This window comes from Pseudomonas sp. FGI182, assembly GCF_000511325.1.
GTDB lineage: Bacteria > Pseudomonadota > Gammaproteobacteria > Pseudomonadales > Pseudomonadaceae > Aquipseudomonas > Aquipseudomonas putida_Z.
Map to the genome: position 1 here is coordinate 3,274,585 of NZ_CP007012.1, position 57,671 is coordinate 3,332,255.

A 57,671-nucleotide genomic window follows, 5' to 3' on the forward strand; every position below is an offset into this window, starting at 1 on the left:
GTTCACGCCGCTGGGGGTGAGCCTTTCAGTAGTGTGCTGGAGCCTGGCGCTGCTGCTGTTCCTGCGTCACTACCTGCCCATCCTGCTGCGGCCACGGGCTGACGGTATGCCGGGCTAGCCTTGATGCCCAGATTGGGGCCGCGTTAACCTCCCGGCGCTGGCCACCACCCCGGGAACATCTGCTGCACCCGGGGTTCGGCGAAGCGCTCGTCGATCAAGACCAGAACGCCACGGTCCTGGTCGCCCCGGATGACCCGGCCTGCCGCCTGGATGACCTTGCGCACGCCCGGGTAGAGATAGGCGTAATCGAACCCCGCACCAAACTGCCGCCCCAGACGCTGCTTGAACTGCTCGTTGACCGGGTTGACCTGGGGTAGCCCGAGGGTGGCGACAAACGCGCCGATCAGCCGTGTGCCCGGCAAGTCCACCCCCTCCCCGAATGCACCGCCCAGCACCGCAAAGCCTACCCCACGGCCATCCGCCACAAAACGGTCGAGAAAACCCTGGCGGGCCGCTTCGTCCATGCCCGGTTCCTGGGCCCACATGGGTATCTGTGCATGCCGCTCGGCCAGCAGCCCGGCCACCTGTTGCAGGTACTCGAAACTGCTGAAGAACGCCAGGTAGTTGCCCGGCATGCGCTCATACTGCCGGGCAATCAGCTCGACGATTGGCGCCAGCGAAGCCTGGCGTTGCTGGTAACGGGTGGATACCTGGCTGGCGATGCGCACCTCCAGCTGTTCGGCGCGAAACGGCGCGGCCACTTCCAGCCAGGCGGTATCGGTCGGCATGCCCAGCAGGTCGCTGTAGAAATGCCGTGGGCTCAGGGTGGCGGAAAACAGCGTCACGCTGCGCGCCGCCTGCATGCGTGGGCCCAACAGGCGCGCCGGGGTGACGTTTCGCAGGCACAGGGTGGCCAGCCGCCGCTTGCGCGGGCCCTGGCGCTGGCTGATGTCGAACAGGAAGTGCTCGTCGAACAGTTCGGCAACCCGGCTGAACTGCAACGCCTGGTAGAAGAACTGCAGCACCTGCGGGTCCATTTGCGCAGGCGCCTGGTTCATTTGTTCCTGGATCAGCCCGATGCATTGCTGCAGGGCGCGCAGCAAAGCGTCCGGCAGCGACTCGCTGGCCTGGTACGGGGCACGCTGCTCCTTGTAGAGGGCGTTCCACTGCCGGTTCAACCGGTCCAGCGCACTGACCAGCCCGGGCGGTTTGCTCTGGCGCAGGGCCTGCAACTGGCCTTGGTCGAGGCTGGCGCTGTACATGCCGCGCCCGCGCTCGACCAGGTTGTGCGCCTCGTCCACCAGCACCGCGACCCGCCACTGGTTGGCTTGGGTCAGGCCGAACAACAAGGCATGGGCATCGAAGTAGTAGTTGTAGTCCGCCACCAGCACGTCTACCCAGCGCGCCATCTCCTGGCCCAGGTAATACGGGCATACCTGGTGCGCCAGGGCTACCTCGCGCAGCTGGGCGCGGTCGAGCAAGGGCAACGCTGCCGCTGCCTGCCGCGCGGCCGGCAGGCGGTCGTAGAAGCCTGCGGCCAAGGGGCAGGATTCGCCATGGCAGGCCTTGTCGGGGTGCTCGCAGGCTTTGTCGCGGGCGATCAGCTCCAGCGTGCGCAAGGCCGGCTGCGGCGTGGCACCGGTGATCTGGCGCATGGCATCCAGGGCCAGGGCCCGGCCCGGGGTCTTGGCGGTGAGAAAGAACAGCTTGTCCAGCTGCTGCGGCACCATGGCCTTGAGCAGAGGGAACAAGGTACCGAGGGTCTTGCCAATTCCGGTGCTGGCCTGGGCCATCAGGCAACGGCCGGTGCTCACCGCCTTGTACAGGGTTTCCGCCAGTTGTCGCTGGCCCTGGCGGAACGCCGGATAGGGGAAGCCCAGCGCTTGCAGGCCCTGGTTACGCTCGGCCAGACGCTGCTCCTGCCCTTGTGCCCACGCCAGAAAGCGTTGGCACTGGGTTTCGAAGAAGGCCTGCAGTTCGGCAGCCGTGCAGTGTTCACTGATCTGCGTCTGGCCATCGCTGTCCACGTCCAGGTAAACCAGCGCCACCTCGATAGCCGGCAGTTGCCGTGCCTGGCACATCAACCAGCCGTAGACCTTGGCCTGCGCCCAGTGCAGCTGGCGATGGTTGGCCGGTTGGCGCGACAGGTCGCCACGGTGGGTCTTGATCTCTTCCAGGCGGTTGCAGACGGGGTCGTAACCGTCGGCGCGGCCACGCACTTTCAGGGTATCGAACTGGCCTTCGAGGGCAATTTCCGACTCGTAGCCCGCAGCGCGTCGCGCCACCACCCGCCGATGCCCCTCGATCCCCTCCTGGGCGGTAGGTGATGGCGTGAAGCGCAGGTCCAGGTCGCCGACCTTGGCGCTGAATTCACACAAGGCGCGTACCGCCACGCTGTAGCTCACGGTGTTTCGCTCCAGCGCACGTGGCACACCGCGACAGGCAGGCCGTGGGCCCGGCAGAACTCCAGCCAGCGCAGCTGGTTGTCCTGCAGGCGGTCGCCCGGGCCCTTGACCTCGACCATGCGATAGCGACCTTGCTCGGGCCAGAACTGGATCAGGTCGGGCATGCCGGCGCGGTTGTTGCGGATGTCCTGCAGCAGGCGCAGGAAGCACTGTTTCAAATGGGCCGCCGGCAGGCAGGCCAAGGCTTGCTCAAGCAATTCTTCACTGAGGACGGACCAGAACACGAACGGCGACTGCAGCCCTTGCTTGGCGGCGTAGCAGTCGAGAATCGCCCGGTGATGGCTGCCATCGTCGAGCCGCCCCAGGCAACGTTCGAACACAGCACTGCGGTGTTGCTGGAAGTCGCCGTCGTGCAGGTCCTGCGGGGCGGCCTGGAACGGGTTGAAGAACGCGCCAGGCACCGGGGCGAAGATCGCCTCCCAGCACAGCAGGCCGAACAGGCTGTTGAACAGCGTGTTCTCCACGTAATGCACCGGCCCACCGGCTTCGGCCAGGTGCTGGCGTACCGCCTCCTCCACACCCAGCGCTGCCAGTTCCCGGGGCAGTTCCAGCTCGATCAGCTCCAGGGGCGCAACACGCTGGCGCCGCTGTGGCGGGCCACCGAGCTTGCGTGCCAGGCGTGGCAACATGCGTTCCAGCGCCTGCACTTCCAGGGCGTTGGCCGGCGCCGCCGCCAGTTGCAGCGCCAGTGCATGGGCCTGGGGCCACTGTTCGCTGCGCTCCAGCACCCGCACCTGGCGGATGCGCGCCTGGGCATGGCTGCACTGCGTGTACACAGCCATGGCCTGCGCCCAGTCGCCCAGGCGCTCGCATTGCTGGCCCAGAGCGAATTGCAGGCGCGCATGGCGCCGGGCCAGCCATGGGTTGTCGCTGTGCAGGCCTTGCATGGCTGCCAGGATCGACAGCGGGTCGTCGCCCTGCTCCAGGCGCTCGGCGCACTGGTGCAAGGCCATGGCCAGGTCGACTTCGGCGCGTTGCTGCAGGGCACGCGAATCGGTGCTGAACGGCACCTGTTCATAGCGCAACAAGCCGAGGTCGGCGAGTACGAAGTCCGACCAATCCTGGTACAGGTTGCCGAAGAACAGCAGGCGCATACGGTCGCACAAGGGTTGCAGGCGCCACTGGAGGATGCGCACGCCGCTGTCAGGAAACCACTCGGCCAATGAACGGGCTTGCAGGCCCAGGGGTTGCAGCTGTGCAAGCAGGTCATGCTTGGCAGCGCGAGGGCGGCTCAGCTGCGGGGCAAAACAACGGGCAAGTTCGTCCTTGCGCAGCAGGGCGAACAGCTGCTGCAGTTCCAGTTGCGCGGGCTCCCGTACCCAGCCGAGGGCCAGCAGCGGCTGCAGGGCCTGCCAGGTATCGCCGATTTCGGCATAGTCGAGCCGATCGCTGCGAAACAGCTCGCCCTTGCGCATGACCATGCGCACCATCAGGGCCTGTGCCGGGGCGTCCAGTTGGCTGAAGGTGCGGATGAAAGCGAGTTCCTGATCGTCGAGCAGGTCTTCGTAGCGCTGTTCGACCCATAGCAGCACCTGGCGGAAGTTGTGCAGGTAGTAGAACGGGTCGTCGACGGAATGGGCGATCACGGGCTGGGGGTCAGGCGGCTGGAATGGATACTGGTTATACATACAGACCAGTATGCCTGGCAAGTGCCGTGGGTCGCTCAACGATCGGCTGTCGGCTTGGGGGCTGCTTTGCAGCCCAATCGCGACGCAAGGCCGCTCCCACAAGGTATTGCAGTGCTGCTGAAACCAGCGCGATACCTGTGGGAGCGGCCTTGCGTCGCGATTGGGGCGCAAAGCGCCCCCCCGGAATTCACCCCTGTTCCGTCGCCCCGACCATCTCCGCCGCCTTGACCTTGGCACTGCCAATCGGCGCCTGCAGCAGCAGGAAGTAGGCCACCGCCGAACACAGCGCCACTACCGCACTGATCATGAACGCCGTGGTGAACGAGCCCGAGTACTGGATGCTGAAGCCAGTGACGATAGGCGCCACCGAGCCGGCAATGTAGCCGCCGAAGTTCTGGATCGAGCCAAACGAGGCCACGCGCTGGCTGTCGACGATGGTGTTGACGATCATCCAGGCAGTGGCACTGGCCATGTTGATGCTGAACAGCGCCAGGCACAGCAGGACGATGCAACCGGTCAGGCCGGTGACGAACGACAGCGGCAGGGTAAACAGCGCCGCCAGCACCAGCCCGGTGATGACGCTGAACTTGCGGCTGGCCAGCACGCTCATGCCGCGCTTCACCAGCAAGTCGCAGAAGCGCCCGGCAACGATCGTGCCCGCTGCGCCAAAGCCATAGGCCAGCGACACTACCCAGGCGGTCTTGTACAGGTCCAGGCCGTGCTCACGCTCGAAGTAGCCAGGCAGCCAGGTCAGGTGCAGCCAGAGCATGTAGATCACGCCCATGAAGCCCAGCACCGCACCCCAGGTACTGCGGTGCTTGAACAGGTCGAGCCAGCCGGCGAAGTACGAGGCCTTCGGCGCTTGTGCAGTGGCTGCCGGCGCCTGCTGCCCACTCGGCAACGGCTTGCCCTCGGCAGCAAGCTCCGCCAGGTAGCGGGCCTTGCTTTTGTAGAAGGTCAGCCAGCACAGCGCCAGCACCACGCCGATCACACCGGTGATGATGAACATGCCGCGCCAGCCGAAATTGACCATGAACAGCGTCAGCAAGGGTGGCGCCAGGCACGGGCCGAGGCAGGTCGAGGACCAGACCACGCCGGTCGGGGTGCCGCGTTCGTTGGCATCGAACCACTCCGACAGGGCCTTGGCCGCCGACGGGAACATCGGCGCCTCGCCAATCCCCAGCAGCACCCGCAGGCCCATGAAGCCGGCAAAGCTGTTGACCATGCCGAACGCTGCCTGGGCCACCGACCAGCCCAGCAGCGAGGCGCCGAGGGCGATCTTGCTGCCCAGGCGGTCGATGATCATGCCCATCGGCAGCTGGGCAAAGGCATAGGCAATGGAGAACGCCGACAACAGGATGCCCATCTGCGACGGGCTGATCATCATGTCTTTCTGGATCGAGGTGTTGGCGATCGACAGCGCACTACGGTCCAGGTAGTTGACGATGCCGATCAACAGCAGGAACACGACGGTGATGCGTTGGTACTTCTTCATAGGGTTCATGTGATGACCTTTATTATTATTGTTGCCGCGCTGTCAGCGCCTTGGCGGTCCTTCGTTCAAGCTGCGCCCTCCCTGACGCAGCGCGCCGCTCAAGGCTGGCGCGCGGTTGTTGCAACGTCCAGCAGACCGCGCCGGCCGAGGCTGTCGATCAGCGCACGCAGGCCAAAGTGCCATTGCGGTGCCAGGTCGCTGGTGGTCACGCGGTTGCACAGGGTACCCAGTTGCGGGTTGCTGATGCTCACCACATCGCCCGGCTTGTGGGTGAAGCCGTTGCCCGGTTGGTCGCGGTCCTGCTTGGGGGCGAACAAGGTACCGAGGAACAGCACCAGGCCGTCGGGGTACTGATGGTTCTCGTTGAGGGTTTGCTGCACCAGATCCTGCGGGTCGCGGCTGATCTGGCGCATGGAGCTGCGGCCGGCGAGGATGAAACCGTCTTCGCCCACCACCTGCAAGTCCACCTCGGCGGCGCGCACGTCGTCCAGGCCGAAGCTTTCGTCGAACAAGCGCAGCAGCGGGCCAAGCGCGGTGGAGGCATTGTTGTCCTTGGCTTTGGACAGCAGCAAGGCGCTACGGCCTTCGAAATCGCGCAGGTTGACGTCGTTGCCGAGCATCGCGCCCTTGATGCGACCATCACTCGACACCGCCAGCACCACTTCAGGCTCGGGGTTGTTCCAGCTCGACTTGGGGTGGATACCGATGTCGGCGCCGTGGCCGACCGCCGACAGCGGCTGGGCCTTGGTGAACACCTCGGCATCCGGGCCGATACCCACTTCCAGGTACTGCGACCACAGGCCCTGCTCCACCAGCACCTTGCGCAGCGCTTCGGCCTGGGCCGAGCCCGGCACGATCTGCGACAGGTCTGCGCCGATGCGGCTGGCCAGGGTGTCACGGATGGCATCGGCCTTGGCCGGGTCGCCCTTGGCCTGCTCTTCGACCACGCGCTCCAGCAGGCTGGTGGCGAAGGTCACCCCAGCAGCCTTCACCGCCTGCAGGTCGATGGGTGCCAGCAGCCATGGCTGGTGCGGGTCGCGCCGGGCCGGGTCGCTGTTGCCCAGCAAGGCTGGCAACCCGATCAGCGGCTCGGCCAGCGGCAGGCTGCGCAGGTAGGCCACCGGGTCGGCCACTTCCAGCAGGGCCGAGACGGTGGCTACATGGGCGCTGATATCGTGCACGGCGCCGGCCTTCACCAGCACCACCGCAGGGCCCTGCTCCGGCAACCAGACCCGCCCTACCCAACTGCCGCTGTCGAACGCGCTGGCATCGTGATTCAGAGGCAGCGGTCGCTTGCCGTTCGCTCGATCAGTCATCTGTGTACCCTTACTGTCATTCATTGGGAAAGTGCCGGCAGTTGCAGTTGCCCGGCCAGGCGGTCAAGGTCGGCCACCAGCTGTGACGAAAGGCTTGCGCCCTGCTCCAGGGCCTGGCGGCGTAGGGCAAGGCCAGCCTGCCCAGGCAGGCGCACCGGGCGCTCGGGGTCGAGTGGCCGGCTGGCCAGGACCAGCTGGCCGAGGAAGCTGGTTTCGTCGGTGAACGCTTGCAGGCCGCCGAAGAAACGCGGGTCGATGACCACGGCGGTGGCCGAGGCACCCCACTGGTCTGGTGCATCCTTGCGGCCATGGCCGGCCAGCCCCGAGGTCAGGGCTTCGACCAGCAGCGCCAGGGCGAAACCTTTGTGGCCAAAAGCCTGGCCACCCAAGGGCAGGATGCTGCCTTGCGGGCTGGTGAAGAAGTCGCGCGGGTCGTCGCTCAGTTGCCCGTCATTGCTCACCAGCACCGGGTGCGGCAGGCGGCTGCCGGCATCGCGGCACTGGCCGACCAGGCCGAGGGTGACAGTGGACATGCTGACGTCCAGCAGAATCGGCTCGCCCTGGGTCGGGATGCCCGCGGCAATCGGGTTTGGGGTGTACACCGGGTCGACGCCACCATGGGCGCAGACCAGCCCTACCGATGGGTCCGAGGAATACAGCATGGCCATCAGGCCCTGGTCGGTGTAGGGCTTGAGGTAGGCTGCCAGGCAGCCGATATGCGCGGCACGGCGCACCACGGCGATACCGATACCCTGCGAAGTGGCGCCCTTTGCCGCGCAGTCCAGGGCACGGCTGACGCAGTACGGCCCCAACACGTAGTGGCCATCGAACAGGCTGGAAATGCCACTGTCCGACACCTGCTCCAGTACTTGCGCGCGGGCCTTGACCTGGCCGCCGAGCATGCCGTCGATGTAGCGGCTGACCAGGTTCAGGCCATGGGTGCGATGGCCCAGCAATTCGCCTTCGAGCAGTACCCGGGTCACTACCTGGGCGACTTCGGCATCGGCGCCGGCCTTTTCGAACAGCCGCTCGACGAAGGTGGTGAGCGCTTGCACGTTGTAATGTGTGGCTTGAGTCATTGCGGTTGCCTCGGAAATGGAACAGGGCTGGCGATCAGGTCACGGCACCGATCTGCCAGGGCACGAATTCGTTCTGCCCGTAGCCGTGCAGCTCACTCTTGCTGCGCTCACCGGAAGCGATGCGCAGCATCTGTTCGAAGATGAACGCGCCGCGCTCCTCGATGCTGGTGGAGCCATCGGCGATGCCACCGCAATTGACGTCCATGTCTTCTTCCTGGTGCTCGAACACCCGGTTGTTGGTGGCCAGCTTGATCGACGGTGCCGGGGCGCAGCCGTAGGCTGAGCCACGGCCGGTGGTGAAGGCGATCAGGTTGGCCCCGCCAGCCACCTGGCCGGTGGCCGAAACCGGGTCGTAACCGGGGGTATCCATGAACACCAGGCCCTGGGCGCGCACCGCTTCCGCGTACTGGTACACATCGACCAGGTTGCTGGAGCCGGCCTTGGCCACCGCACCAAGGGACTTCTCGAGGATGGTGGTCAGGCCCCCGGCCTTGTTGCCGGCCGAGGGGTTGTTGTTCAGTTCGGCGTTCATGCGCTGGCAGTAGTCTTCCCACCAGCGGATGCGGGCCACCAGCTTTTCGCCGACCTCGCGGCTGACCGCACGGCGGGTCAGCAGGTGCTCGGCACCGTAGATTTCCGGGGTTTCGGAGAGGATCGCGGTGCCACCGGCCGCCACCAGGCGGTCGACGGCATTGCCCAACGCCGGGTTGGCGGTAATGCCGGAATAGCCATCGGAACCGCCACATTGCAGGCCGACCACCAGGTGCCGCGCACTGACCGGCTGGCGCTGCACCTGGTTGGCCTCGGCCAGCAGCGCCTTGACCTGCTCGATACCGGCAGCGATGGTTTTGCTGGTGCCGCCGATACCCTGGATGGTGAAGGCGCGCAGCTGGGCGCTGGCCTGCAGGCCCTGGGTTTCCAGCAAGCTTTCGATCTGGTTGGTTTCGCAGCCCAGGCCGATGATCAGCACGGCAGCGAAATTGGGGTGTACGGCGTACCCGGCCAGGGTACGACGCAACAGGCCCAAGGCTTCACCGCTGGGGTCCACCGCACAGCCGGCGCCGTGGGTCAGCGCTACCACGCCGTCGATGTTCGGGTAATCGGCCAGCACTTCAGGGTGGATGTCGCGGCGAAAATGGTCGGCCACGGCCCGAGCCACGGTCGCCGAGCAGTTCACCGAGGTGAGGATGCCGATGTAGTTGCGGGTGGCGACCCGGCCATCGGCGCGCACGATGCCCTGAAACTGCGCCTCGCGGCCGGGCTGGCTGCGGGTGTCGACACCGAAGGCGTAGTCACGGGCGAAATCGCCCATCTGCACATTGTGCACATGCACGTGTTCGCCGGCGTCGATGGCCTGCGAGGCAAAACCGATGATCTGCCCGTAACGGCGCAGGGGCTGGCCCTGCTCCACACGTTCGGTAGCGAGCTTGTGGCCCGAGGGGATCGGCTGGCGCACGGTAATCGCCTCGGCGTTTAGGCGCAGGCCTTGCGGCAGGGCCTGGCGGGCGATGAGCACGTTGTCCAGCGGGTTGAGGCGGATGACAGCAAGGTCACCGGACTTGGCAATCAGTTGCATGAGACCTCTCAGGGCGGTGCGGCTGGCTTCTTGTTATGGCTGCGACCACTGTAAGAAGCCTTGGGCAACATTCCCAATGAGATGATCCGATCGTGCGATAACTCTGGGTTATCAAAAGCCGGTCTCAGCGCGTGTTTATCAATCGCCTATGAAGACCATTTTTTGGCAGCTGCGCGGATCCTTGTAGGAGCGGCCTTGCGTCGCGAAAGGGCTGCGAAGCAGCCCCGGCAATTCGTGCTTCTGCGCTGAAACCCTGGGGCTGCTTCGCAGCCCTTTCGCGACGCAAGGCCGCTCCTACAGTTGACCGCGTATCAGGTGGCTTTATCTCTGCTCCTGCTGACGGCGCCGCGCGCCCTCCAGCAAAATCTCGACAAACGCCCGGGCCGAAGCGCTCAGCGGCTCGTCCTTGCGGGTAACCACGCCGTACTCCAGCGCCGCCAGGTGCAAGGGGCTGCGCAGTTCTTTCAGTTGGCCGCTGGCCAACTGCGCGGCAACCATCGAGCGCGGCAACATGGCGATCATCGGCGCCGCCTGCAGCAATTGCAGGAACATCGGCATGGAGATGGTTTCGACGCTGTCGGCAGGCGTGGCGATGCCGGCAACCCGGAAGGCCTGCTCCAGGCGGTTGCGGATCGGCGTGCCCACCGGGTACAGCACCCACGGCCAGTCGCCCAGCGCTGTCAGCGGCGTGCTTTCCAGCTGGTTGAGCGGGTGCTCGCTGTTGACCACCAGGCTGAACGGTTCCGGCTCCAGGGGCTGGAAGTCGAACAGCTGGCTGAAGCGTTCTTCAGTGAAGCGGCCAATCATGATGTCGAGCTTGTTCTGCTCCAGCATGGTCAACAAGTGATCGCTGGAATGCTCCACCACTTCGATCGACAGCAACGGGCTGCGCGCCTTGATCGCGGCGATGGCCTGCGGCAGCACCAGCGCGGTGGCGGCAAATATCCCACCGACGCGGATAAAGCCGTGCCCGCCGTTGCGCAGGCGGTTTACCTGATCGACGAACTGTTGCGACTCGGCCAGCGCGCCTTGGGCATAACGCACCACGTATTCGCCCAGTTCGGTGGGTGGCATGCTCCGCGGCAGGCGCTCGAACAGGGCGAAGCCGAACTGCTCCTCAAGGTCACGCAACATCTTGCTCAGTGCCGGCTGGCTCAGGTTCATGCGCGTGGCGGTGGCGTGCATGTTGCGGGTGCGCGCCAAGGTGTCGATCAGCACCAGGTGCTTGTAGCGGATCCAGTTGCAAAAGCTGGAATGGGTCATGTCCGGCGGCATTGACGCAGGGCCTCAGGCAAGTGAAAAGGCAGGGCTATTGCGCCCGCAGGTAGTGCAGCAAGGTGTCCAGGGCAACCGAGTTGGGCCGCGAGCGCAGGGTCAACACGCCCAGGTTGGCCATGGCCAGCGGCAGTTCCACCGGCAGGATGGCGACCATGCCATAGCGGGCATAATGCTTGGCCACGTCATCGGGCACCACCGCAATCATCTCGGAGGCTTCGAGCATGGCGGTGGTAGCCAGGATCGAGGCGGTTTCGACGATATCCAGCGACTGCACCATGCCGCCGGCCTGCAACGCGCTTTCGACGCGGCGGCGCATCGGGCTGCCGATGGGGTGCAGGATCCAGGTCAAGGCCACCAGGTCGGCCAGTTGCAGCCCGGCGGCATTGGCCAGCGGGTGGCCTGCGCGGGCGATCACGCGCATCTGCTCACCGCCTTCGAACAGTTCGATGTTCAGGTCCTGGCTGTCGCTCTGGTCCGGCAGGCGCCCCACCACCATGTCGAAGTCGCCACGCAGCAAGGCCGGCAGCAAGGTGTCGCTGGTGCCGACCTCCAGGGAAATGCGCACTTTGGGGTAGTCGCGCTTGTAGGCCAGTACCGCCTTGGTCAGCACGCCCGGCACCGGCCCCATGACGCTACCCACCCGCACCAGGCCCTGGGCCCCGCGCGCCAGCTCGGCAATCTGCGCCTGGGCGTGCTCGAACTCATGCAGCGCGTTCTGCGCATAGCGGATCATCACTTCGCCATACAGCGTCGCTTGCATGCCCCGTGGCAAACGCTCGAACAAGCGTACGCCAAGGCGCTCCTCGAGCTGTTGCAGCAACAGGCTCGCTGCCGGTTGCGTGGTGTGCATCGCCGCGGCAGCACGGCGCAGGTTAGCGAACTCGCCCAAGGCGTTGAGCAGCGTGATCTGCCGGCTGGAGATCTTCAATGCGCCGAGGCTGGCAGGCGCCTGGGCGCTGTCGGGTGGCAAGCGAGACATATCGAATCCAGTATCGCTGGTTAAGATTTGGCGATTATGCCTGTATCGCTCGACAACCTACAGTCAGGCCTCCCACTGCTTGAACAGAACAAGAGCCGACCATGAGCATACGTATTACCCAGCTGAGCGTTCGCGACATTCGTTTCCCCACTTCTCTGTCGCTGGACGGCTCCGACGCCATGAACAGCGCCCCCGATTATTCGGCCGCCTACGTGGTGCTGCACACCGACGCCGAGGCCCTGGAAGGCCACGGCCTGACCTTCACCATCGGCCGTGGCAACGAGATTTGCGCGGCCGCGGTGCAGTCGCTGGCGCCGCTGATCGTCGGCCTCACCCTGGAGGAAATCACGGCCGACATGGGCGGTTTCTGGCACCGCTTCACCGTCAGCGACAGCCAGTTGCGCTGGCTGGGCCCGGAAAAGGGCGTGATCCACCTGGCCACCGCCGCGATCATCAATGCCGTGTGGGACCTGTGGGCCAAGCACGAAGGCAAGCCGGTGTGGAAGCTGCTGGCCGACATGACGCCCGAGCAGCTGGTGCGCTGCCTGGACTTCAGCTACGTCACCGATGTGCTCACCCCCGAAGAAGCCATCGCCCTGCTGCGCCGCCAGGCCCCGGGCAAGGCCCAGCGCGAAGCGCAGATGCTGCGCGAAGGCTACCCCGGCTACACCACCGCGCCGGGCTGGCTGGGCTACAGCGAAGAAAAGATGCGCAAGCTGGCCCGCGAGGCGGTGGAAGATGGCTGGACCCACATCAAGCAGAAGATCGGTGCGGACCTGGAGGAAGACATTCGCCGCGCCAGCATCCTGCGCGACGAAATTGGCTGGGAGCGCACCCTGATGATGGATGCCAACCAGGTATGGGGCATCGAGGAATCCGTCGCCAACATGCGCCGCCTGGCCGCCTTCGAGCCACTGTGGATCGAAGAGCCGACCAGCCCGGACGACATCCTCGGGCACGCCACCATCCGCCAGCGCATTGCGCCGATTGGCGTGGCCACCGGTGAACATTGTCACAACCGGGTGATGTTCAAGCAGATGTTCCAGGCCGGCGCGCTGGACTTCTGCCAACTGGACGCGGCCCGCCTGGGTGGCCTGAACGAAGTGCTGATCGTGCTGCTGATGGCGGCCAAGTACGACGTACCGGTATGCCCGCACGGCGGCGGTGTCGGCCTGTGCGAATACGTGCAGAACATTGCCCTGTTCGACTACATCGCGGTATCGGCCTCGCTGCACAACCGGGTGCTGGAGTACGTCGACCACCTGCACGAGCATTTCATCGACCCGGTGGTAATCCGCCGCGGGCGCTACATGCCACCGCAACGCCCGGGCTACAGCATCGAAATGCATGCCGAGACCCTGGAACGCTACCAGTACCCCAACGGCGCGGTGTGGCTCGACATCAACCGTTCCTGACCCACCTACCTGGGTGCGCCGCCTTTGCGCGGCACGCCACCAGCTCTTTCCACGGGGAAAAAACAATGACAATCCTCACCGGTACTGCAGCGACGCCCGCCGCTGTCGCCACCACCGAACAGCGCCTGAACGGCCTGCTGCTGCGCAAATTGATGCCACTGCTCATCGTTGTCTACGTGATGAGCTTCCTTGACCGGACCAACATTGCCCTGGCCAAGGCCAGCATGGGCATCGACCTCGGCCTGTCGGCAGCGGCCTACGGCCTGGGCGCCGGCCTGTTCTTCCTCACCTATGCCCTGGCCGAAGTACCCAGCAACCTGATCATGCATCGGGTGGGCGCACGCTTCTGGATCACCCGCATCATGATCACCTGGGGTCTGCTCTCGGCGGGCATGGCCTTCGTCCAGGGCGAAACCTCGTTCTACGTCATGCGCCTGTTGCTCGGGGTCGCCGAAGCGGGCCTGTTCCCCGGTGTGATGCTGTACCTGACCTACTGGTTCGACCGTGAACAGCGTGCCCGCGCCACGGGTTACTTCCTGCTGGGTGTGTGCCTGGCCAACATCCTCAGCGGCCCGCTGGGGGGTGCCCTGCTGGAAATGGACGGTGTGCTGGGCTGGCACGGCTGGCAATGGCTATTCGTGCTCGAAGGCCTGCCGGCAGTGGCCCTGGCCTATGTGGTATGGAAGAAACTGCCCGATGGCCCGGCCTCGGCGCCCTGGCTGTCGGCCGCCGAAGCCGAGGGCATCGAGCGCCGCCTGGCTGCCGAGCGGGCCGCCGCACCGCAGCAGAGCAAGTTGGGGCAGATGTTCCGCGACCGGCAGATCTGGCTGGCGATCGTGGTGTACTTCGTGCACCAGATCACCATCTACACGGTGATTTTCTTCCTGCCGGGCATCATCGGCACCTACGGCGCGCTGTCGCCCTTCCAGGTCGGCCTGCTGACCGCCGTACCGTGGATTGCTGCCGCCATCGGCGCCGCCACCTTCCCGCGCCTGGCCACCTCGCCGAGCCGTTGCCGCACCCTGCTGTTCGGCGGCCTGCTGACCATGGCGGCCGGGCTGCTGCTGGCGTCGCTGGCCAACTCGTTCATCGGCCTGATCGGGTTTTCGCTGACTGCCCTGATGCTGTTCGTGGTGCAGTCGATCATCTTCGTCTTCCCCTCCAGCCGCCTGAGTGGCAGCGCCCTGGCGGCTGGGTTGGCCTTTGTCACCACCTGCGGCCTGTTTGGCGGTTTCGTCGGCCCATCGGTGATGGGCCTGATCGAGCAGGCCACCGGCAGTACCCGCAATGGCTTGTGGATCATCGCCGCGTTGCTGGTGGCAGCAGCGCTGGTCAGTACCCGCTTGCGGCAAGGGCAGGAGCAAGCGAATCGCTGACAGGAGGCGTTTGCCTGCCAGGGCCTAATCGCCGGCAAGCCGGCTCCCACAGGTACAGCGACAACCTTGAGTTCAACGCTGCACTCGTGGGAGCTGGCTTGCCGGCGATGGGTTGCAACGCAACCCCGGCGGCTCAAGGTGTAGCGCCGGCAGGCCGGCCACAGCGCAGTTCCAGCACCTGGGCCAGGCGCTCTACCGCCTGTTGCAGCTCCCCCGGGTGATCACCCAGCCACGCCATCGCCAGACATTGTTGGTAGCGACCCTGCAGGCTGAACTGCTCGCCCGGCAGGGCATGCAGTGCTGAACCAGCCAGCGCTGCTGCAATACCCTCCCACGGCAGTGGCTGGCGAAAGCGCACCCACAGTGTCCGGCCACCCTCCGGCGTTTCCAACACCACCCGCTGGCCGAACTGCAGCTGCAACTCACGCGCCAGGCATTGCATGCGCTTTTGCAGGTCGGTGCGCAGTCGCACCAGTTGCGCCTCGATTTCGCCTTTGCCCAGCATGTGCGCCAGCGCTTGCAGGCGAAGCGGTGCAAGCCGAAATGCACGCTCAGCGAAAGCCCTGGTCAGCCCGGCATCATGGCCCAGCAGGTAGGCATAGGGCGCCTCGCCCCCCACTGCGGCATCGAACGCCCCCATCACCAACAGCCAACGCGGGTCGACCCAATCGCGCAGGCGCGTATTCGGCGGCCCGCTGTAACAGTGCTCGCTGTCCAGGTCGTTCTCCAGCAACCATACAGGGTGCTGGCCAAGCAGCTGGCCAAGCTGCTGCTGATAGTGCAGTGAAACCAGCCGCCCCTGCGGCATGCCAAGGCACGATGGCATGACCAGCATGCACACTGGCTCGCTGGCCAGCAGCCGGGCCAGGGCGCGCAGGTCCGGGTTGCCGCGGCTATCCAGTGGTACCTCCAGCACACGCATGTCGGCACGGGCCAACGCGCGCAGCACCTGCCAGCAACAGGGCGAGTGCACCACCACGGTCCCGCCTTGCAGGGCCAGCGCCGCCAGCAAAGTCTCCAGCAACGCCTGCACATCTGGCGCCAGCTGGACGTCCTCGGCACGCCAGTACTGGTTGGAGGAGCGGGTATAGCGCTCGGCGACGGCATTGCGCAGGCGGGCGCTGCCGGGCGCGTCCCACGGGGCGACACTGTGCGTGCGCTGACGTGCCAGGCGCCGCTCGTGGGTGAACAGGGTGCGCTCAAGCATCGGCTGTGCCGGCAAGGGCGCCTGCCGGGGCATGGCCGCAGCATCCCCCTTGGCAGCGCCCTGTACGTAATAGCCCGACCTGGGCAGGCACTGCACGCGGCCCTCTTCTTCCAGCAGGCTGTAGGCACTCTGCACGGTGGCCAATGACACCCGTAACCGCCGGGCCAACACGCGCAACGACGGCAATCGACACGGGCCACTGCGTGGCGCCTGGTCGATCAGGGCTTCCAGGTAGCGATAGACCTTGCGATAGGCGAACTCGCCGGAGCCCGATTGCTCCATCAAGGCGGCCCCGCATGACCACGCCGCCGCCCCGCTGCCCGCCGTGGCAGCAACCTCAGCTGCACATCGCGACGGGCCAGGTGGCTCATGAGGCGCCAGGAGGCCAGCGGCAGGCCTCCGCCATAGATCAACCGAAGTTGCCCCAGCGGCAGGCCGCTGGTATTCACCAGCCAGTTTTTCACCGCTTCAGGGCAGGGTTTACCCTGCAAGGCCCGATGCAGGTATGGCAGCGCCACCAGCATGTCGGCATGCCAGCATTGCAGAAAACGCTCCAGGTTCTTCCCCTGCCTGGCAAACGGGCTGAACAGCAGGCACACCTGTTGGATCTGGTTGATGCCATATGCCTTGCCGAACTGCAGCTGATGCGTGTCGCGCCGCTTGTTGGCGCCCGGCTGGCCAGCCAGCCGCAATGCCGGGCGACTGGCCTGCGGCTCGAGACTGCGTGCGTGCAGCTCCCGCAGCTGCACCGGGGCCAACGGCTCGACGAACGCGGTCAATGGCCAGGCGTCCTGGCTCCCCTCGAAGCGACAACCGAGCATGAGGTCCAGCTGCTGCTCTTCGAGCAATGGCGGCAGCAGGTCGTCAATGGCAATCAACCGCACCGACGTACTCTGCGGCACGCTCGCCGAGGTCGGCCCCGCCAAGGCACCCAATGGCAACCCGATACTGCCGTGCAGGCGGCTCAGCCCTTGTGCCAGCGTCGCCAGGCACTGGTGCACCACATGCGGACCACGCTCCCCTGCCAGGCGCAGGCTGCGACGTGCCCAAGCCAGGTACCGGCGGCGCTGGCGCGCAGGGATGGCGGTGATAAATACATCAGCAGGTGAATGGGCCTGCAGCGCAAAGCCCACGGCCGCCGCCAGTTCCAGGTGCAGGCGACACCCCAGCAGCGCTTCGGGCCTGGCGTCGACCAGGTGACCGAACATCAGCATGGCGTCCCTCGCCAACAACCAGCTCTCGGGCGCAGCAGGGGCATGCCGGCTGAACGGCACCACTTCACGCCCCTTGATCATCTGCAGTTGCACCCGCGGGTCATCCTGCAAGAACAGCGCATTGAAGCCGCGCTCATGGCATTCGAGCGTGGCACTGTCAGCCACGGGCAGGCTCACTACCAGCACCCGCAGCTGGAAGGTTACCGGCGCACGCAGGGCGATACTCAGTTGTGCGGCACGCAGCATCGCCAGCAGCCGGGCGCTGCGGTGATCATTGCCTTGCAGCACCAGCAAGCGGTAGGTGCCGATGTATTCTGGCCCGCCTGCAGCAACCAGCAGCCGTTGTATCAGCAACTGCAAGGAAGCACGCTGCGCTTGTGACATATGACTGAGCAAGCGCTCGAGTACTTGCTGGTAGATATAGTGCATTGCCTGGTCGTGAATAGCAGTCACGAAATCACCTCATCAACTTCATGCAGCCAGCGCACGTTGATCAGAGGACCTGAACATCAACATGCCCCGAACTTTTCCAGAAGAAATTTCCTACAACTAATTGGAAGTAATGACGTAACCATCACTGTCGCCATGACATCGAGAAAAACCCATCGTCGCGACGCCCCGCCGCTGCCATACACCGCCCTGGTCTGGGCATAGCCATGCTCATTCCACGCTCCTTGCGCAAACTATCATTGAGCCATTATCGAGGGATGCAAAGCGAATAGAAGATACAGATCAGGGTAAAAAAACCATTCAGCGGAAGTGAGAAAACACATTGACTGCCAGACGGGAACAGTACAAGACAAAAAACTTGGCGGGATATTTCGGCAAGCCACGGAGCAATCAGTTCAAATATAGTCCGCGTCGTATTTAATTGTAGGAAACTTCTTTTTTTAACGTAAAACCAGTCTCTATTAGCAACAAAAAACCCGGGACTCTGCCCGGGTTTCCTGATAGATGCAGACCGCTGTCAGTGTTGCGCCATGTCCAGCACCACACGCCCGCCGCACGGGCATTGGTCCATGTAGCGATGCGCCTCGACCACCTGTTCGAACGGGTACACCTTGATGATCTGCGGTGTCAGCAACTGGTCGGCAGTGAACTGGTTGATATCACGCAGGGCGCGCTGCAGCGCCACCTGATCCTGGCTGATGCCCAGCTCAGGCTTGCCGGTGAAGTTGCCGATGCAATGCACATGGAACTGGATGTTCTTCTGGAACGCAGCGCAGGCCGGGAACGGCGTCTGGTTGCCGCCTTGCAGGCCATACAGCACCAGGCTGCCACGTGGAGCCAGGACATCGCCCAGCAGCGACATCTGCGGCCCGCCCATGCCATCGAGGACCATGTCCACGCCACGGCCATCGGTGTACTTGCCAACCTGCAGCAACAGGTCCTGCTCTTCAGTGACAATCACCTTGTCGGCGCCCAGGCCCAGCAGGTACTCACGCTGTTCCGGCTCCTTGGTGGCGGCGAACACCTTCAGCCCCAGGGCCTTGCCCAGTTGCACGAAGGCAGGGCCCGCGCAGTGGCTGGCATCGGTAACCAGTGCGGTCTGCCCGGCTTTCGCCCGGGCCAGGTCGACGTAGGCGAAATAGGCGATCAGCAGCGGCGTGTAGTGCACGCTGGCCTCGATCGGGGTGAGCACATCCGGATAACGGGTAATGGCCGTACGCGGCAGCACGATGACATCGCCATACACCGGGTGGTCGTTGGCACTGGTGGCCGGGAAGCTGGCAACCCGGTCGCCCACCGCAATATCCTCGACCCCTTCGCCGACCGCAGTCACCACCCCGGCCATCTCGTGGCCGATCCCCGCCGGCAGGCGTGCCTGGGACGGTGCCAGGTTCTGGCGCCAGAGCACGTCATACCAGCTGACGCCAACCGCCTCGACGCGGATCTGTACCTCGTCGGCAGCAGGTGACGATTCGGCCTGCTCCTCGCAACGGAGCACATCGGCAGCGCCGAACTTGTGGAAACGGATCATGCGGGACATCGCATACCTCGCCTTTGTGAATCTCTAATTACCACGGACTTTATCCGGGCTTTGCCGGTTAGACCATCAGTGGTCATTAATAGTCGACATGCCTGTCATCGATTGGGCACCTGACTTTCCCTGCGATTGGTCCCCCTAAACCCGTGCAGGGTACCAGCCTTTGGCCTTAAGATTCACCTCTGCCCCACTTTAGGCGAAGCGCACCGATGAATCGAAACGACCTGCGTCGCGTAGACCTCAACCTGCTGATCGTGTTCGAAACGCTGATGCACGAACGCAGCGTGACCCGTGCCGCGGAAAAACTGTTCCTCGGCCAGCCCGCCATCAGCGCGGCCCTGTCGCGCCTGCGCAACCTGTTCGACGACCCGCTGTTCGTACGCACCGGCCGCAGCATGGAGCCCTCGGCCCGGGCCCACGAAATCTTCGCCCTGCTGTCCCCGGCGCTGGACTCGATTTCCACCGCCGTCAGCCGCGCTGCCGAATTCGACCCGGCCACCAGCAATGCGGTGTTCCGCATCGGCCTGTCGGACGACGCCGAATTCGCCCTGCTGCCGCAGCTGCTCAAGCGTATCCGCGCCGAAGCGCCGGGTATCGTGCTGGTGGTGCGCCGGGTCAATTACCTGCTGATGCCGACGCTGCTGGCCTCGGGCGAGATCTCGGTGGGGGTCAGCTACACCAGCGAACTGCCAGCCAACGCCAAGCGCAAGGTGCTGCGCCGCAGCATGCCGAAACTGCTGCGCGCCGACAGCGTGCCCGGCGCCATCACCCTGGACGACTTCTGCGCGCGGCCGCATGCGCTGGTGTCGTTTGCCGGGGACCTGTCGGGCTTCATCGACGAGGCGCTGGAAGAGATTGGCCGCAAGCGCCACGTGGTGCTGGCGGTGCCGCAGTTCAACGGGCTGGGGAGCTTGCTGGCGGGCACCGATATTGTCGCTACGGTGCCGGACTACACGGCGGATGCGTTGACCGCGGCGGGTGGGTTGCGGGCTGAGGATCTGCCGTTGGATGTGCGCAGTTTCGAGCTGCACATGGCCTGGCGCGGGGCGCAGGACAATGACCCGGCAGAGCGGTGGTTGCGGTCGCGGATACAGATGTTCTTCGGCGATCCCGATAGCCTGTGACTGACCTCCATCGAATTCCAAACCTGACATGGAAACCGATTCCTCATTGCAGATCGAACGCGCAGCTTATGAGGAGTTCGTCCGGCTTTGGAGACAAGGGTACTTCGAGCATCAGCGACTGGGCCAAGCGTTTTACAACCACTTCAACCTGCACAAACTTGCCGATCAGGCTGCATTGCGTGACCTTTACGAAGCAGGCGGTGAGAAAGCGTCAGGCTTGATTTTGAGGCTTTTCCGCCTGCACTGAATGGCAGCTTTCGACCCAAAGCGGACACTGATCCAAAGCTCTGTAGTCAGTGCAGGCCTCATCGCCGGCAAGCCGGCTCCCACAGGAATATCACCAGCCTTCAGGCATGCGCTGTACTTGTGGGAGCCGCGCTTGCCGGCGATGGGCCGCGAAGCGGCCCCGATTACAGATGTCCGTTTTGGATCGTTTGCTGCCGGTCGTAGATGACTGCTTTCGACCCGTTGCTGCCGGTGAGCCGAACAGCAATCTCTGTGGGAGCGGGCGCGCCCGCGAAGAATCAAACGCGGAGACTGGCACCGGCTGCGCCGGTGTTCGCGGGCACGCCCGCTCCCACAGAGTGCGCATGGCACTCACGACATCAGTTTCTTTCAGCGTCTGCTTTGGGTCGATAGCAGCCGTTCGCGAAAGCATTCCCAAACGGCCCCAGCCCTGTCCCGTTATCGGCCACGCAACCGTGGAGGTGCACTAACGTCCAGCGAGGGCCCGTTCGAAAGCTGTCAGAAATCGCCGTTCTCGATCGCGCATTCTGATGAGGGTATCGAAGGGAATTTCTGGGGGTACATTTCTACTTCCATCAAGCAAAAATGCCGCCCCAGAGCCCTGTCCAAATGTTCTTCGGGGATCCTGACACATTACGTTCCTGCGCCCACTCATTCGACGGTTTGCCGGGCTATACCCGAGCGCTGCTGGATTGTTTGTCTCTACCGCTAACCGGCAAGGCTTGACTCTACCGTAAGGGGCAGACTTTACCCTTGGCTCTTCATTACCTGGAGTTCGTCATGAAGAGCAAACGCATGCTCGTAATCCTCGGCCACCCTTCGAATGACAGCTTTTGCGGCGCTGTGTCCGAACGTTATGTCGAGGCCGCCACGCAAGCAGGCCATGAGGTGCGCCTGCTGCGCCTGGACACCCTGGATTTCGATCCGGTCTTGCACGATGGCTATAACCAGGTCCAGTTGCTTGAGCCCGATTTGATCAACGCACAGAACGACATTACCTGGGCCGAACACCTGACATTGGTGTACCCGATCTGGTGGGGCGGCATTCCGGCGTTGCTCAAGGGGTTCTTCGACCGCGTGTTTCTGCCCGGTTTTGCCTTCAAGTACCGCAAGGGCTCGCCCTTCCCGGATAAGCTGCTCAAGGGCCGCACGGCTCACCTTCTGGTGACCATGGACACGCCGCCGTGGTACTACCGGTGGGTGTATCGCATGCCGGGCCTGCACCAAATGCGCAAGACCACCCTGGAGTTCTGCGGCATAAAACCTCTGAAAACCCTGACGTTCGGTCCGGTATTGGGCTCCAAGCCGGAACAGCGTGAAGCCTGGCTCAAACAAGTCCAGGCAGTCGCCAGCCGCTGATCGGCGCCGGTCGGGCGATGTCCCTGAGCTGGCCAGCCGAGCCTCCCTGCTGTGACACCTTGTCCAACTTGGTTTCCCACCCCCTGACGCTTGTGCAAAGATGTCGCGCGCCTGTACGAGCACGCGACATCTTTTCGCTTCTGATGTGTCAAAAAAAGGAATTTTCATGTACATCGGCAAAGCCGCCCAGCTGTCGGGCACTACCGTCAAAAGCATTCGACATTACGAAGAAATCGGCCTGTTGCCCCCACCGCAACGCGAAGGCAAGTACCGCATCTACAGCCAGCAAAGCGTAGAGCTGCTGACCTTCATCAAATGCGCTCAGCAACTCGGTTTCAAGCTCAAGGAAATGCAGGCCATTCTGCAGGATCATCGCGGCCAGGAGCTGCCCTGGGATCTGGCCATGCAGGCCATCGATAACAAAAAGCAGGAATTGATGGGGCAGATCCAGGCCTTGCAGCAAGTGCATGACGGCTTGGTTGAGTTTGAGCTGAGCCTCAAAGATGCTCAGATGCAATGTCAGTTCGAACACCTGGAAAAAGCCCGCTGAATCCGCACCACCACCGCTGAACGGCCATGGCGCCCGGTGCCCTTTTCAGCACGCAGGCGCCCCGGCGATTTGGCCTGGCACAGTCTCCCCCCCCGGCTGCTCGCCCTCTTGCACTGCTGGCTGCGGCACAATTGAGGCAAAGAACCACGGCGAAATCAGCATTCTGTAAATGAACCAACCTTACTCCAGCCCTGCTCGCTGAATATCACCTGATGACTCATACCCAGGCGCCCAACGCCACGTCGGCGCGGACAGGTGTTCAAAGAAGAAATCGGAAACAGCTCTGATCTTCACTGGCCGAGTTCGCGCAGACGGTGTCACGAAATACAAGCCGCCCCGAGTCATGCTCCACTCAGGCAAGATTCTTTCCAGGCGCCCATCCGTCAGATACTCACTCGCGATGAACTCAGGCAATTCAGAGATAGCCATCCCTTCTAGCAACAGTGGGATCATCGCCTCCGAATTAGTGACACGCAAAGGCCCGGTAGGCACGACATCCTCTTCTACTCCAGATGTATGCGTGAATCTCCAGACCTGCGTCCGAGCGCGGTAGGCGTAGCTAAGGCAAGGCATACTTGCAAGCTCTCGGGGGTGCTTTGGCCTTCCGTGCTGATTGAGGTAGGCCGGTGAGGCGACAAGAAACTGAGTCACGGCACACAGTTTTCTAGCCACCAATGAAGAGTCGGGCAATGCAGCGATCCTCAAGGCCGCGTCAAAGCCATCCGCGATCAAGTCGACCGAAGCGTCGGACAAATGGAGGTCTACCGAGAGCTCGGGATACTGCCGAATGAGTTGGGGCATCAAGGGCGCGACCCATCTCAAGCCGAACGACATGGGGATCGCGAGGCGAACCAGGCCGCGAGGTCGAACGGAGAGCTCCATCGCCTCGCCTTCCACCTCTTCGGCCTGTCGGTAGATTTCCCCAGCCTTGCCAGCCATGCTCTGACCGAATTCGGTCAATGAAAGTTGTCGAGACGTGCGGTTGAACAGGCGCCCCCCCAGTCGCTCCTCCAGCCGTGCTACCGCCCTGGACACAGTGGGCACTGAAACGCCCATGACTCTGGCGGCGGCTGCGAACGAGCCCTCCTCAGCTACCTTGGCAAACATCGCCAGCCCTTCAAAATCCGGAAGTTTGCTCATTTCATTTCTGCAACGATGAGTTTCCAACAATTCTATTTTGGTTTTTCCCGGTCGTCGATACGCTTCTCCCAACGCAACATCACAAACACGGAGATGATCATGACTGGCAAGCTTGAAAACAAAATCGCAATCGTGACTGGCGGAACCTCGGGCATCGGGCTGGCGACCGCCAAGCTTTTCGCTCAACAAGGCGCACGAGTATTCATCACCGGGCGCCGCCAGGCGGAGCTGGACAACGCCGTCGCACAGATTGGTAGCGCAGTCGGGGTTCGAGTGGATTCTTCCAAGCCGGACGAACTTGATGCCCTGTACCAACAGGTGGCCGCAGAGCACGGGCGAATCGATGTGTTGTTCGCAAACGCAGGGGGTGGCTCGATGTTGCCTCTGGGAGACATTTCTGAAGAACATTACTACGACACTTTTGATCGTAACGTAAAAGGCACGCTGTTCACGGTTCAAAAAGCGCTGCCGCTTCTGGCCCAAGGCGCTTCGGTAATTTTGACCGGCTCCACTGCTGCCAGCTCGGGCACACCCGCATTCAGCGTGTACGCGGCCTCCAAGGCTGCGGTGCGTGCCTTCGCCCGTAACTGGATCCTTGACCTTAAAGATCGCAACATCCGGGTCAACACCATCAGCCCCGGCGCGACTCGCACCCCGGGTCTGGTAGACCTCGCCGGGCCGGACGCAGCTCAGCAGCAAGGCCTGCTGGACTACCTGGCATCGCAGATTCCCTTGGGGCGCGTCGGCGAGCCTGAAGAGATTGCCAAAGCCGCTCTGTTCCTGGCGTCCAGCGACGCCAGCTTCGTCAACGGGGCCGAACTGTTCGTCGACGGTGGCCAGGCGCAAGTCTAACGAGTAAAGGCCGCGACAAATGCGGCCTTCCCTCACTGTTTGAGGAAGCCTGTCAGTTTCGTCTCGACCGTTCTATGGACATTGGCCCTTACCTCGAAACATTAAGAAATATCTTTGCTGAAATTTCAGTTGTACGACGTCCTATCTACTGTGATCGACTACGCTCCGCTCTCACAAAAAAAACAATGGAGTCACCATGTCGAGCATACCTTCTGTCGAGGGAAAAACTGCCTTAACCCCTCAAAATCGCCTGTCAAAGCTGATCAAATTGCTTGGCCCCGGCGTCATCGCGGTTCTGTCGTGGCTGGGGGCAGGAGATCTGATAACCTCATCTGTCGCCGGGGCGAACTACGGTTACGCCATGATGTGGGTGCTGGCCGTTTCGCTGTTGCTCCGGTACCTGATCGTAAACATCATCGCCCGCTTCCAGCTGTGCAATAACCAAGGGATGACCATTCTGCAGGGCTATGCGCAGCTGCACCCGGTGTTCGCCTGGTTCATGTTGGCCTATGCCCTGTTGATGGGGCACCTCATGAACGCCTACATGATCAAGGGTGCGGGGGAAGCGCTGGCGATGTTGCTGCGGATCGACTACCCACTGCTGTGCTCCATGGCCGTGGTGCTGGCCGTGTGGATGCTGGTGGGGCGCAACATCTACGCAATGATCGAAGGCGTCATGAAAGTACTGTTGGCGGTGATGACTTTGGCCTTCCTGGCGCTGGCTGTGATGTCCGGCCCTGACGTGGCGGGTATCGTCAAAGGCACCATCGGTTTCAGCATTCCTGCCGATGAAGGCGTTCACGGCGCACTGCTGGTAGCAGTATCGGTGATCGGTGCCGTGGCAGGCTCGGTAGCCAACTTCGTGCACCCCTATGTCATGCGTGAAAAAGGCTGGGTCGGCCCGCAACACAAACGCATCCAGCGCAACGACCTGCTGTTTGCGGTATTCGTCGGTATCGTCATCAACCTGGCGATCTGGATCGTCGGCGCGGAAATCCTGCGGCCCAACGGCATCGAGGTGAAAACGCTTGGCGACCTGGGCAAGGCGTTGGAACTGTTCTTCGGCCCGATCGGCTGGTACATCTTCTTCGTCGGCGTATTCGCCACCTTGTTCGCCAGCATTTCTGGCAAGACCACTGCGTTCCCCATGCTGATCACCGACGCTTTCCAGCATGTGAAGCCCGAGCGGCGCGAACGCTATGGAAAGGAATTCCACAACGACCCGATGCACAAATGGTTCATGTTGTTCATCCTGGTGACGCCACTGGCCTGGTCGATCCCGGGTATGCCCGACTTCGTGACCCTTACCATCGGTGTCAGCGCGCTGAACATCATCGGCCTGCCGGTGATCTCGCTGGGCCTGCTGATCATGTCCAACCAGAAATCGCTGCTGGGCAAGGCGTACCGCAACAACTGGTTCGAAAACATCGCGCTGGCCTTCGCCACTGGCCTGGCGCTATGGGTAGCCTTCCAGCTGGCAGTGGACCTTATCGCCTGAAGGTAACGCACAGCCCTGGCTCAATGCTGGCCAGGGCTGATTGGCGCTGCGCCTCGGCCTGATACCGGCGTGACCGGTATTTTTCTGCCTGCATTCCATTACGCAGCGTACCACCGGACTTGTTGGTCTGAACTTTACGACCCGCCTTGGCTTCCCCTGCATATCCATCACGCAAAGATGCCTAGCAGAAGGCTGACATTTTCGAGATCTACAGGGGTTCGCAAAATGATCGATCAAGCGACAGGTATGAAACCAGGTGAACGCTATCGCGTGGAAAACGTGGAGCGGGCACATCAGTTCCCAGGCTTCTTCCAGGACGGGAAGTACTACCTCGGCCCTGAGCTTCTGACCGCCGTGGGTTGGATCGAGGGCACGCGTTTCATCTACGACAGCGTGGATGCCGAAGGGGAACCCGTGTTTCCGAACCGGGAGGCTGGCACGGTTGAAGGGCTGACGTTGACCCTGGTCGACGGCACCGCTCTTGAAATCTCTCGGATCGAAGCCAGCGAAACGATCGCGCCAGTTGACGACCAGACTACGTCTGGCAAAGAGCGGGAATCGCCCCGAGAGGGCTATCCGAGCAGAGGGCCGCTGCGCGGCAAAGTCGTGGTCATCACTGGCGCTTCCAGCGGTATCGGCCGTGCCGCCGCGCACGCATTTGCCTGCAAGGGTGCTCGCTTGGTGCTTGCCGCGCGCGATGAACCAGCGTTGTTCGACGTCCTGGACGAATGCACCGACTGCGGGACGGATGCCATCGCGATCACGACCGATGTCACCCGCAACGACCAGATGCAAGCGCTGGCCGCGCAGGCAGCAGAATTCGGCCACGGACGAATCGATATCTGGATCAACAACGCCGGCGTTGGGGCGGTCGGCAATTTCGAGGAAACACCACTGGAGGCCCACGAGCAGGTCATCCAGACCGACCTGATGGGTTACCTGCGCGGCGCTTTTGTAGCCCTTCCCCTGTTCAAGGCCCAAGGCAGCGGCATCCTGATCAACACGCTGTCACTGGGCAGTTGGGTGGCCCAACCCTATGCAGCCGCGTACTCGGCGAGCAAGTTCGGCTTGCGTGGGCTGACTGAGGCGCTGCGAGGGGAATTGACGGCGTTCCCCGAGATCCACGTGTGCGATATCTATCCGGCCGTCATGGACACACCGGGCTTCCGAGACGGCGGCAACTACACAGGCCATGCGCTTACGCCTCCGGGCCCTGTATATGATCCCGAACTTGTGGCGAAGGCCATGGTGGCCTGCGCAATCTCACCACGCGCCCACACCACGGTCGGTGCCACGGCCCGCCTGGCGCATCTGGCCAGTTACCTGGTACCAGGCCTGCCTCTGTTATCGGGGTGGCTGACGCGTCGGGGGATAAACCGCAGTCCCAAAGCCGAAACATCATCTGGCAACCTCTTTGAGCCGCCGAGTGGCAGGAGGAGTGTCGACGGGGGCTGGAGGAAATCAAAAGACAAGACGCCTGTACTGATCGGCGCAGCGGCGCTTGGAGTGATCGTAGGTCTTGCAATCACCCTTTCACGACGCAGGAGCTGAACGACCGTGCCGTCAAACTCGACGCAAGCCAGATCCTTCCAAAAGGTTGGCGAACAAAGCTCTGTGGCGCCACAGTCGCCCGCACGGGTTCTTTCGCGCAACCCGTCGGGACGAGCAGAAAGCAGTGGAGCAAACGCCCCCCTGCCTGACGTCCGAGTTGAACACAGACTTTCCTGTGTGACGACATGAGGTGAAAGATCATGGCTGACAACCAATCCAATCGTGGCCACCAAGGTGGTACCGCACAGAACAACCCAGGCAACTTTGCCAATGACCGTGAGAAGGCATCGGAGGCAGGTCGCAAAGGCGGCCAGAGCTCTGGGGGCAATTTTGCCAACGACCGTGAGCGCGCCTCCGAGGCTGGACGCAAAGGCGGACAGAACAGTCACGGCGGCGGTCGTGGTAGCGAAAATCGCTAACTTGAAATGAGTTCGGCCAGGGTGCACGGCGCCCTGGCCTTTTTTCAAATTGAACGCAGCGGCCACCACACGTGCTGCGTCGGTTTCAAGCTACACCGAAGCAGTGAGCCGCCCTTTCCACGCTTCGTATCTGGCAAGCAGCGGTTGAACGCTCAATCCGTGCAGCAAAATGCTTAGCGCCACCACCGATAGAACCAGGTTGATGCTCTGCGCGGCTGACGTGGCAAGCAGCCCGTGATTGAGGGCATAGAACAGATAGTAGAAGCTGCCGATTCCTCGAATGCCAAACCATCCCAATAGCCCACGCTGCCGGATATCCAGCATTCCTCGAGCCGGGAACAGGAGGATGCTCAAGGGACGAATCAGCAGGAAAAGCGCTGCGGCGACGATCAAGGCCCGCCAGTCCCAATGCTCGATGAGTACTACCCCGAGCATGGTCACCAGAAACACTTCCATTGCCCGTTCGATCAAGCTGCCGAAAGCCAGCATATCCCCCAACATGATGCCTGCTGCCACCTGCGAGTCGTCGAGGCCTTGCACATCACCTTTGACGGCCATCTCCGGCGCCACATGCTGGTGGCCTACCACGGGCTGTACCAGGTGTTCAGCAGCCGGCTCTTCGGGGCCATTGGAGGTCTGAACCTCTGCCTGGCGTAAACCGAGGCCAGCAGCGAACACCGCTAAAAACCCATAGGCCTGAACCGACTCGGCGCTCACGTAAGCCAGCGCAATCAGGGCAAGGGCCAGGTAGTCATTGGGCGACACGGTACTGTCGTCGTTGCGCAGGCGCAAAAAGAGCGTGAGCTTGCCCAGGCCGCGCCCCATCCAGTAACCAAGCAACAGACCTGCGGTCACCGCCCACAGCATGTCCTTGAACAGCCAGTCACTGAACCATGCCTGGCCGGTATCCTGCTGAAGGAACAACCCGAGGATGACGAAGGGGAACGCCACGCCATCGTTGAGCCCTGCCTCGCCAGACAAGCTGAAACGCACCGGATCATCATCCCGGGCATCAACCACCTGTACCAGGGTGGCAAGCACGGGGTCTGTGGGTGCGAGTATCGCCCCGATCAATACCGATATGCCCCACCCCAGGTTCAGGCCATGATGCAGCACCAGCGTTACCCCACCGATGCAGACCAACATCACCGGCCCCGCCAGGTAGAAGGCGCCCCACCATCTGCGGTCATGCAAGGGCAGGCGCAACTTCAAGCCACTGAAGAACAGCGAAAACAGCACAGCGACTTCGGTGAGGTGCTCCATCCAGCCGCTCGACTTGCTCAGGTCCAGATGAAGAAAACCCAACCCCGATGTGCCCAGGCCGATACCCAGGGCAAGGCACACCACGGACGAAGTCACAGGGATCCATCGCAGGTAGGAGGATGAGAGCGCCAGTAGCAGCAAGACGGCACCCAGCATGGCGAACCAGACGATGAAGGTCATCTGCGCACAAGCCTTGAAAGAGTTTTCGACTACTTTTTGACTTTCTGGCGAAACAGGTCGTTCCGCTGCATTGCACGTAACTCATTGTGTAATGTACCCCGCACCGCTCATCGTACCGAATGCAGATTGAAACCAACAAAACCAGGGCCAATCGTTTCAAACCGGTATTAACGTTCTCAACTGCAGGAGCGACTACCGTGCGAGACTTCCCTACTCCGCCCTTCCCCTCCCAGCCTCAAGACGTCCCCGGTTCTCAGCGGAAGATGGAGCCGTATCCAGACTGCGGAGAGCAGTCGTATACCGGTCAGAACCGACTGGAAGGCAAAATTGCACTTATCACTGGAGCGGACAGCGGTATCGGCCGAGCGGTAGCCATTGCCTACGCCCGCGAAGGAGCCGACGTTGCCATCGCCTACCTCAATGAGCATGAAGACGCGCAAGAAACCGCGCGCTGGGTTAAGGCAGCGGGCCGACAATGCCTGCTGTTGCCAGGGGACTTGGCGCAGAAACAGCACTGCTACGACATCGTCGAAAAGACAGTCGAACAGTTCGGGCGTATCGACATTCTGGTCAATAACGCGGCGTTCCAGATGTCCCACGAAACCCTGGAAGAAATCGACGATGATGAATGGGTAAAAACCTTGGATACCAACATCACCGCCATCTTTCGAATCTGCCAGGCGGCAATCGTTTCCATGCCAAAGGGGAGTTCGATCATCAATACGAGCTCGGTCAACTCCGACGACCCCTCTCCAAGCTTGCTGGCCTATGCAACGACCAAAGGTGCGATTGCCAACTTCACTGCTGGCTTGGCTCAACTACTCGGAAAAAAGGGAATCCGAGTGAACAGCGTGGCACCGGGGCCTATCTGGACGCCTCTGATTCCCTCCACCATGCCAGACGAAGCGGTCAGGAACTTCGGCTCGAAAACACCGTTGGGCCGTCCTGGGCAACCGGTGGAAGTCGCCCCGATATATGTATTGCTGGGCTCCGACGAGGCCAGTTACATCAGTGGTTCACGTTACGGAGTTACTGGCGGCAAACCGATCCTCTAGAAAATCGTTGGGAAAACATGCCGTACGGACGCATCCCGTACGGCACCCGGCAGCCATAACGCCTACACAGCGCGCGGATGCATCGGTCATAGCAGCTCGGGGAATGCAGCGCCAAGCAGGCCCGGATCCTTCAGGATCGATGCGCTGCTGGCGATATCCGGGGCCAGCCAACGGTCCTGGGCATAGGCTGGAACCCGTTCGCGCAACAACCGCCAGGCAACGCTGGTACCCGCGCCAAAGCGCTGCTCCTTGAGGAACTCGAATGCCTGGGCCGCCAGCAGGTATTCGATGGCGAGGATCTGCGTACAGTTCTCCAGGGCGCGGTGCAGCTTCAACCCGGCATTGGTGCCCATGCTCAGATGATCCTCCTGCAGGCCGGAGGTGACGTAGTTGTCGACGACTGCCGGTTGTGCCAGCTGACGGTTTTCCGCACACAGTGAAGCGGCAACGTACTGGACAATCATCATGCCCGAATTCACCCCCGGCTGGCTGACCAGGAAGGCCGGCAAGCCGCTGACCAACGGGTTGATCAGGCGATCGAGACGACGCTCGGCAATCGCCCCGATCTCGGCCACCGCGATGGCCAGCAAGTCGGCCGCCATGGCCACCGACTGGCCGTGCGGATTCGCCTGGGAAACCACCCGATACGACTCGGGCGTACCCAGCAGCATCGGGTTGTCGGTGGTGGAGTTGAGTTCGGTTTCGATCTGCCGCGCAGCGTGTTCCAGCTGATCGCGCGCGGCGCCATGAACCTGCGGAATCGAGCGAATGCTCAAGGCGTCCTGGGTGCGAATGCCTTGGCTGCTGGCAATGATTTCGCTGCCGTCGAGCAGGCGCCGCAGGTTACTGCCCACGCGCTGCATGCCGGGATGCGGTTTCATCGCGATGATTTCAGGGTCGAAGGCATCGAGCTGGCCGCGCAGGGCCTCGAAGCTCATGGCGCTGATAACGTCCGCCCATTGGCTCAACCGAGTGGCGTCGTCCAGCGACAAGCAGCTCAGGCCGGTCATGCAAGGGGTACCGTTGACCAGGCACAGGCCATCCTTGGCACCCAGTTTGACCGGCGCCAGGCCGACCTCGGCCAAGGCCTGCTGCGCCGGCATGATCTGGCCGCGATAGCTGACCTGGCCGACGCCCAGCAAGCTGATGCTGATATGTGCCATGTGGGTCAGGTACCCCACCGACCCCTGCTTCGGCACCTGCGGGGTGATGTGCTGGTTGAGCAGGGTCAGCAGCGCCTCGACCACCTTGCGCTGCAGCCCGGAACGGCCCTGGCAGAAATTGATGATCGCCGCGCACATGATCGCCCGGGTCTGTTCGTCCGACAGCGCCGTACCCACGCCACAGGCATGGCTGAGCAAGGTGTTGTGCGACAGCTGGCTGAGTTGTTCGTCCTGCAACGAAACATTGCACAGGGCGCCAAGCCCGGTGTTGACGCCATAGGCGCGGTCACCGCTGGAAACGATGCGCTGGACAATGGCCTGGGCGTTCTCGATCCGCGCCCAGGCCGATGGGGCCAGCTCAAGCTTCGCGCCATGCCGGGCCACTGCCACCACGTCCTGCCAACGCACTGGCGCCTCGGCGATGATGATTCTTTCGGCAAACGACATACACGCGTTCCTTAAAGCGAAGCTACGCGACGCTGCACGAAACGATCGACGTATTCGTCCGCAGGCTGGTAGAGGATTTCTTTCGGTGTGCCGACCTGGACCAGGCGACCGTCCTTGAGAATGGCAATCCGGTTGCCGATACGCACTGCTTCGTCCAGGTCATGCGTGATGAAGACGATGGTCTTGTGCAGGGTCTTCTGCAGCTCCAGCAACTGGTCCTGCATTTCGGCGCGAATCAGCGGGTCGAGCGCACTGAAGGCTTCGTCCATCAGGATGATGTCGGTGTCGGCAGCCAGGGCGCGGGCCAGGCCGACTCGCTGACGCATCCCGCCTGACAACTGGTGCGGGTACGACTTTTCATAACCCTTGAGGCCCACGGTGTTGATCCAGTGCAGGGCACGCTCTGTGCACATGGCCTTGCTCTCGCCACGAACTTTCAGGCCGTAGGCGACGTTGTCCAGCACGGTGCGGTGGGGCAACAGGCCGAAGCTCTGGAACACCATGCTGATCTTGTGCCGGCGGAATTCGCGCAGGGCCTCCATGTCGTACTGCAGAATGTCTTCGCCATCGACCAGGATCTGGCCGCTGGTCGGGTCGATCAGGCGATTGAAGTGGCGCACCAGGGTCGACTTGCCCGAGCCCGACAGCCCCATGATCACGAAAATCTCGCCGCTGCCGATGGACAACGAGAGATCGTTGACCCCGACCACGCAGCCGGTTTCGGCCAGGACCTGATCCTTGGCTTTTTGCTGGCGGATCAGTTTCAGGGCATCTTCGGCGCGAGCACCGAATATCTTGAAGACATTCTTGACTTCGATCTTGTTCATTGTCTGTTTGGCGCTCATTTGCCCACCCCATGCCGTGGTCGGCCATAGGCCTGGGTAATGCGGTCGATCACGACCGCCAGAATCACGATGGCCAGGCCCGCTTCGAGGCCGCGGCCCACATTCAGGGTCTGGATGCCGACCAAAACGTCTTCACCCAGGCCACGGGCACCGATCATCGAGGCGATGACCACCATCGACAGGGCCATCATGGTGGTCTGGTTGATACCGGCCATGATGCTCGGCAACGCCAGTGGCAGCTGCACGCCGAACAGTTGCTGCATGCGATTGGCACCGAAAGCGTTGATCGCCTCCATGACCTCGCCATCCACCTGGCGAATGCCCAGGTCGGTCAGGCGAATCAGCGGCGGCGCGGCATAGATGACGGTGGCGAAGATCGCCGGCACCTTGCCCAGGCCGAACAGCATCAACACCGGTATCAGGTACACGAAGCTGGGCATGGTCTGCATGATGTCGAGCAGCGGCATCAACACCGCCCGCAGGCGATCGTTGCGCGCCGACAGCACACCCAGCGGAATGCCGACCAGGACCGATATCAGCGTTGCGACCAGCATCAGCGCCAGGGTCTGCATCAGCTTGTCCCAGAGGCCGACCGCGCCGACCAGGAACAGCAAGCCGACGATCACCGCAGTGGTCACGACTTTGCGGGTGGCGTGCCAGGCGATACCGGCGACGATGGCCAGCATCAGCCACCAGGGCACTGCGCGCAGCAGGCCTTCGAGGTTGACGATGGCCCACAGCAGGGTGTCGGAGATGTGCCGGAACACGTCACCGTAGTTGGTTACGAGCGCATCGACCCAGCCATTGACCCAGTCGGCAATGGAAAACGTGAAGTTCTTGGGAAACATGGAATTCTCTCGAGCAAGTGCATGAAACGGACTGTCGCGTGCCTTGTCCGGCAGGAGCCGGACGAGCCCACACGCTCAGAGTGCCGCGTCGACCTTTTTGGCTGCGTCTTCGCTGACCCAGCTGTGCCAGACCTCGGGGTGCTCCTTGAGGAACAACTTGGCCAGTTCCGGCGACTCGATGCGATCTTTGCTCATGCGCGCCAGGTTCTGGTTCAGCAGGTCGATCGGCAGATTGACCTTTTCCAGCACCGCCACCAGTTCCGGCGCCTGCTCGTGGAAGGCCTTCGACAGGCCCACTTTGATGGTCAGGGATTTATCCACGCCTGGCTTCTCGTCCAGCTTGACCAGGTCGACCAGGCCCATCAGCGGCGTCGGCGACCAGTAGTAGAACAGGATCGGCTCACCACGCTTGTAGCTCGACAGCACGGCGGCATCCAGTGCCGGGCCGGTGCCCGGGCGGAAGTTGGTGTAGCTGCTTTCCAGGCCGTAGTGCTTGAGCATCTCGCTGTTGTCCAGCTCGCAGGTCCAGCCGGCCGGGCAATTGTAGAAGCGCCCCTTGTCCGGTTCTTCCGGGTCCTTGAATACCTGGGCGTATTGCCCAAGATCGGCGATGGTCTTGAGGTTCGGTGCCTTGGCTTCGAGTTTGCGCTTGGGGTCGCCTTCGATCACGTAACGCGGCACATACCAGCCTTCGACCGCGCCAACGACCGGCGCGCCGACGCCAACGACCTTGCCGGCAGCGGCAGCCTTGTTCCAGACCTCGCTGCGCCCTACCCACTCTTCGGCAAACACCTGAATGTCGTTGCTGCTCAGGGCGTTTTCCATGGAGATGGAGTTACCCGGCAGGCTGTCGGTTTCACAGCCATAACCATTTTTCAGCACGAACTGCATCACGTCGGTGAGCAGCATCCCGCTTTCCCAGTTCAATCCGGCGAATTTCACCGGTTTGCCAGACTCGCACCAGCCGGCCGCCTGGCTGGCACCAGCGGCCGCCAGCAGCCCGAAAGATAGTGTCGTGGTCAGCAGAGCCTTTGTAATTTTCATTGTGACGCTCCCAAACAAGAACATGGATTGCAGTAGTCGAGGGCATCCGGCCCAAAGAGGGTCGCCAAACTGGCTGATCAGCCTTGCAATCGGCATCGGCGTGGCACCTGTGATCGGTGGCCACTGCACAGAGGAAATATTTCACAACCTCAAAAAAGGATAAAATAATATGTCCTGATGTATCACAACGGAAAAACCTATGAAGTTCACACTGCGACAACTGCGCTACGCGCTCGCAGCGGCCAAGCACGGGAACCTGACGACTGCCGCCATGGAGCTTCATGTTTCGCAGCCCTCCATTTCGGCGGCCATCAGCGAATTGGAAGAGGTGCTGGGCCAATCGATTTTTGTGCGCCAACGTGGCCTCGGCATATCGCTGACCCCGTTCGGGCGTACCGTCATGGTCCAGGCCCGCCGCGTTCTGAGCGAGGCTCGGACCTTTGCCGAGATCAATGCCAATGCGGGAGAGTGTGTCGGAGAGTTGGTGGTCGGGTGTTTTGAAGACCTGGCGCCCTATTGCCTGCCACAGATCGTGCGCCGGATGCAGGAGTCCTGCCCGAGGGTCACGGTTGATATGCGCGAAGGCAGCTTCGATTATGTGGGCAAGCGGCTGAGTGAGGGCGCGATAGAGCTGGCAATCACCTACGATCTGGGTCTGCCGCCGAACACTCAATGCACCCAGCTGTGCCAGCTGACCGCACAGGTACTGCTGGCTGCCGATCACCCGTTGGCCAAGGAGTCGCGCGTCAGCCTCAAAGCGCTATCCGAATACACTCTGGTAGTCACCGATCAGGTCCACAGCTGGCAGCATGTGCTGGACCTGTTCAGCTTCTACGATCTTTCGCCCGCCGCTGTACACCGTGTGCGCACCTTCGAGATGCAGCGTAGCCTGGTCGCCAACGGGTTTGGCGTGGCGCTGATCTACACCCGCCCATTTGGTGACCGCAGTTATGATGGTCAAGCGCTGGTATGCCGGCCGACCGAGGAGAAATTGCCAACGCACAGCATCGTGCTGGCGCATGATCAGCGCTATCCGCTGACGCCTTCGGCTGAGGCATTCAAGGAGCTGGCGGTGGCATGGTTCGCAGAGCGGCCGTCGTTTGCATCCGAATGAAACTGCCCTCCTCTGCGAGGCGTCATTGCGCTAACGACACCTGGTCTTTCATCATCCCCATCAGTACCTCGTTTTCCAGCGGTTTGCTGAGCAGAAAGCCTTGTACTTCATGGCATTGGTCATCGCTGAGCAAGGCCAATTGCTCGGCGGTCTCGACACCTTCGGCAGTCACCGTCATGCCCATTGCATTGCCAAGGTTGATGATGGCCTGGACCACGCTACGGTCGCTGCCACTCTTGCCCAGGTGCTGGACGAAGCGCTTGTCGATCTTGATGCTGTCGAACGGGTAGGTACGCAGGTAGCCCAACGAGGAGTAACCGGTCCCGAAGTCGTCCATGTTCAGGCGCACGCCCAGCTCCTTCAGTGCAAGCATGGTGTGCAGTGCACCTTCAACATCGTTGAGCATGACGTTCTCGGTAATTTCCAGCTCCAGGCGGTGGGCTGGCAGCCCGGTGGCGCGCAACGCGTTGCCGACGTCGCGGACCACATCGCTGCGGCTGAACTGGGCCGGTGACATGTTGACCGAGACCATCACCGCCTGCGGCCAGCCCCGCGCCTTGATACAGGCTTCCTGCAGCACCCAGTTGCCAAGCAGCACGATCAGGTCGGACTCTTCGGCAAGCGGGATGAAACGATCCGGGCGGAGCAGGCCCAGGCGCGGGTGTTGCCATCGCACCAGGGCCTCGGCCGATGCGATCGAGACCCCATCGACCTTGAAGCGCGGTTGAAAATGCAGCACCAGTTCGCCACGCGGTATGCCCTCGCGCAGCTCGCTTTCCAGCACACGCTTCTCCATCAAAGCGGCGTTCATCTGTGCCGAAAAGAAGCGCCAGGTGTTCTTGCCCGCCTGCTTGGCGCTGTAAAGGGCCACGTCGGCGTGCCGGATCAGGTCGCTCGGCGTACCGGGGTACTCGGCCGACAGCACTACGCCCAGGCTTACCCCCACTTGCACGACATGCCCTTCGACCTGAATGGGGCGTTTGATCGCCTCGATCACGCGCATGCAGAATCGGTCCATGTCCTGGTGATCGCCTGGCCGGGTCAGTACGACGATGAACTCATCGCCTCCCAGACGGGCGACCAGATCACTGTCGCGGGTAACTTGACCAAGGCGGCTCGCTACCTCGAGCAGCACCGCGTCGCCGGCCGGATGCCCAAGGCTGTCGTTGATTGGCTTGAAGTTGTCCAGATCGAGCATCAACAGCGCCACCTTGGGTAGCTCAGCGCCAGGGGCTGATTGTTCGAGGAAACGGAACAGCTTGTTGCGATTCGGCAGGCCGGTCAGGGCGTCGTGCAAGGAGAGGTGCTGAATCTGGGCATGGGCGGCCACTTCGTCGGTGATGTCGCTGCACGTGCCACGAAAGCCGGTACACACGCCCTCGGCCACGATCGCGCGAGAAGCGATCCTGCAGATACGCTGCTGGCCTAGATGGTCCTGGTACTGGCAGCGCAGCGTGCCGGAGGAGCCTGTCGCGGCCAGGCTGTGCAGCGAGGTCCGGAGGTTGCTGGTATCACACGACAGCAACTCGGTAATCGGGCGCTGTCGCCACGCTTCGACGGGGTGCCCGGTGAGTTCGGTGAACCGGTCCGAAAGGTAGGTCAGGCGAAGGAGCACATCCGTTTCCCAGATCCAGTCCGAGGCAGCTTCGGCCACTGCCTTGAAGCGCTCTTCACTTGATTGCAGGGCAACCCTGGAAGTCACCAGCGCACGGTGGCTGCGATCGATCCTGGTGCTGGCGCGGATCGCATAGCGTGCGAACAATGCCAGGCTCAGCGCGATGAATAGTACGGCGATAGCCAAGGGCGCGATTACCGTGTGGATCAGTTCGGTGCCGGGCTGCGGTATATCCCATGTCAAGGTGTGGCCGCTGCCTTCAAGTGGCAGGGCACCGCGCCCTTGGCGCTGATCGGCCGAATCGCCCACGGCCAGGCCGGACAGCCCCGCCGCCTGGCCCAGCGGCAAGAGCACCTGTGGCGATAGAACCCGAATGAACACCAACACCGCAGTTGGTCCCGGCGGGCGGGCCGGCTGGGTCTGCGGGCGGATCAGTGCAGCGACGTACACCGCCGGCTGGCCACGAAAGACCAGATAGCCTGAAGACGCCTGATCGTGTTGCGCTGCTTGCCGAGCCTCCTGCAGGATCTTGCCGGCACTGACGGTATGCTGCTCCAGGCCCTGCTGGCTGAGCTTACCGTCCAGTATTGCGTACCGCGTACCGTCGTCATCGAGCACATATACGCCTTCGTATCCATCGGAGGTATAAAGCGTGGCGCCGACGTTGTCCTCGTCGTATGCCCAATGTGCGTCGACCTGCCCGCCCAAATGATCATAGGCGGCCTGCCAGTTGGCATGGGTCAGCAGGAACGTCTTGTCGTTCTTCTGCAGCTGGGCCATGGCGGATTCTGCATAGAAGCGGCTTTGCTCCACTTCTCGAGCATCCAGCGCACCGGCGAGGCGGTAGAGTGAGAACAGCCCCAGCAACAAGGCCAACAGCAGAATCAGGGAAAACGCCACGATCAGTTGCCCGACCACATCACTGCGGGTCGACATTTCATTGTCAGCAAAGACGTCCATTGGTTCACCATCGCGGCCTAGGGTCTCCCGGTTGACCGGGCAGCAGCTTTGGAGGTCGATGGAGCTGACGATCGGTGGTTGGGCGAAAGGCAACCTACAGCCTGATCCGGGGCTATGGTCAGTTCAGCGCGGGGGCCTGCCAGCGGTGAACGACCGCCAGGTTGGATAACGGTTCTGGTGCGTTCCGCGGATAACGACCCACAGCTGTCGTTTTGCCCAACGGCGATCATTGTGGGAGCGGGTTTACCCGCGAACACCGGCACAGCCGGTGCCATCCACCGCGGCGCCTGCTTCGCGGGTAAACCCGCTCCCACAGGGCCGGCGTCGCACTTGAGATCACGCGGTACCTGTGGGAGCGGGCATGCCCGCGAACACCGGCAAAGCCGGTGCCATCCACCGCGTCGTCTGCTTCGCGGGCGCGCCCGCTCCTACAGGTACTGCGCGGGCTTCGAGTTGGCGCTGTACCTGTGGGAGCGGGTTCACCCGCGAAGAGGCCCTCGAGGTCGATCACGGCTGCCGCTTGAATCAAACAAAGCCCAAACGCTCGTCAGACACCCGGTGCCGTCTTCCGCCCAACCAGTTGCTGTCTCTCCACCCCATCCAGCAACGCCTCCACCACCGCCTTGGCCGAATCCAGCCCATGGTCATTGCTCAACAACAGATCACGACAGGTTCCCTTGGCCAGCTCCAGTGCCTTGAGATTGGTCGCAAACGCGCCTTTGAGCAGCGTGGACAGATGCACCAGCGCATCTTCGTAGTCCACCCCAGAACGCACGGCAAACAACGGTGGATGGCTGCATTCGCACGTGGAGAAACTGGAGGACGCCGTGGTGGCGCGTACGGGAGGATCGGGTAAGCCTTTTGTCATTGTGTCGCTCCTTGATTCACTGGAGCCGCCACACAACGTGACCAAACGAATGGGTGGCGACTGTACGCGGGTTGGTCAACCGGGAATCAAGGAAACCGGCGCGCACGGAGGCGCCCCACGCACAGCCGCCATAAAACGAAACAGCGGGCACAAAAAAGCGCCAACTGTATCGCAGAGCGGGCGCTTGTGCGCCTTGATGATTGCGGGTGACCAAACCCGGCCGCTAGACTTACAGCAGCGGGCAAAGACTACCGGTGTCAGGGAAGCGTTTCAAGCGAAGGGAATGTGCAGTAACACTTCCGTTGGCGCCTCTCACTCATCACCGGCCGGCGAGTCAGCAGTGATCACCATGTTGTGTCGCCTGCACCGGCCTCTTCGCGGGTAAACCCGCTCCCACAGGGACGGCGTCGCGCTTACGAAACCAGTTATCCTTTAGCGTCCACTTTGGGCCAAAAGCGATCGACCGCGAATGGCGGCTAACGACCCACGGCGGACACTGATCCAAAGCTCTGTAGTCAGTACCGGCCTCATCGCCGGCAAGCCGGCTCCCACAGGAGTATCACCAGCCTTCAGGCATGCGCTGTACTTGTGGGAGCCGCGCTTGCCGGCGATGGGCCGCGAAGCGGCCCCGGTTACAGGTGTCCGCAATGGATCGTTAGCAGCCATTCGCGACTGAGCGTCAACGACCCAAAGCGGACGCTTTAATCGGTCTTTTCTGCAGTATCCAGCCACCGAACTGCGCCGGACATCAAAGCCGGACGGATGACTTATCGGGTATCGCTCGCTACCCTGAAAGCCCCGTCACCTGACGGTTTCCAGGTCAAGTCCCATTTCACCAGACGAGCATGTCATGAAATCCCCCACAGGTTTGCTGCTGTCGGCTATCGAACTGGACCGTGCCAGTGCCATACCCCTGTACCGCCAGCTGTATCTGCAGATTCGCAAACAGATACTCAACGGCAGAATTCAGGGGGGCGTGCGCCTGCCGTCGACCCGGACCTTGAGCATCGAGTTGGGGCTGTCGCGAATCACCATCCTCAATGCTTTCGATCAGTTGATCGCCGAAGGTTTCCTGGCCTCGCGCACGGGTGCAGGTACGTATGTCGGTACTGAGTGGGAAAACCGGAGTATCGAGGACGAGCAACCGCGCCAGCCACCGCGCCTGTCCGAACTGAGCCAGTCGATGCTGTCGCTGCGCAGCGATCATTTTCGCGGGGTGTCCTATGCCGACTGGGATCCCGCGACGCCGACCTCCTTCCTGCCCAGTCACAGCACCTATGAAGAATTTCCGCAAGCCATCTGGCGGCGCCTGATGAACCGTCATTTGCTCAAGCCGACCAAGGCGATTCTGGGTTATGGCGAGTTGCAAGGTTTGCAGGCGTTTCGCACAGCGATTGCCGAATACGTCTTCGATGCGCGAGGTATCGACTGCAATGCCGAGCAAGTGGTGATCGTTTCCGGCGCGCAGCAAGCGTTCAACCTGCTGGGCATGCTGCTGCTCAATCCGCAGGACAGTGTCTGGATGGAAGACCCTGGGCACATCGCCGCGCGAATTGCGTTGCAAGCCCAGGGGGCCAAGATCATTCCGTTGCGTATTGATGAACAGGGGATCGATGTCCAGCAAGGCCTTGCCGAGTGCCCTGATGCACGCCTGGTATTTTGTACGCCTTCGCGTCAGCATCCTTTGGGTGTCACCCTGAGTTATGTGCGGCGCCAAGCACTCATCGACTGGGCTGCGCAGCATCAGAGCTGGATCATCGAGGACGATTGCGACAGCGAGTTTCGCTACAGTGGTCGACTTCTCCCGGCACTGTATGCCTTGGACCAGATGGCCCGGGTGATCTACGTCGGCACGTTCAGCAAAGTGCTCTTTCCGTCACTGCGACTGGGTTACGTGATTCTGCCGCAGGCTCTGGTCGAGCCCTTCTGCACCCTGCGCGCGGTCATGGATCGTAGCCCGCCCACACTGCTTCAGGCCACAACGGCGGACTTCATGAGCGAAGGTCACTTCCTGGGGCACATCCGCCGCATGCGTGCACTGTACAAGGCGCGCCAGCAGGCATTGATCGAACAACTTGAAAAGCAGATCGGCAGCTTTTTCAGGATCACTCCGACAGATGCCGGCATGCACCTGATCGCCTGGCTGCCCCCCGAACTCAGTGACACTGACATCGCCCGGCAACTGGCCCGACACAACATTCACACCTACGCCTTGAGCGACTACCGCATCAAGCATGACCTGCCGCCTGCGCTGTTGATCGGCTTTGCCGGCACGCCTGAAAAGCAGGCCCGGGAGCGTGTCGAGGAGCTGGCCCAGGCCTTGCGCACGCTGGGTTACCTTCCACCAGCCACTTGATGCGAGGCAAGTGGCCTTATCAATTAGTTGATAATGGATCTATCGAGAGTTCCTGACTGGCGCGATAAAGGCTGCGCCGGTAGACCCGGAGTCTGAACCAGGAACGACTCTAATGAACAACAAGATCCAGGAACGATTCAACGCCTTGCTGAGCCACAAGGTAGTCGAAAACGTAGCTGCTCCAGTGCTGACCGAAGCACTGGCCCAGCGGTTACTTGAGCGTCTCGGGCAATTGCGCCTGTTTGCCCACGCCTATCCGCTACTGACCAACCTCACCCACGGTCGTGTCACCCCCGCCGACCTGCTGGACTTTGCCTATCGCCACGAGCTGCAAGGCCTGAGCCTGCACTTGCTCGACGGCGAGGAAAACAGCCTCAGCCAGATGTCGCCAGAGCAGCTCCAGGCGTTTGCCAGCAAGGCCAAGGCGCTGGGGCTGGATGTGCACCTGGAAATCAGCAGCACGCTGAAAAAGGATGTCGACCAGGTGATCACCATCGCCAAGGCCCTGGGGGTGCGCAACATCCGTGTCTACTCACGTTACGAGGGCACGCTGTCGCGGGTCATGGACGTGATCGAGACCGACCTGCACTACCTCGCGCAACAGGCCGACGCCAACGATCTGTACTTTGACTTCGAGCAGCATGAGGAACTCAAGAGCAGCGAAATCGCGCAGTTGCTCAACCGTCTCAACCACCCTCGCCTGCATGCCCTGTTCGACTTCGGCAACATGATCAATGCCTGCGAACAGCCCCTGCAGGCCCTGCACAACCTGGCGCCGCACATCCGCCAGGCTCACCTGAAGGGCGTACGCATCGTCCCCGAACAGAACGGCTTCGGCCATTACGGCGTATTGCAAGGCAGCGACGAAGACGACCTGCCCAGCGCCCGCATGCTGTTCGAACTGTTGATGCTGGGCGAAGCAACCCCACAGGTGATCGCGTTCATTCTCGAGCAGGAAAATCACTACGTGGCCCCGGCCTTCCGCCAGAGCCTTGAAGCGGCCGATCCATTCATTGCTTACCGGGAGATGAGCGAAACGCCGCTCCCGAAAGGCTACTCGCTCGAGCGCATGCTGGCCGACGAACACCGCTGGGCGAACAATCAGGTGGCCTATGTCCGACGCTTGCTGGGCGAACTGCGCACCTTGGCTGAACTGACCCTGGCCACCCCTTCCAACGCCTGAACCTGACGACCCGATTACGCCCGGAGAACAATAATGACAACTCAAAACAAGGCCAAATGGCTCAGACTCCTGATTCTCATCCTCGGTGGCGGCACCATTTACAAGTTGGCGAACCTCAAGGACGCCTTCTATGTCCCCATGCAGGAATTCATGGGCCTGAGCCACACTGAAATCGGCGTGCTGCTGAGTGCCAACGCGATCATCGCGACTGCACTGTTTGTGGTTGGCGGCCTGCTCGCCGATCGCTACGACACGCGCAAACTGATACCCCTCGGCCTGATCGGGACCGGAGCTCTTGGGTTGTACCTGGCAACCTTTCCGCCCTTCAGCAGCTTGCTGATCGTGTTCAGCCTGTTGGCCGTCTGTGCCGACTGCCTGTTCTGGCCATCGCTGCTCAAAGCCATCCGTAATCTGGGTGACGATCAGGAGCAAGGCCGGTTGTTTGGCCTGCTGGAAGGCGGGCGTGGTGTGGTTGATACGCTGGTGGCCTTTTCCGCACTGGGCGTGTTCGTCGCCATGGGCTCGGGGGAAACCGGCCTGAAGTCGGCGATCCTGTTCTACTCGGTCATCGACATTCTGGCCGGCACCCTGACCTGGCTCCTGCTCAAGGGCGGTAACGCGCAATCGGCCGCCAAGCCGAAAAACGGTCTGGCGAACCTGATGGAGGCGATCAAGGTACCCGGCATCTGGTTGGTCAGTCTCAACGTGTTCATGGTCTACATCGTCTACTGCGGCCTGACCTATTTCATTCCCTACCTCAAGGAAATGTACGGCTTGCCCGTGGCGTTGGTAGGCGCCTACGGCATCATCAACCAGTACTTCCTGAAAATCCTCGGCGGGCCTGCCGGTGGTTTCATTGCCGACAAGCAGTTCAAGAGCACCAGCCGTTACCTGAAGTGGGCATTCCTGGCGTTATTGCCGCTGATGGGCGTGATCATGCTGATTCCCAAAAGCCCGGGCTTCATCTATGCGGGGATGGCGGCCACCCTGTCCTTCGCCCTGATTGTGTTCTCGATGCGCGGCGTGTTCTGGGCACCCATGGGCGAAGTCGGCATTCCCCAGCACATCACCGGCTCGGCCTTCGGCATCGGTTGCCTGATCGGCTATGCCCCCGGCATGTTTGCCTACGTCATCTATGGTGCGCTCCTCGACCACTTCCCTGGTCAACAGGGCTACAACTATGTGTTCACCTTGATGAGCATACTGGCCATTGTGGGCTTCATGGTGTCCAGCCTTCTCTATCAAGCGGTGCGCAAAAAATCCATGCCCACTGGCGGGGTCAACGCGGTACAAGCCTGATCATCGTTGCTCTCGAGGTTGTCGCTGTACCTGTAGGAGCGGCCTTGTGTCGCGAAAGGGCCGCATCGCGGCCCCAGGAATGATGCGCAACAGTTGAAATTGCCGGGGCCGCTGCGCGCCCCATCGCGACACAAGGCCGCTCCTACATGGGCCCCGCTGATTCAATGAGTTATGTGCAGTTCCAGGAGAGATGACAAAAGCTGAGTGGCTTGCCAAGGTCGATCGTTGGCCATTGCAAACAGGCCTGAAGGTGCCATAGGCTGCCTTTCCATGAATCGGCCACTGACACGGGATAAACGATGATCGACCTACAAGGATGTGGAGAGTTTTCAGGCTTGGAGTGCCGGCCTGTCGGGCCCGCTGACGCAGAAATGATCTGCTCGCATCGCCAGGAGATGTTTCTTGAGGCAGGTGGCGACCCTGAAAAACTGCAAGTCATGACTCAGCACTTTCGCCCATGGCTGGAAGAGCGACTCAGTGACGGTCGGTACTACGGTTTCAAACTCATGGATGGCGACCAACCTGTCGCAGCCATTGGCTTGATGAGCATTGATTGGCCTCCCCATCCATCGCACCCGACCCTGGACAAGCGTGGGTACGTGCTGAATGTGTTCGTCCAGCCTGCCTACCGCCGCCGTGGCCTGGCTTCAGCCTTGATGCAGGCTGCTGACGCCGAGTTCGCTCGCCGAGGCATCACCTTCGCTGTCCTGCACGCAACCGAGACGGGTAGACCGGTCTATGAGCAAACCGGTTGGACTGGAACGTCGGAAATGGCCAAATCCATTAGTTGATGGTTACCGCTTTCGACCAAAAGCGGAGATTGGAAAAAAGACAGTATCCGGCAAGACGCGGACATCGATCTGTCGCAATGCTACGCTCGCTAGTTCCTCTCAAGGCTATCTCATGGAAATACCGGCTCGATTCATCATTCACGAATCCAGGTACTGGATTCTCAACCACCGCATGGACAGTGCGTTGCCGGGCTATCTGATGCTCAGCGCGAAGCACATGACCAACTCGCTGGCAGCGCTACCGCTTGAGGCGCAATCGGAACTTGGGGTATTGCAGGCGCGAATTCAGAAAACCATTGAAGATCACCTCTCGCCCAAACACTTGTATATTGGCCGGTTCGGGCACGATGCCGGTTACTCCATCCACTTCCACTTCATCCCGGTATATGACTGGGTTGAAGCCATTTTCTGGCAGGACGAAAGATACAGGCTGCTGCAAACCTTCGGCTCGGGGGACACCGCACCTCAGCAAACAGATGGCGCAGAACTGATGCTATTTATCTGGCGAGAGTTTTGCGAACGCCCCGTGCCGCCAGCGATACAAGGTCATCGTGTTGATGACGTTGTTGCTACCCTGCGTAGCTCATTTGAATCAAGACTTCCCGTTTAACACAGTGAACTCAGCTTTCATGTGGCACCAAGACGATAGCTCGAACCAATGCGGCGTTACATCTGTTGGCCTGCGTACACCGCGCCAGCAATTTGCTTCGCAGAAGTACACATCATGCCTTTCACTTGGCCGTGAGACGCCATAGACCCGCGAATCCTTACTGGCATGGCACGTGCAGTTGCCGTGTTAAACGCCATTTTGACGCCGAGCCCATTGGTCCGTGCCCTGATGGTCGATTCTAGGTTTTCGGGGGTACATATTTTATCGTGATAGATATATTGGCTCTTCCTCATGAGATTGAGGGCAATGGTCTACGCCTGCTTCGTCCTCGGCCAGAGTTCGCACCACTGCTGCATACGGCCCTGAAACGCAGCTATGAACTCCATAAAAAATTCCTCAGATGGCCAAATGCTGAAGTATCGCTTATCGACGCAAAGGAAAGTCTTCAGCGATCAGTTACCGCATCCAATTCATCTGATCCGACAGCAGAAAAGAAGTACTACATTTTCACTAGCGAATTGGACACCTTGGTAGGCTGTATTGGAGTTCGATACCTGCCAGAGCAGGAATGTAACTCCCTGGGTTACTGGGTAAATATTGACTGTGCTGGGCGCGGCTATATGACCAACGCGCTGCAGTTGGTCCTTCCATTTTTGAAGGCTCTGCCAACTGTGCTGTTTATTTCTGAGCGAAATGAATCCAGTAAAAAATTGGCAGTCCGGGCAGGTTTCGAGCTGTATGGCACAATCGTGGGTAACAGAGAGGACGCTCGAGACAGATCCCATAATACTCTGATCTATCGGATTGAAAGCCATGAAAATCGATGACGCACCAGCACCATGCCGGTCGTTCGGGGGCAGCGCGATAGTATTCCTCAGGCCGTCATAGAACCTGGCCTGCTTGGTGGCCACGCCTTAGAGCGCCATATCCAGGGTAGGCTCCATCTACTTGGCCTTCTGGCCACCATCGCTCAGTAACCTTTGGTGTCGGCGTAGTTGGCAAGCTCGCTGTGGATCAGTTCGAGTTTTCCAGCGCCACCAGCATCGCTTTTGCCGGCTCGTCCAGCACCGGCAAAGCGACGGCAAGGCCAGGGCCTTCTTCGGGTTCTCGCGCAAGCCACCGATGTCATACGATCGCTCGGAACGAGCATCCAACGCTAGTCTGCAGCCGGCTGATACAAGCTCACCGCCTTGGCATCCACCGCCTTGGGCAACAGTCCCTCGCGGTAGAACGCATCAGCGATGCGCTGCTGCTCGGCCAGGTTCTCCGGCTTCACCGGCTGCACGTCGTAGCTGCGCCGGGCATTGGCCTGCTGCACCGTGGCACTGTCCAGGTTGCCCCACAACGGCCCGAGGATGCGTGCTGCGGCCGCCGGGTTGGCCTTGGTCCAGACACCTGCCTCACGCAGGGCCAGGTACACCTGCTGCAGCACCTCGGGATGGGCCTGGGCATAGTCGCTGCTGGCCAGGTAGTAGCGCTGGTAGCTGGCCAGTTCGCTGCCATCGGCCAGGATGCGGGCGTTCTGCTGGCGCTGGGCGCTGGCCACGTAAGGGTCCCAGGTTACCCAGGCATCGACCTTGTGGTTCTCGAAGGCGGCGCGGCCGTCGGCAGGGATCAGGTAGGCCGGGGTGATGTCCTTGAAGGTCAGCCCGGCCTTGGCCAGGGCCTGGATCAGCAGGTAGTGGCTGCCAGCCGCCTTGGTCACCGCCACGCGCTTGCCCTTGAGGTCGGCCAGGGTCCTGAGTGGCGAGTCCGCGGGCACCAGGATGGCCTGGGCCGTTGGCGAAGGCGTCTCCCGGGCGAAGTAGGTAAGCCTGGCGCCGGCAGCCTGGGTGAATACCGGTACGGTGTCGGCAACATCCGCCGACAGGTCGACATTGCCAGGTTCAGCGCCTCCAGCAATGGCAAGCCGCTGGGGAACTCGTGCCAGCTGACGCGAATGCCCTCGGCCTGCAGGCGTTGTTCGAGGCTGCCGCGGGCCTTGAGCAGGGTCAGCAGGGTCGAGGATTTCTGGTAGCCGATGCGCAGGGTCTGTTCGGCGCTGGCGAGGCTCGGCAGCAGGGCGCTGGCCAGCAGCGCCAGGCCAAGCTGGCGCAGGGGTTTGAAGGACATGTAGAGGTCTCCGGAGTCAGGGTTGCGTGGCCAGCGTGGCGGCATCGGACAGGGTGAAGCCAGTGGCGAAGGTCGGTGCCACATCGAGGCGTTCGCTCATCAGGCCGTGGGCGTGGTAGAAGTCGGCGGTGTCCTGCTGTTGCGCCACGGTCTGCGGGTCGATCACCTGCCAGCGCAGCTGGCGGCGCTCGAACTGCAGGCGGGCGGCGTCCTCGGGGAAGCCGATGATCGCGGCCAGGGTTTTCGAGTAACTGTCCAGGTGCTGGTTGGCCCAGACCTGCGCCCCAGCCAGGCGGTTGAGGTAGTCCTGCAACGCCGCGCGACGCTCGGGTTGATCCAGCGCCTTGTCGGTGGCGGCGAGGAAGCTGTTGCCGCTGGACAGGCCGCGGCCGTTGACCAGCACCCGGCCCTGCCCGCTCAGCTCGGCCAGCGCGGTGTAGGGTTCCCAGGTCGACCAGGCGTCCACCGAGCCGTTGGCCAGGGCGATCTTGGCGTCCACCGGCCCGAGGAAGCGGAACTCCACGTCCTTCTCGCTCAAGCCGACCTGGTCCAGTGCCTTGAGGGCCAGATGATGGCCGATCGACCCGCGACCGGTGGCGATGCGCTTGCCCTTGAGCTCGGCCGCGCTGTGCAGCTGCGCGTCAGGACGCACCAGCAGCGCCGTGCCATAGGGGTCGGACTTGTCCACGGCAATGGCCTTGACCGGTGCCCCCGAAGCCAGCACGAACAGCAGCGGCGCATCGCCAATGATGCCGGCATCGATCGCCCCGGCATTGAGCGCCTCGGCCAGCGGCGCGGCAGCGGGGAACTCGGCCCAGTGGATGTCGTACGGCAGGTCGCGCAATGCGCCTGCGGCTTCCAGCTGGGCGCGCATGTTGCCCTTCTGGTCGCCGATGCGCAGGGTCAGGCGCTCGGCGGCGCCGGCCTGGCTGGCCAGCAGCAGGGCCGCGGCCAGGGTCAGCAGCTTCGATCGGATGGACATGGCGTTCCTCGGTGTCTGGGCGGGCAGCATCATGCGGCCCGTGCCAGGCGACTCTAGCGAGATCCGTCAAATAAATTAAATTGATTTTAGGAATATCCTAATATGCGTTTTCATCTATCGAAACAGAACCGATGGCATTACCCGCCAGGCAGATTATGCTAATGCCTTATTTTCCCTCCGACCCTGTGAGCGCCAATTATGAAAATCGATGATATGGACGCCTTCGTCGCGGTCATCCGCTGCCAATCCACCAACCTCGCCGCCGAGGCCCTGCAACTGACGCAACCGGCGATCACCCGCCGGGTGCAGAACTTCGAGGAAGACCTTGGCGCCACCCTGCTCGACCGCAACACCAAGCCGCTCAAGCCCACCCCCATGGGCTTGCGGGTGTACGAGCAGTGCAAGGCGATCCTGCGCGAGATCGACTCGCTGCGCGAACTGGTGGCCAACGATGGCGCGCCTTCGGGCACCCTGCGCCTGGGTGTACCGCAAACCCTGGGTGACGTGGTGCTGCTCGATGCCCTGGCGCAGATTCGCGAGGCCTACCCGCAATTGCGCACCCAGGTCAGCAGCGGTTGGGGCAGCAGCCTTATCGCGCGCATGGAAAACGCTGAGCTGGACGCCGCCGCCGCGCTGTTCCCACCGGGCAAGATCTTCCCCGAAGGCATCGCCAGCCGCTCGATCGCGCGCATGCCGCTGAAGGTGATAGCCGCCAAGGGCAGCGTCACCAAGCGCAGCTACAAGCTCAAGGACTGCTACACCCGTGGATGGGTGCTCAACCCCGACGGCTGTGGTTTCCGCGCCGGCCTGCAGCGGGCGCTGAGCGAACAGGGGCTGAGCCTGTCGATCAACCTGGAAACCTTCGGCACCGAGTTGCAACTGGGCCTGGTCGCCAATGGCCAGGGCCTGGGGCTGGTGCCCGAACCACTGTTGCAGGCCAGCCGCCACCGCGATGCGCTGGATGTGATCAACGTCAGTGATTTCAAGCCGCAGGTAGACCTGTGGCTGTTCCATCCACGTTACCTGGGCAACCTGCAGGAACCGGTCGAGCTTTTCGGCGAGGTGGCTGGGCACAGGCTCCTGGGTTGACCACGCAGGGGCGCCGGGCGCCCCGCCAATAAATGCAATTCATGCATAACAGTAAAAACAATAAATTCTTAAAACAAATAATTAGCATAGAACAAAAAAGACTTTTACAGCGTTCATCCATACGAATACGGTCTTAGCAACACACCGTCATTCAGGGATGAAACCCCATGAGTCACCCCTCCGACAGCGCCCTCGCCGAGCTGACGCAGGCCCTCGCGGCCAACGCCGAACGCTACGACCGCAGCGCGCAGTTTCCCCAGGACAATTTCGACCTGCTGCACCGCCACGGCCTGCTCGCCTTCACCGTACCCCGCGCACTCGGTGGCACTGGCGCGGACCTGGCCAGCGCCCGTCGGGTGATCGGCGCGGTCGGCAAGGGCGACCCGGCTACCGCGTTGATCCTGGTGATGCAGTACCTGCAGCACTTTCGCCTGCAGGACGAGGCCCGCTGGCCCGAACACCTGCGCCAGCGCGTGGCCCGCGATGCCGTGCATCAGGGCGCACTGATCAATGCCCTGCGCGTTGAACCCGAACTCGGCACCCCGGCCCGCGGCGGCCTGCCCGCCACCGTGGCGCGGCGCACAGCCGAGGGCTGGCGCCTGAGCGGGCGCAAGATCTACTCCACCGGCAGCCACGGCTTGACCTGGTACCTGGTCTGGGGCCGCAGCGACGACGCCGACCCGCTGGTCGGCGGCTTCCTGGTGCACCGCGACACGCCCGGCATCACCATCATCGATGACTGGGACCACCTGGGCATGCGCGCCACCTGCAGCCATGAAGTGCGCTTCGACGATGTGCTGATCCCCCTCGACCATGCCGTCAGCGTCAGCCCTGCAAGCGCACCGAAAGCCGAGCTCGACGGCGAGAGCCTGCTGTGGATGGCCGTACTGCTGCCGGCGGTGTACGACGGCGTGGCCCGTGCCGCCCGCGACTGGCTGGCGGGTTTTCTCAAGCAGCGTGCCCCCTCCAACCTGGGCGCGCCGCTGGCCAGCCTGCCGCGCTTCCAGGACGTGCTGGGGCGCATCGACACCCTGCTGTTCGCCAACCAGGGCCTGCTTGACGCAGCCACCGCCGGGCAGGTCGCCGCGCAGCATGCCGGGCAGCTCAAGCACCTGGTCAGCGCCAACGCCATCCGGGCCGTGGAGCTGGCCATCGAGGCCGCCGGCAACCCCGGGCTGTCGCGGCGCAACCCACTGGAACGGCACTACCGCGACGTGCTCTGCAGCCGCATCCACACCCCGCAGGACGATGTGGTGTTCGGCCAGGCCGGCCGCGCAGCGCTGGCGGAGGTGCACGCATGAGCCATTCGATCATCGCCAGCCAGCTCGACGCCCAGGCCAACCAGCACCTGCGCGAACACCTGCCGGACCATGAAGTCATCGATATCGCCCCCGGCCAGCTGGCCCTGCAAGCCCCTGCCGATGTATTCATCCTGCGCCCGATCAACGTGCGCGGGCAGCGCATCGACACCCCGCCGCCAGGCTGGCCCTGGGGCGTGAAGTGGGTGCAGCTGGTGTCCTCGGGCATCGACTTCTACCCCGACTGGGTGTTCCAGGGCACACCGGTCACCAGTGGCAAGGGTGCCAATGCCGAGCAGGTGGCCGAATTTGCCCTGGCCCTGGTGTTCGCCGCCGCCAAGCAACTGCCGGGGCTGTGGGTCAAGGATGCCGACTGGCGCCTGACCCCGCTGGCGCCGTTGCGCGGCCGCACCCTGGGCATTCTCGGTTTTGGCAGTATCGGCCAGAGCCTGGCGCGCAAGGCAGTGGCCCTTGGCATGCAGGTGCTGGCCTTGAGCCGCCCCGGCCAGGCCATCGCCGAGGTGCCTGGGGTGGAACGCGCCGCCGACCTGCAGCAGTTGTTCGCCGGCAGCGACCACCTGGTGCTGGCCGCCCCACTCACCGCCGCCACCCGTGGCCTGGTCGACCGTCAGGTGCTGGCCCATGCCCGCCCTGGCCTGCACCTGATCAACATCGCCCGCGGTGGCCTGCTCGACCAGCAGGCCCTGCTCGAGGCCCTGGACAGCGGCCTGATCGGCCGTGCCAGCCTGGATGTCACCGACCCCGAGCCACTGCCCGCCGGCCACCCGCTGTATCACCACCCACGGGTGTTTCTGTCGCCGCACACTTCGGCCATTTCCGAGGACGGCTACCCGGCCCTGCTCGAAGCCTTCATCGCCAACTTCCACCGCTACCGCGAGCAGGCGCCCCTGGCCAACCTGGTCGACACCGCGCGCGGCTACTGATTACCGGAGAGCACACCATGAGTTCACTGTCTGCCGTCACTACCAGCACCGACAAGGTGCGCGACCGGGTCAGCGCCGAAGAGTGGGAGGTGCGGGTCAAACTGGCTGCCGCCTACCGCCTGGCCGCCCTGTTCCGCTGGACCGACCACATCTACACGCACTTTTCGGCCCGCGTACCGGGGCCGGACGAACACTTCCTGATCAACGCCTTCGGCCTGCTGTTCGACGAAATCACCGCCTCCAACCTGGTCAAGGTCGACGTCGACGGCACCATCATCGACGACCCGCTGGGGCTGGGCATCAACCAGGCCGGCTACGTGATCCACAGCGCAATCCACCGCGCCCGCCCCGACCTGAAGGCCGTGCTGCACACCCACACCCGCGATGGCGCAGCGGTATCGGCCCAGCGCGACGGCCTGCTGCCGATCTCCCAGCACGCCTTGGCCTACTACAGCCGGGTTGTCTACCACGACTACGAAGGCGTGGCCCTGGACCTGGACGAACAGCAGCGGCTGGTGGCCAACCTGGGCGACAGCAACATCCTCATCCTGCGCAACCACGGGTTGCTCACCGGGGGGATCAGCGTCGAGCACGCGTTCCGGGAGCTGCATGGGCTGGAGCGGGCCTGCAACATCCAGGTGGCGGCCCAGGCCGGGGGCAATGACCAGCTGCTGCATGCATCGCAGGCGGCGATTGCCAAGGTGCATGAACAATCGAAGCGGTTTTCCGATGGCAAGGGGGAAGGCATCCAGCGGCATTGGGATGCGTTGATCCGGCAGCTGGACCGCGAGGGCCGCGATTACCAGGACTGACTGGAAGGCACTGTCGTCTGTACCGGCCTCTTCGCGGGCAAGCCCGCTCCCACAGGTACGGCGCACCACTCAAGGAAAGTGAAACTCCTGTGGGAGCGGGCATGCCCGCGAAGAGGCCGGCACAGGTAACCCCAACTCAATGAAGGACCATCCCATGCCCCGACTGCACCGCCTGTTCGCCATCAGCTCCCTGGCCCTGGCCCTGACCGCCTGCTCCCCGGCCGACAACACATCGGCCAGCAACACCCTGAACATCGCCTTCTGGGGCGACAACACCACCCTGGTCAGCGTCGACCCCTTCCAGGTCTACTGGCTGGAGCACCGCGTACTGCTGCGCAACGTGGCCGAGTCCCTGACCGACCAGGACCCGCAAACCGGCCGCATCATTCCCTGGCTGGCAAAAAGCTGGGAGGTCAGTGCCGATACCCTGAGCTACACCTTCCAGCTGCGCCAGGACGTCACCTTCAGCAACGGCGAACGCTTCGACGCCCACGCCGTGAAAACCGCCTTCGACAGCAACAAGGCCTTCGCCACGCAGCTGCCGGCCACCTTCGGTGCTACCTACCTGGCCGGCTATGACCACGCCGAGGTGCTGGACGACTTCACCGTGCGCCTGGTCCTGGCCAAACCTAACGCCGGTTTCCTGCAGGCCACTTCGACCACCAACCTGGCCATCCTTGCGCCGGCCTCCTACAAGCTGACCGCCCAGGCGCGCTCGCTGGGCAACATCATCGGCACCGGCCCGTTCATCCTCGAGCACTACACCCCGGAGGTGGGCGCCCGGCTGGTCAAGCGTGCCGACTACGCCTGGCCATCAGCCAACATGCACAACCAGGGCCCGGCGCACCTGGATGCCGTGGACATCAGCTACATCCCCGAGGAAAGCGTGCGCAACGGCCTGTTCCTGCAGGGCAAGGCCGACATTCTGTGGCCGCGCAACCCGTTCTCGGAAGTCGACCTGAAGCTGTTCCAGTCCAAGGGCGCGACCATCCAGAGCCGCTCGCTGCCGGGCCCGGCGCTCAACCTCTACCCCAACACCCGCAACGACCGCCTGCTGGCCGACCGCCAGGTGCGCCTGGCACTGCAGAAGGCCATCGACCGCACCAGCTACGCGCGTACCGTGTACAACGCCGCGTTCCCGGTGGTGAGTGGCGTTTACGACGTCACCACGCCGTACTTCAAGCCCCAGGCCGACAAGCTCGCCTATGACCCTACGGGCGCCGAGCAACTGCTCGAGGCCGCCGGCTGGCACAAGAGCGAGGACGGCTACCGGCACAAGAACGGCCAGCGCCTGACCCTGCGCTACAACCTGACCCCGGCCGAAAGCGCCGGTGACGTGCTGGTGCAGGACCAGTTGCGCAAGGTCGGCATCGACCTCAAGCTCAATGTGCTGACCCGCGCCGAATGGGTGGCCGGGAACGCGTCCGGCAACTACGACCTGACCTCCACCTACATGACCCGCGCCGACCCGATCATCCTGCAGACCATCCTCGACCCGCGGGCGGCAAGCAGCACCACGTTGGCCACCAACACCTACGAACCGCACACCCTGGCCAGGGCCCAGGCGCTGTTCGACAGCGGCATCACCGCCACCGCCGCCCCGCAACGGGCCCAGGCCTATGGCCAGCTGCAGGACCTGCTGGTCGACGAGGCGTCTGCGTTCCCGCTGTACGAACGCGTCTGGCAAGCCGCCACCGCGCCGCGGGTCAAGGACTTCCGCTGGACTGCAGAAGGCTTCGCGCTGCTCAGTGACATCCAGGTCGGCCAGCCATGAAACGCTACCTGATCGGCCGCATCGGCCAGGCCCTGTTGGTGCTGTGGGGCGCCTACACCATCACCTACTTCATCCTCTACCTGCTGCCGGGCGACACCCTGGCGATCATGCTCAGCGCCTCGGGCATGGAGGCCGATGGCCTGTCACCCGAGGACCTGGCCAAGGCCCGTGCCTACTACGGGCTGGACAAGGGGTTGTTCGAGCAGTACTTCGACCTGCTGTGGCGCGCCCTGCACGGTGACCTCGGGCAGTCGTTGTCACTGGGCCGGCCGGTCACTGCGCTGCTGGCCGAGCGCCTGCCGCAGACCCTGGCCCTGGCCGGCGCGGCCATCGCCCTGTCGCTGCTGGCCGGGGTCGGCCTGGCCTACCTGACCGCCTACCTGCAATGGCGGCCACTGAAGACCGCCCTGGCACGCCTGCCGTCGCTGGGTTTCTCGGTGCCGGTGTTCTGGATGGGCCTGCTGCTGATCCAGGTGTTCGCCTTCGCCCTCGGCTGGTTCCCGGCCACCGGCAGCCAGGGCCTGGCCAGCCTGGTGCTGCCGGCGATCACCTTGGCGATCCCCAGCGCCGCGGTGTACGCCCAGGTGCTGCAGCGTGGCTTCCAGGGCGTGTGGCAGGAACCCTACATCACCACCGCCTTCGCCAAGGGCCTGAGCCGGGCCCAGGTGCAGGCGCGCCATGGCTTGCGCAACGCGGCCTTGCCGCTGTTGACCCTGATCGGCCTGCAGGTCGGCAATACGGTATCCGGCGCGGTGCTGGTGGAAACCATCTTCTCGCGCAACGGCGTCGGCCGCCTGGCCCAGGAGGCCGTGCTGCGCCAGGACATCCCGGTGGTGCTGGCGATCGTCGCGGTATCGGCCACCGCCTTCGTGGTGGTGAACCTGATCGTCGACCTGCTCTACCCGTACCTCGACCCACGCATCACCCACACGGCCAAGGTGAGCTGAGATGACCATCGACCTTTCCCTGTCCCCGATCGACACCCAGCCCACGGGCGAGGTGGCACATCCTGCCAGCGCCTGGAAGCGGCGCACGTACCTGCAGCGCACCCGGCAGGCCCTGATCCCGCTACTGCGCCGGCCTGGCTTCAGCCTGGCGCTATTGATCGTGCTGTTCGCCCTGTTCGCGGCACTGGCCCCGCAGTTGCTGACCAGCTTCGACCCCTACGCCACCTCGCCCGCCGACAAGCTCAGCGCCCCCGGCGTGGTGCACTGGTTCGGCACCGACGAGCTGGGCCGCGACCTGTACACCCGGGTGGTCTATGGCGCGCGCCTGTCGGTGCTGGCCGCATTGCTGGCGGTGGCCATCGCCCTGCTCGGCGGCCTCGGCCTGGGCGTGCTGGCCGGCTTTGCCGGTGGGCGCGTCGACGCGGCGCTGATGCGCCTGATCGACGTGTTGCTGGCACTGCCCGGCCTGCTGCTGGCCTTGGCCATCGTCACCGCGATCGGCTTTGGCACGGTGCCTGTGGCAGTCGCCGTGGGCGTCGGCATCATCCCGGGCTTTGCCCGCACCACCCGCGCCGAAGTGCTGCGCATCAAGACCCTGCCCTATGTCGAGGCCGCCCGCCTGGGCGGTGCCAGCTGGGCGCGCACACTGCTGCGCCATGTGCTGCCCAACGCCTGGGGCCCGGTGGCGGTGCTCGCCACCCTGGACTTCGGCGCCGCCATCCTGGCCACCGCAGGGCTGAGTTTCCTCGGTTTCGGCGCGGCGCCGCCGGCGGCGGAATGGGGCACGCTGATCGCCAACGGCCGCCACTTCCTGATCACCGCCCCTTGGGTCTCCCTGCTGCCAGGGCTGTTCGTGGTGGCCGTGGTGTTCAGCCTCAACCACCTGGCGCGCAGCGCCGAGGAGCATGCCCGATGAGCCAGCGCCCCCTGATCGAGGTCCGCGACCTGAGTGTCAGCTACACCTTCGCCGGGCAACCCATCCAGGCTTTGCGCCAGCTATCGTTCAGCCTGGCCCAGGGCGAGACGCTGGCCATCGTCGGCGAGTCCGGCTCGGGCAAGTCGACCCTGGCCAATGCCCTGCTCGGCCTGCTGCCGGGCAATGCCCGCATCGAGCAGGGCCAGCTGTGGGTCGACGGCGTGGATGTGGCCCGGGCCAGCGAGCGTACCCGGCGCCAGTTGCGCGGGCGCACCATCGGCCTGGTACCGCAGGACCCGATGGTCAGCCTCAACCCGACCCTGCGCATCGGCCGGCAGATCGCCGAGGCCTTGCTGCTGGCCCGCGGGCGACGCTACCCGACGGTGGATGCCGAGGTGCTGGACCTGCTGGCCCAGGTCGGCCTGGACGACCCGGCGCTGCGCGCCCGCCAGTACCCCCATGAACTTTCCGGCGGCATGCGCCAACGGGTGCTGATCGCCATCGCCCTGGCCGGCGAGCCGCGGCTGATCATCGCCGACGAGCCCACCAGCGCGCTGGACGTGACGGTGCAGCGGCGCATCCTCGACCACCTGCAACGGCTGGTGGCCGAGCGCGGCATCGCGCTGCTGATCATCACCCATGACCTGGGCATGGCCTGCGACCGCGCCGACCGCCTGCTGGTCATGAAACAGGGTGAGCTCGTCGAGCAGGCCTCGCCCAGGCAGATCCTCTGGGGCGCACGGCAGCCCTACACCCGCGACCTGCTCAACGCCGCGCCGGCCTTCGTGCCACGGCGCAGGCCTGGCGCGCCGAGGGGCCAGGCAGCGCTGCTGCGCCTGAGCAACGTCGGCAAGCACTTCGCGTTGCCCGGGCAGGATGCCCACTTCACCGCCCTGCATAACCTGAACCTTGAGGTGCATGCCGGGCAGACCCTGGCCATCGTCGGCGAGTCGGGCTCAGGCAAGAGCACCGCACTACGGATCGCCCTCGGGCTGGAAAAGCCCAGCCACGGGCGGGTGGAGTTCGCTGGCGTGGACGTCAGTGCCTGCAGCTGGCGGCAGTTCCGCCCCCTGCGCCGGCGCATCCAGCTGGTGCAGCAAAACCCGTTCGCCGCGCTGGACCCGCGCTTCACCGTGTTCGACAGCATCGTCGAACCGCTGGTGTCGTTCGGCCTGCTCAAGGGCGAGGCCCTGGAGCGCAGGGCCCGTGAACTGATCACTCGGGTGCACCTGCCGGTGCACTTCCTCGACCGCCTGCCCCGGGAGCTGTCGGGCGGCCAGCGCCAACGGGTGGCGATCGCCCGGGCATTGGCCCTGGAGCCCGAGGTGCTGCTGCTCGACGAGCCGGTCAGTGCGCTGGACGTGTCGGTGCAGGCGCAGATCCTCGCCCTGCTGGATGAGCT

The 57,671-nt window shown here is 63.0% G+C and carries 47 protein-coding genes and 1 pseudogene (2 of these 48 only partly in view); 27 read left to right on the forward strand and 21 right to left on the reverse strand.

The annotated features are described in order from the left end of the window. Positions 1–118: the final stretch of an NnrS family protein gene (locus C163_RS14455; RefSeq protein ID WP_025339428.1), read on the forward strand. The gene continues 1,064 nt to the left of window position 1, outside the view; only the last 118 of its 1,182 coding nucleotides appear in the window; its start codon lies off the left edge, out of view; the stop codon is at positions 116–118. A 25-nt stretch (positions 119–143) separates the two neighbouring features. On the opposite strand, the gene C163_RS14460 is transcribed toward C163_RS14455, so the two are convergent. From C163_RS14460 to C163_RS14495, 8 genes are all read right to left on the reverse strand, one after another. Further along, complete coding sequence (locus C163_RS14460) at positions 144–2,405, reverse strand: ATP-dependent DNA helicase (RefSeq protein ID WP_025339429.1); 2,262 nt, start codon at positions 2,403–2,405, stop codon at positions 144–146. Then, complete coding sequence (locus tag C163_RS14465; RefSeq protein ID WP_025339430.1) at positions 2,402–4,051, reverse strand: VRR-NUC domain-containing protein; 1,650 nt, start codon at positions 4,049–4,051, stop codon at positions 2,402–2,404. The genes C163_RS14460 and C163_RS14465 overlap by 4 nt, the downstream gene beginning before the upstream one ends. Positions 4,052–4,280: 229 nt before the next feature. Then, positions 4,281–5,588 (reverse strand): MFS transporter, encoded by a 1,308-nt coding sequence (locus C163_RS14470; RefSeq protein ID WP_025339431.1) that lies wholly within the window; start codon positions 5,586–5,588, stop codon positions 4,281–4,283. Between the two features lie 98 nt (positions 5,589–5,686). Further along, positions 5,687–6,904: a fumarylacetoacetate hydrolase family protein gene (locus C163_RS14475; RefSeq protein ID WP_025339432.1), complete on the reverse strand. Its 1,218-nt coding sequence runs from the start codon at positions 6,902–6,904 to the stop codon at positions 5,687–5,689. Between the two features lie 20 nt (positions 6,905–6,924). Continuing rightward, the gene (locus C163_RS14480) at positions 6,925–7,983 is read right to left on the reverse strand and encodes an Ldh family oxidoreductase (protein ID WP_025339433.1); all 1,059 of its coding nucleotides are present in this window, start codon (positions 7,981–7,983) and stop codon (positions 6,925–6,927) included. Positions 7,984–8,017: 34 nt separating this feature from the next. After that, positions 8,018–9,559, reverse strand: coding sequence for a UxaA family hydrolase (locus C163_RS14485; protein ID WP_025339434.1), 1,542 nt, complete (start codon positions 9,557–9,559; stop codon positions 8,018–8,020). Between the two features lie 321 nt (positions 9,560–9,880). Then, positions 9,881–10,834 carry a LysR family transcriptional regulator gene (locus C163_RS14490; protein ID WP_025339435.1) on the reverse strand — a complete coding sequence of 318 codons (954 nt, stop codon included), beginning with the start codon at positions 10,832–10,834 and terminating at the stop codon, positions 9,881–9,883. Between the two features lie 34 nt (positions 10,835–10,868). Then, positions 10,869–11,816 (reverse strand): LysR family transcriptional regulator, encoded by a 948-nt coding sequence (locus tag C163_RS14495; protein WP_025339436.1) that lies wholly within the window; start codon positions 11,814–11,816, stop codon positions 10,869–10,871. Between the two features lie 101 nt (positions 11,817–11,917). On the opposite strand from C163_RS14495, the gene C163_RS14500 reads away from it, so the two are divergent. Both C163_RS14500 and C163_RS14505 read left to right on the forward strand, forming a co-directional pair. Next, positions 11,918–13,231, forward strand: a complete 1,314-nt coding sequence (locus C163_RS14500; protein ID WP_025339437.1) for an L-fuconate dehydratase — start codon at positions 11,918–11,920, stop codon at positions 13,229–13,231. 65 nt (positions 13,232–13,296) lie between these two features. Beyond that, a complete protein-coding gene (locus C163_RS14505) occupies positions 13,297–14,607 on the forward strand; it encodes an MFS transporter (RefSeq protein WP_025339438.1) in 1,311 nt (436 codons plus the stop codon). Positions 14,608–14,740: 133 nt separating this feature from the next. Here C163_RS14505 and C163_RS14510 read toward each other — a convergent pair whose 3' ends face one another. The 3 genes from C163_RS14510 to C163_RS14520 form a co-directional block, all read right to left on the reverse strand. Then, on the reverse strand, positions 14,741–16,096 hold the full coding sequence (locus C163_RS14510) for an aminotransferase class I/II-fold pyridoxal phosphate-dependent enzyme (RefSeq protein ID WP_025339439.1): 1,356 nt from the start codon (positions 16,094–16,096) through the stop codon (positions 14,741–14,743). Next, on the reverse strand, positions 16,096–17,481 hold the full coding sequence (locus tag C163_RS14515) for a hypothetical protein (RefSeq protein ID WP_025339440.1): 1,386 nt from the start codon (positions 17,479–17,481) through the stop codon (positions 16,096–16,098). The genes C163_RS14510 and C163_RS14515 overlap by 1 nt, the downstream gene beginning before the upstream one ends. A gap of 514 nt (positions 17,482–17,995) precedes the next feature. Further along, positions 17,996–19,018, reverse strand: coding sequence for a zinc-dependent alcohol dehydrogenase family protein (locus C163_RS14520; protein ID WP_025339441.1), 1,023 nt, complete (start codon positions 19,016–19,018; stop codon positions 17,996–17,998). Between the two features lie 206 nt (positions 19,019–19,224). Between C163_RS14520 and C163_RS14525 the strand changes: the two genes are divergently transcribed. The 4 genes from C163_RS14525 (at position 19,225) to C163_RS14540 (ending at position 22,294) form a co-directional block, all read left to right on the forward strand. Then, positions 19,225–20,139, forward strand: a complete 915-nt coding sequence (locus C163_RS14525) for a LysR family transcriptional regulator (RefSeq protein WP_013972367.1) — start codon at positions 19,225–19,227, stop codon at positions 20,137–20,139. A 28-nt stretch (positions 20,140–20,167) separates the two neighbouring features. Continuing rightward, the gene (locus C163_RS14530) at positions 20,168–20,386 is read left to right on the forward strand and encodes a hypothetical protein (protein WP_025339442.1); all 219 of its coding nucleotides are present in this window, start codon (positions 20,168–20,170) and stop codon (positions 20,384–20,386) included. 779 nt (positions 20,387–21,165) lie between these two features. Then, entirely contained in the window at positions 21,166–21,744 is a 579-nt protein-coding gene (locus C163_RS14535) for an NAD(P)H-dependent oxidoreductase (protein ID WP_025339443.1), read from the forward strand. A 166-nt stretch (positions 21,745–21,910) separates the two neighbouring features. Then, positions 21,911–22,294 carry a MerR family transcriptional regulator gene (locus C163_RS14540; protein WP_003253954.1) on the forward strand — a complete coding sequence of 128 codons (384 nt, stop codon included), beginning with the start codon at positions 21,911–21,913 and terminating at the stop codon, positions 22,292–22,294. Positions 22,295–22,474: 180 nt separating this feature from the next. Here C163_RS14540 and C163_RS14545 read toward each other — a convergent pair whose 3' ends face one another. Further along, entirely contained in the window at positions 22,475–23,434 is a 960-nt protein-coding gene (locus tag C163_RS14545) for a LysR family transcriptional regulator (protein WP_025339444.1), read from the reverse strand. 99 nt (positions 23,435–23,533) lie between these two features. On the opposite strand from C163_RS14545, the gene C163_RS14550 reads away from it, so the two are divergent. The 4 genes from C163_RS14550 to C163_RS14565 all read left to right on the forward strand — a co-directional run bounded on the left by C163_RS14550 (position 23,534) and on the right by C163_RS14565 (position 27,754). Further along, positions 23,534–24,286: an SDR family NAD(P)-dependent oxidoreductase gene (locus C163_RS14550; RefSeq protein ID WP_023662722.1), complete on the forward strand. Its 753-nt coding sequence runs from the start codon at positions 23,534–23,536 to the stop codon at positions 24,284–24,286. Between the two features lie 196 nt (positions 24,287–24,482). Continuing rightward, on the forward strand, positions 24,483–25,784 hold the full coding sequence (locus C163_RS14555; RefSeq protein WP_025339445.1) for an Nramp family divalent metal transporter: 1,302 nt from the start codon (positions 24,483–24,485) through the stop codon (positions 25,782–25,784). A 225-nt stretch (positions 25,785–26,009) separates the two neighbouring features. After that, entirely contained in the window at positions 26,010–27,335 is a 1,326-nt protein-coding gene (locus C163_RS14560) for an SDR family oxidoreductase (protein WP_025339446.1), read from the forward strand. 200 nt (positions 27,336–27,535) lie between these two features. After that, on the forward strand, positions 27,536–27,754 hold the full coding sequence (locus tag C163_RS14565) for a general stress protein (protein WP_003256807.1): 219 nt from the start codon (positions 27,536–27,538) through the stop codon (positions 27,752–27,754). 90 nt (positions 27,755–27,844) lie between these two features. On the opposite strand, the gene C163_RS14570 is transcribed toward C163_RS14565, so the two are convergent. Continuing rightward, positions 27,845–29,197, reverse strand: coding sequence for a sodium:proton antiporter (locus tag C163_RS14570; protein ID WP_025339447.1), 1,353 nt, complete (start codon positions 29,195–29,197; stop codon positions 27,845–27,847). A 197-nt stretch (positions 29,198–29,394) separates the two neighbouring features. Between C163_RS14570 and C163_RS14575 the strand changes: the two genes are divergently transcribed. Further along, positions 29,395–30,252, forward strand: a complete 858-nt coding sequence (locus C163_RS14575) for an SDR family oxidoreductase (protein ID WP_025339448.1) — start codon at positions 29,395–29,397, stop codon at positions 30,250–30,252. Between the two features lie 86 nt (positions 30,253–30,338). Here C163_RS14575 and hutH read toward each other — a convergent pair whose 3' ends face one another. The 4 genes from hutH to C163_RS14595 all read right to left on the reverse strand — a co-directional run bounded on the left by hutH (position 30,339) and on the right by C163_RS14595 (position 34,599). After that, on the reverse strand, positions 30,339–31,862 hold the full coding sequence (gene hutH / locus C163_RS14580; RefSeq protein WP_038408167.1) for a histidine ammonia-lyase: 1,524 nt from the start codon (positions 31,860–31,862) through the stop codon (positions 30,339–30,341). Positions 31,863–31,873: 11 nt separating this feature from the next. After that, positions 31,874–32,707, reverse strand: a complete 834-nt coding sequence (locus C163_RS14585; RefSeq protein ID WP_081742278.1) for a glycine betaine/L-proline ABC transporter ATP-binding protein — start codon at positions 32,705–32,707, stop codon at positions 31,874–31,876. Next, positions 32,704–33,555: a proline/glycine betaine ABC transporter permease gene (locus tag C163_RS14590; protein ID WP_015270115.1), complete on the reverse strand. Its 852-nt coding sequence runs from the start codon at positions 33,553–33,555 to the stop codon at positions 32,704–32,706. Before C163_RS14590 ends, C163_RS14585 begins: the two co-directional genes overlap by 4 nt. A 75-nt stretch (positions 33,556–33,630) precedes the next feature. After that, positions 33,631–34,599, reverse strand: a complete 969-nt coding sequence (locus C163_RS14595) for an ABC transporter substrate-binding protein (protein WP_015270114.1) — start codon at positions 34,597–34,599, stop codon at positions 33,631–33,633. A gap of 199 nt (positions 34,600–34,798) precedes the next feature. Between C163_RS14595 and C163_RS14600 the strand changes: the two genes are divergently transcribed. Further along, on the forward strand, positions 34,799–35,713 hold the full coding sequence (locus C163_RS14600) for a LysR family transcriptional regulator (protein WP_015270113.1): 915 nt from the start codon (positions 34,799–34,801) through the stop codon (positions 35,711–35,713). A gap of 22 nt (positions 35,714–35,735) precedes the next feature. Here the strand turns inward: C163_RS14600 and C163_RS14605 are convergent, their stop codons facing one another. Both C163_RS14605 and C163_RS14610 read right to left on the reverse strand, forming a co-directional pair. Continuing rightward, a complete protein-coding gene (locus C163_RS14605; RefSeq protein ID WP_025339449.1) occupies positions 35,736–38,288 on the reverse strand; it encodes an EAL domain-containing protein in 2,553 nt (850 codons plus the stop codon). Positions 38,289–38,835: 547 nt separating this feature from the next. Continuing rightward, entirely contained in the window at positions 38,836–39,072 is a 237-nt protein-coding gene (locus C163_RS14610; protein ID WP_025339450.1) for a hypothetical protein, read from the reverse strand. A 934-nt stretch (positions 39,073–40,006) separates the two neighbouring features. Here C163_RS14610 and C163_RS14615 point away from each other — a divergent pair. The 6 genes from C163_RS14615 (at position 40,007) to C163_RS26515 (ending at position 46,222) form a co-directional block, all read left to right on the forward strand. Beyond that, a complete protein-coding gene (locus tag C163_RS14615) occupies positions 40,007–41,512 on the forward strand; it encodes a PLP-dependent aminotransferase family protein (RefSeq protein ID WP_025339451.1) in 1,506 nt (501 codons plus the stop codon). Positions 41,513–41,624: 112 nt separating this feature from the next. Further along, complete coding sequence (locus tag C163_RS14620) at positions 41,625–42,695, forward strand: sugar phosphate isomerase/epimerase (RefSeq protein WP_025339452.1); 1,071 nt, start codon at positions 41,625–41,627, stop codon at positions 42,693–42,695. Positions 42,696–42,728: 33 nt separating this feature from the next. Then, entirely contained in the window at positions 42,729–43,994 is a 1,266-nt protein-coding gene (locus C163_RS14625) for an MFS transporter (protein ID WP_025339453.1), read from the forward strand. A 299-nt stretch (positions 43,995–44,293) separates the two neighbouring features. Further along, positions 44,294–44,785, forward strand: a complete 492-nt coding sequence (locus C163_RS14630; RefSeq protein ID WP_025339454.1) for a GNAT family N-acetyltransferase — start codon at positions 44,294–44,296, stop codon at positions 44,783–44,785. Beyond that, positions 44,733–45,395 carry an HIT family protein gene (locus tag C163_RS14635; RefSeq protein ID WP_371257946.1) on the forward strand — a complete coding sequence of 221 codons (663 nt, stop codon included), beginning with the start codon at positions 44,733–44,735 and terminating at the stop codon, positions 45,393–45,395. Before C163_RS14630 ends, C163_RS14635 begins: the two co-directional genes overlap by 53 nt. Before the next feature lie 266 nt (positions 45,396–45,661). Continuing rightward, positions 45,662–46,222, forward strand: a complete 561-nt coding sequence (locus C163_RS26515) for a GNAT family N-acetyltransferase (protein ID WP_177325761.1) — start codon at positions 45,662–45,664, stop codon at positions 46,220–46,222. Between the two features lie 329 nt (positions 46,223–46,551). On the opposite strand, the pseudogene C163_RS14640 reads toward C163_RS26515, so the two are convergent. Next, a pseudogene (locus C163_RS14640) lies at positions 46,552–47,507 on the reverse strand (aliphatic sulfonate ABC transporter substrate-binding protein). Between the two features lie 16 nt (positions 47,508–47,523). After that, a complete protein-coding gene (locus C163_RS14645) occupies positions 47,524–48,489 on the reverse strand; it encodes an ABC transporter substrate-binding protein (RefSeq protein ID WP_025339456.1) in 966 nt (321 codons plus the stop codon). A gap of 198 nt (positions 48,490–48,687) precedes the next feature. On the opposite strand from C163_RS14645, the gene C163_RS14650 reads away from it, so the two are divergent. The 8 genes from C163_RS14650 to C163_RS14685 all read left to right on the forward strand — a co-directional run. Next, on the forward strand, positions 48,688–49,578 hold the full coding sequence (locus C163_RS14650) for a LysR family transcriptional regulator (RefSeq protein ID WP_025339457.1): 891 nt from the start codon (positions 48,688–48,690) through the stop codon (positions 49,576–49,578). A 167-nt stretch (positions 49,579–49,745) separates the two neighbouring features. Continuing rightward, the gene (locus C163_RS14655; RefSeq protein ID WP_025339458.1) at positions 49,746–50,879 is read left to right on the forward strand and encodes an acyl-CoA dehydrogenase family protein; all 1,134 of its coding nucleotides are present in this window, start codon (positions 49,746–49,748) and stop codon (positions 50,877–50,879) included. Next, positions 50,876–51,820, forward strand: coding sequence for a D-isomer specific 2-hydroxyacid dehydrogenase family protein (locus C163_RS14660; protein ID WP_025339459.1), 945 nt, complete (start codon positions 50,876–50,878; stop codon positions 51,818–51,820). Before C163_RS14655 ends, C163_RS14660 begins: the two co-directional genes overlap by 4 nt. Before the next feature lie 17 nt (positions 51,821–51,837). Then, entirely contained in the window at positions 51,838–52,632 is a 795-nt protein-coding gene (locus tag C163_RS14665; protein ID WP_025339460.1) for a class II aldolase/adducin family protein, read from the forward strand. 154 nt (positions 52,633–52,786) lie between these two features. After that, positions 52,787–54,406 carry an ABC transporter substrate-binding protein gene (locus tag C163_RS14670; protein ID WP_025339461.1) on the forward strand — a complete coding sequence of 540 codons (1,620 nt, stop codon included), beginning with the start codon at positions 52,787–52,789 and terminating at the stop codon, positions 54,404–54,406. Next, positions 54,403–55,353 carry an ABC transporter permease gene (locus C163_RS14675; protein WP_025339462.1) on the forward strand — a complete coding sequence of 317 codons (951 nt, stop codon included), beginning with the start codon at positions 54,403–54,405 and terminating at the stop codon, positions 55,351–55,353. The genes C163_RS14670 and C163_RS14675 overlap by 4 nt, the downstream gene beginning before the upstream one ends. Before the next feature lies 1 nt (position 55,354). Next, positions 55,355–56,269, forward strand: a complete 915-nt coding sequence (locus C163_RS14680) for an ABC transporter permease (RefSeq protein WP_038408168.1) — start codon at positions 55,355–55,357, stop codon at positions 56,267–56,269. After that, on the forward strand, positions 56,266–57,671 hold the 5' portion of the coding sequence (locus C163_RS14685; protein WP_025339464.1) for an ABC transporter ATP-binding protein. 214 nt of this gene lie beyond the right edge of the window; only the first 1,406 of its 1,620 coding nucleotides appear in the window; the start codon lies at positions 56,266–56,268; its stop codon lies off the right edge, out of view. Before C163_RS14680 ends, C163_RS14685 begins: the two co-directional genes overlap by 4 nt.

Bases quoted from the DNA above. Each gene is read 5' to 3' on its own strand.
- C163_RS14655 (WP_025339458.1), top strand. From the start codon at position 49,746: ATGAGTCACCCCTCCGACAGCGCCCTCGCCGAGCTGACGCAGGCCCTC.
- C163_RS14675 (WP_025339462.1), top strand. From the start codon at position 54,403: ATGAAACGCTACCTGATCGGCCGCATCGGCCAGGCCCTGTTGGTGCTG.
- C163_RS14545 (WP_025339444.1), bottom strand. From the start codon at position 23,434: ATGAGCAAACTTCCGGATTTTGAAGGGCTGGCGATGTTTGCCAAGGTA.
- C163_RS14605 (WP_025339449.1), bottom strand. From the start codon at position 38,288: ATGGACGTCTTTGCTGACAATGAAATGTCGACCCGCAGTGATGTGGTC.
- C163_RS14660 (WP_025339459.1), top strand. From the start codon at position 50,876: ATGAGCCATTCGATCATCGCCAGCCAGCTCGACGCCCAGGCCAACCAG.
- C163_RS14480 (WP_025339433.1), bottom strand. From the start codon at position 7,983: ATGACTCAAGCCACACATTACAACGTGCAAGCGCTCACCACCTTCGTC.
- C163_RS14625 (WP_025339453.1), top strand. From the start codon at position 42,729: ATGACAACTCAAAACAAGGCCAAATGGCTCAGACTCCTGATTCTCATC.
- C163_RS14645 (WP_025339456.1), bottom strand. From the start codon at position 48,489: ATGTCCATCCGATCGAAGCTGCTGACCCTGGCCGCGGCCCTGCTGCTG.
- C163_RS14535 (WP_025339443.1), top strand. From the start codon at position 21,166: ATGAAGAGCAAACGCATGCTCGTAATCCTCGGCCACCCTTCGAATGAC.
- C163_RS14680 (WP_038408168.1), top strand. From the start codon at position 55,355: ATGACCATCGACCTTTCCCTGTCCCCGATCGACACCCAGCCCACGGGC.
- C163_RS14555 (WP_025339445.1), top strand. From the start codon at position 24,483: ATGTCGAGCATACCTTCTGTCGAGGGAAAAACTGCCTTAACCCCTCAA.
- C163_RS14525 (WP_013972367.1), top strand. From the start codon at position 19,225: ATGAATCGAAACGACCTGCGTCGCGTAGACCTCAACCTGCTGATCGTG.
- C163_RS14570 (WP_025339447.1), bottom strand. From the start codon at position 29,197: ATGACCTTCATCGTCTGGTTCGCCATGCTGGGTGCCGTCTTGCTGCTA.
- C163_RS14620 (WP_025339452.1), top strand. From the start codon at position 41,625: ATGAACAACAAGATCCAGGAACGATTCAACGCCTTGCTGAGCCACAAG.
- C163_RS14635 (WP_371257946.1), top strand. From the start codon at position 44,733: ATGAGCAAACCGGTTGGACTGGAACGTCGGAAATGGCCAAATCCATTA.
- C163_RS14615 (WP_025339451.1), top strand. From the start codon at position 40,007: ATGAAATCCCCCACAGGTTTGCTGCTGTCGGCTATCGAACTGGACCGT.
- C163_RS14470 (WP_025339431.1), bottom strand. From the start codon at position 5,588: ATGAAGAAGTACCAACGCATCACCGTCGTGTTCCTGCTGTTGATCGGC.
- C163_RS14670 (WP_025339461.1), top strand. From the start codon at position 52,787: ATGCCCCGACTGCACCGCCTGTTCGCCATCAGCTCCCTGGCCCTGGCC.
- C163_RS14475 (WP_025339432.1), bottom strand. From the start codon at position 6,904: ATGACTGATCGAGCGAACGGCAAGCGACCGCTGCCTCTGAATCACGAT.
- C163_RS14630 (WP_025339454.1), top strand. From the start codon at position 44,294: ATGATCGACCTACAAGGATGTGGAGAGTTTTCAGGCTTGGAGTGCCGG.
- C163_RS14550 (WP_023662722.1), top strand. From the start codon at position 23,534: ATGACTGGCAAGCTTGAAAACAAAATCGCAATCGTGACTGGCGGAACC.
- hutH (WP_038408167.1), bottom strand. From the start codon at position 31,862: ATGTCGTTTGCCGAAAGAATCATCATCGCCGAGGCGCCAGTGCGTTGG.
- C163_RS14505 (WP_025339438.1), top strand. From the start codon at position 13,297: ATGACAATCCTCACCGGTACTGCAGCGACGCCCGCCGCTGTCGCCACC.
- C163_RS14500 (WP_025339437.1), top strand. From the start codon at position 11,918: ATGAGCATACGTATTACCCAGCTGAGCGTTCGCGACATTCGTTTCCCC.
- C163_RS14585 (WP_081742278.1), bottom strand. From the start codon at position 32,707: ATGAGCGCCAAACAGACAATGAACAAGATCGAAGTCAAGAATGTCTTC.
- C163_RS14665 (WP_025339460.1), top strand. From the start codon at position 51,838: ATGAGTTCACTGTCTGCCGTCACTACCAGCACCGACAAGGTGCGCGAC.
- C163_RS14595 (WP_015270114.1), bottom strand. From the start codon at position 34,599: ATGAAAATTACAAAGGCTCTGCTGACCACGACACTATCTTTCGGGCTG.
- C163_RS14490 (WP_025339435.1), bottom strand. From the start codon at position 10,834: ATGCCGCCGGACATGACCCATTCCAGCTTTTGCAACTGGATCCGCTAC.
- C163_RS14650 (WP_025339457.1), top strand. From the start codon at position 48,688: ATGAAAATCGATGATATGGACGCCTTCGTCGCGGTCATCCGCTGCCAA.
- C163_RS14510 (WP_025339439.1), bottom strand. From the start codon at position 16,096: ATGGAGCAATCGGGCTCCGGCGAGTTCGCCTATCGCAAGGTCTATCGC.
- C163_RS14485 (WP_025339434.1), bottom strand. From the start codon at position 9,559: ATGCAACTGATTGCCAAGTCCGGTGACCTTGCTGTCATCCGCCTCAAC.
- C163_RS14565 (WP_003256807.1), top strand. From the start codon at position 27,536: ATGGCTGACAACCAATCCAATCGTGGCCACCAAGGTGGTACCGCACAG.
- C163_RS14590 (WP_015270115.1), bottom strand. From the start codon at position 33,555: ATGTTTCCCAAGAACTTCACGTTTTCCATTGCCGACTGGGTCAATGGC.
- C163_RS14495 (WP_025339436.1), bottom strand. From the start codon at position 11,816: ATGTCTCGCTTGCCACCCGACAGCGCCCAGGCGCCTGCCAGCCTCGGC.
- C163_RS14560 (WP_025339446.1), top strand. From the start codon at position 26,010: ATGATCGATCAAGCGACAGGTATGAAACCAGGTGAACGCTATCGCGTG.
- C163_RS14540 (WP_003253954.1), top strand. From the start codon at position 21,911: ATGTACATCGGCAAAGCCGCCCAGCTGTCGGGCACTACCGTCAAAAGC.
- C163_RS14530 (WP_025339442.1), top strand. From the start codon at position 20,168: ATGGAAACCGATTCCTCATTGCAGATCGAACGCGCAGCTTATGAGGAG.
- C163_RS14600 (WP_015270113.1), top strand. From the start codon at position 34,799: ATGAAGTTCACACTGCGACAACTGCGCTACGCGCTCGCAGCGGCCAAG.
- C163_RS14520 (WP_025339441.1), bottom strand. From the start codon at position 19,018: ATGTCCCGCATGATCCGTTTCCACAAGTTCGGCGCTGCCGATGTGCTC.